This window comes from Pedobacter borealis DSM 19626, from assembly GCF_000708285.2.
GTDB lineage: Bacteria > Bacteroidota > Bacteroidia > Sphingobacteriales > Sphingobacteriaceae > Pedobacter > Pedobacter borealis.
The window spans coordinates 57,672-115,342 of the sequence record NZ_JAUG01000004.1; the positions used below are offsets into that span (position 1 = coordinate 57,672).

Consider the following 57,671-nt stretch of genomic DNA (forward strand, 5'->3'; position numbering starts at 1 on the left):
GGTTTAGCTACACCAATAAATAGCCCGGCCGGCAAAAAAGAGTTTTATGCGTTAGCAAATGATTTGCTCTATAAAGAAGACCCTGCGCTATATAACCAGGCTGTTATGGAGTTTGGAGCCATGCAGTGCAAGCCAAAATCGCCCAATTGCAGTGTTTGCCCACTTGGTCAGGAGTGTTATGCTTTTAAGCATGGCCAGGTAAATGAGCTGCCAGTTAAAATCCGAAAAGCCGAACAAAAACACCGGCATATTAATTATTTTGTTTGTTTTGAAGATGAAAAAGTATTGATCAGGGAAAGACAAGCAGGGGATATATGGCAGCATTTATATGATTTCCCTAGCGTGGAAACTACAAAAGAATGCGAGTGGAGCGATTCATTATTCATCGATCGGGTAAAATCTGTATTCGGAAACAACGCCGATTTTACATTTATAAGAGCCAAAAAGCACATATTAACTCACCAAATAATCCATGTACAATTTTTTGCATTAAAAAATTATATATTTAACTTTAATAAACAAAAGGAACTTAATTGGGTTTCTTTAAGTAACTTAGATGAGTTACCGCAGCCAAAAGTAATCCATGATTTTGTTCTGGAATATTTTTATAAGAACAAAATGGAGTAACTAACCATCTTATTCGGTGCGCACTTAGAAAACGAAACAACTAACCAAAAATATTTATGTCTGGGATTAACAAAGTTATTTTAGTAGGCCATTTAGGCAAAGACCCTGAAGTGCGACATTTAGACGGTGGCGTAACAGTAGCCAGTTTTCCATTAGCTACCTCGGAAACATACAACAAAGACGGTAAAAGAGTAGAACAAACGGAATGGCACAATATTGTGTTATGGCGTGGCTTAGCAGAGGTAGCTTCCAAATACCTTCAGAAAGGTAAACTGGTTTACATAGAAGGCAAATTAAGAACAAGATCCTTTGAAGACAAAGAAAAGGTTAAAAAATATGTAACAGAAATTGTGGCCGAAAACTTTACCATGTTAGGCAGAAAAAGCGATTTCGAGCAAAGTCCAACTACACCAACGCATCAAAGTTCTGAAGCTAAAATTGAAGATGAATTTACAATTGGTCCATCAGATGAAAATGGAGATCTTCCGTTTTAATTAAGGGTTAAACGCATAAAAAAAGCTACCTGATGAGAGGTAGCTTTTTTTATGTAATTTTATTTCGTAGCCTTAAAATAATGATACAAAAAACTCCTGCTAGTTTTGCCAGCAGGAGTTTCTTATGCTAGACTAAATGGTTAATTAATTTTAGTGTAGTAAATATTTAACTTTATCTTATTAGCAGTTGCATTGCTGGCGCCTATAATCGACCTTTCTGCAGATGTAGCTGTAGGTACTCTCTGAAAGTTAGTATAGGATGTAGGAGCTAGGAATGTGCCATAATCTTCAACGTTTTTATCAATCAAGCTTTGAACATAACTGGTTATGATAAAGATGTAGCGTTTCTTTAACGAATCGAAATAACCGCCAAAAAGTGCTGCACCGCCAGAGGCGCTACCAGAGAATGTTGTATAGTCCGGTATATCGGTTGGTTGATGTGCAATATCCCAACGATATAAAGAAAGTCGTTGAGCGGCATTAAAAGGATATGCTGGTGCATTTTCACCTATCTCTACAACTAATTCTGCCTTATTGATAATTGCTTTCCCGTAAGTATCCTTAAAGCTTGTTAATGCTGGGAAGGTTAACTTGGTTTTTACACCGGCTAAGCCTTGTAAGTAAGTAACATTATATTGTTGAGCCGGATCTGTTGGAACTGCAACATCAATTTGTTTTTGCACTTCCGTGCCGGTATAATCGTGCTTAATGTTTGCGGCTATTCCGGAAATTGAACTGCCACTACTGCTATTTTGAACCAACGCTCCAATTGGAAAGTTAACACTAGTGGTGTCTATTCCGCTTGATGAATTGGTTTTTTTCCAAACCAGTTGTAAATATGAATCGGTGCCTGTGAAATTGAAAAAGGCAATACCTCCAACCCCTGTTGAAGATGTTTTATTTACCTGAGCATATAAGCCTTTAAATGCGTCTATAAATTTTGCATTTGTGGATGTTCCTGCGGTGCCTAAGTTTAATATGGCGTTTTGTATAAATGCCTTGTTTAAAGGAATCCTGATCTGTGCAGGTACAGTTTTTAGAGTATCAGCTTTGCCTGGAACAATAATAGATATTTTTCTTTTAGTATTCGGCGCCAGTTTACCTGTAAAATTGCCTAAAAGTGTGTTGTTAATCGCTTGTACATCAGAACTTTTATAATTCGTAACCTTGTTGGCTAACTGATAAACATCAATACTGTATTTAGAATTGGTGGTATCGCCATAAAATTTGGTTAGTGTAGATGTTGTATCTAATTTTAATACCAAAACTGCAGAATCTAATACTGGAGTGGTACCGAAATCTGTATTAACAATTGGGTAAACCGTCATTGCTAAAGCTGCCTCCGTTTTTCCAAAGGTAGGGTCTGTCATGTATCCCAATGGATAACGGTTTAATCCGGCGGTGTTGGCAGCGTCTTCTTTAACAAGTTGAGATTTAACAGGAGATACCACCAGTGTTCCGGTAATTGCAGCGTTCGGATCTACATCTAAACCAACACCATCAGGGTTTTTGCACGATGCAAAAAGAAAAAGACCTATCAACAGGGTTAATAAGTCTTGTTTTGTAAATTTCATATTTAAAATAATAATACCTTAATTAAGCAAGTGAAACCAGTTCGTCATTCGAAATTTCTTCATAAAAAGTATAGAAGTTTTCGAAATTCTCGGTTAAGTTAAAAGCTAATGTTGGCTTATTGGAATCTTTAACAAATTTTAACATAGCTGCATTCAGGTTTTCATCTGCTAAAACTACTGCGTCAGAATGTGTTATCGCACCAATGTGCATGCTGTCGCAATCAGATGGTAAGAATGCTTTAGTGTCATCCTCAGTCATATTTGCCATTATTGCTTTATTCGCAAAATTTGCATTTAATTTCTCTGTAAAGCCATCCTCATAAACAGAATATACTACTTTAGAATTTTTAAAAGTAGGATCATTTTTATAAGTTGTTTTGATATAGGCAGGAACTAATGCACTCATCCAGCCATGACAGTGAACGATATCTGGCGCCCAGCCTAATTTTTTAACGGTTTCCAATGCGCCTTTGCAAAAGAAAATGGTGCGTTCATCATTGTCGTCGAAGAATTTCCCGCTTGCATCTCTAAATACTTGTTTGCGTTGGAAATATTCTTCATTGTCTAAGAAATAAACTTGCATGCGTGCAGCTGGGATGGAGGCTACTTTAATGATTAAAGGATTATCGTTGTCATCGATAATGATGTTCATTCCTGATAAGCGGATTACTTCGTGTAAACGATTTCTTCTTTCGTTGATGTTACCAAATTTAGGCATTAAGATGCGGATTTCGAATCCTTTTTCTTGCATTGCTTGTGGTAATTGTCGCGTGATTTCAGAAATTTTAGTAAGCTCGAGGAAAGGCGACATCTCGTGTGTAACAATCAGCAGCTTCGTTTTTGCCATCTCCATATTCTAAGAAAATATTAAGTTAAATAAAAGATAATGAGCTGCAAAGGTAAGCATAATAATACTATTTATCAATATAGCAAGCATTTGTTTGGTTTCGTTTAGATTAATTTACACCTTTACGGCTTTAATTTAGTTTGTCCAAATTGGAAATATTTAAAACCAAAGCAGCACTTAAGGCTTTTTTAAAACCCTTAAAAGCATCAGGTAAAAAAATAGCACTTGTGCCTACCATGGGTGCCTTGCACAATGGTCATATATCGTTGATAAAACTGGCCCAACAAAATGCAGATATCATTATCTGTAGCATATTTGTAAATCCAACGCAGTTTACAGATCCCAAAGATTTAGAGAAATACCCACGCCCAATCGAACACGATTTAGCCATGCTGGCCGATGCTGGTTGTAACGGTGTATTTATGCCTAATGTAGATGAAATGTATCCTACCGGGGCCGACGAGGCTTGGCACATTGATTTGGGTAATGCAGAATTTCTGTTGGAAGGTGAATTTAGAAAGGGCCACTATCAAGGTGTAACGCAGATTGTAAAAAAATTGTTTGATGCCGTTGAGCCAGGTGTAGCCATGTTCGGACAAAAAGATTTTCAACAGGTATTAATGATCAAGAATATGCTGGCTTATTTTAAGCTGCCCATCACCATTATTACCTGTCCGATTATCCGCGAAGCCGATGGTTTAGCCATGAGCAGCCGAAACATCCATTTGTCAGCCAATGATCGCAAACATTCGCTCGTGCTGAGTAAATCGCTGCAGTTCGTTATCGATCATTTTAACGAATATTCGCTGTCGGAATTAGAAGATAAGGCCAAAGCATTTTACCATAATATTGATGGTATTGAACTGGATTATTTTACCATAGCCAATGGCGATACATTGGAACCAGCCAAATCAAAACATGAAAATAACCTGATTGCGCTGGTTGCCGCAAAAGTAGGTTCAACCAGGCTGATCGATAATATGATTATTAAGTAAATTTATCGTCATCACTTGAGTTTCTTGAGAAATTAAAATTGTTTAAGGCGCACTACGATAATTATTGATTTATTTAGTTAGGAAAACGATCATAACTTGATGATAAAGGAAATGGTTTGATATTAATCTCAGGTACATAATTCACATTTATTATAGAATCCCATCTAATGTGATAATTATCCATGGTCATGGGGTTAGGTATTTTATAATGTATGCCGTTTTGTCCATAGAATCTTAAATAAACACTTCCTGCAGCATTCACGAGGTCTACACCTCCTCTAATGACTCCAATAGGGTATGAATTAGCATATGGAGGTGGTAATGTTATAAATTGTGGAAAGTTACTAACTTCAAATTGATAATTTTCTGGGTTAGAAAATAAATATTGATATGAGCCATAATCTTCTATATGGTATAGTACTCCGCCGACATGCCAATAAATTTTTCCATTACTACTATCTCTGTAGAGATAACCTTCAATTAATGGAGGATTAGAAAATTTATATTTAGTTGTAATTTCGATGTTGCTAGTAATAGATGCATTTGCAGCAGTTATATTAATTAGGGCAAAAATTATTGATAAAGTGATAATTTTAAGTTTTTTCATAGTGTTTTAATGGTTTAAGTTCGTAGTGCATAGCAAAGCTACGTTTATAAACTGATTTTTTAGTTCAAATAAATTTTTATTTTATGGAAGGAATAAAATTTTAATAAAGTTGAATTTTTCGATTGGTAGTTATAGGTAAATTATATAATCTTGATTAAGATTATAACCCATATGCAAAAGACCAATAGTATTTAAGCCTGATTGAAAAATGTTTCTTTGTTGTTTGGTGGTTGTTTTTTAGCTTTCGACTTTCTACAAACTCCAAACTGATGACTGAAAACTCCAAACTGATTACTAACTTTGCCGAATGGTTATCACAATATTAAAATCGAAAATACACCGTGTTAGGGTAACACAAGCCGAATTGAACTATGTAGGCAGTATTACGATAGATGAAGATTTGATGGATGCAGCTAACATTATCGCTAATGAAAAGGTGCAGATTGTAAATAATAATAATGGTGCACGTTTCGAAACTTATGTAATTAAAGGCGAACGCGGTACCGGAACCATCTGTTTAAATGGAGCAACAGCCCGTTTGGCTCAGCTTGGCGACATTCTCATCATTATGTCTTACGGCTCATTACCAATAGAAGAAGCCAAAAAATACAATCCAATATTGGTTTTTCCTGACGATAACAACCACTTGCTAAAATAACCTTGTGATATTCGACCTCAAAACAGCGCTAAAATATATCATCCTGTTTTTAATCGGGATAGGGGTTTTATATTTAGCTTTTAGAGGTCAGGATTTAGGAAAGATCTGGCAGGAAATTAAAAGCGCCAACTATTTTTGGGTAATTACTTCTGCATTTGCCGTATGGATTGCACATGTATTACGTGCTTTGCGCTGGCAAATGCTGTACAAATCTATTCATTACAAAGTGAGTTTCTGGAATGTTTACCATGCCGTAATAATCGGCTATCTGGCTAATCTTGCTTTACCGCGCTTTGGAGAGATTGGCCGTTGTTCGGTTATTCACAAAGCCGAAAAGGTGCCCATGTTTGCTTCTATAGGTACCGTAATTACCGAACGGCTATTTGATGTGCTGATGCTTTTTCTCACCAGTTTGGCAATGTTGATTTTTCAGTATGATATGGTAGCCGGTTTTCTTTATCAAACCATATACGTTAATCTTGTTAAAAAATTAAGTACGATTAACTATTTGTGGTTGGTTGGTTTGGGTATTATTATTTTGCTGCTCAGTGCTGCTGCAATATATTTTCTCCGCCAAAAATTCAGTAAAAAATTCTTACGCATTTTTGTAAGTCTGCGCCAGGGATTTGGCTCATATAGCAAGTTAAAACAAAAAGGATTATTTTTAACCTATACACTAGGGATATGGCTTTTCTACTCACTTTCTATGTATTTCGCCTTTTCTTCTATTCAAGCTACTTCAGGATTACATTTTAACGCTGCATTTACCGCAATTGTATTTTCTGGTTTTGCTATGGCAGCCCCTGTTCAGGGCGGTATTGGTATTTTCCACTGGATGGTTGCGCAGTCTTTGGTGCTGTATGGCATATCTTTTAAAGATGGTTTGGCTTACTCAACCATCATTCATTCTTCGCAGGTTTTATTGATTCTTGTTTTAGGAAGTTTAAGCCTTGGGCTCATCTTGACTAAAAGGGTGACTAAATAATCTTTTTGTGGGCGTTTTAACACGCTGTTCGCTGTATCTTTTTGGCTGCCCTTCTACTACGCTCCGGATGACAGCCAAAAAGGATGCCGCTTCCATCGTTAACGCAGATCATACAAGCAAATAAATATGGCTTAATAGTACAAGCTACCTTTGGTTAAATAAACCTGACCGACAGCGTTATCCCGGTTTTTCATCGGATAAAGCAAAGGGCAGGGCTATCGGAGCCCAAGAATTACTGCTCTTGCTTTCCAAAAAAATAACCGAAACATCTGTTTAAAGCAATAATAGGCCGGTACTAAATACACCAATATAACAAACAACGAATTTAAAAATAAATTACTATGCAGCCATAGTAATTTCGATCATTAATGCTACATTTGATTCACTAACCTTTTATACATAAATGTTATGCATTTTGAATTAAGTGAAGAGCAATTAATGATTCGGCAGGCTGCCCGCGATTTCGCGCAGCAAGAATTAAAGCCGGGTGTAATCGAACGAGACGAACATCAGAAATTTCCGGCCGAGCAGGTAAAAAAACTTGGTGAACTTGGTTTTTTGGGGATGATGGTGAGCGAAAAATATAATGGAAGCGGACTCGATGCCATTTCTTACGTTTTGGTAATGGAAGAGCTATCTAAAATCGATGCCTCTGCATCTGTTGTTGTTTCGGTAAACAACTCTTTGGTTTGCTATGGATTAGAGGCCTATGGCAGTGAAGCCCAAAAAGAAAAATATTTAAAGCCGCTTGCAGCTGGAGAAAAAATAGGCGCATTTTGTTTATCAGAACCCGAAGCCGGATCTGATGCTACCTCGCAACGTACGACCGCTGAAGATAAAGGCGATTATTATCTACTGAATGGTACAAAAAACTGGATCACCAATGGCGGTACTGCATCAACCTATCTGGTTATTGCACAAACCCACCCAGAGTTAAGGCATAAAGGTATCAATGCTTTTATTGTAGAGAAGGGGATGGAAGGTTTTACCGTTGGACCAAAAGAAAATAAACTTGGCATCCGCGGATCTGATACACATTCTTTAATGTTTAACGATGTGAAGGTGTCAAAAGAAAATAGGATTGGTGAAGATGGCTTTGGTTTTAAGTTTGCCATGAAAACTTTAGAAGGCGGGAGGATCGGTATTGCGGCCCAGGCTTTAGGTATTGCACAGGGGGCTTTCGAGTTGGCCACGCAGTATGCTAAAGAGCGTAAATCATTCGGCAAACCAATTGCTGAACATCAGGCCATTGCTTTTAAACTGGCCGATATGGCTACACAGATTGAAGCCGCCAGGTTATTGGTTTATAAAGCTGCCTGGTTAAAGGATCAGGGTTTACCTTACACACAGGCCGGTTCTATGGCCAAGCTTTTTGCTTCAAAAGTGGCGATGGATGTAACCATCGAAGCGGTACAAGTGCACGGTGGTTACGGTTTCGTAAAAGAATACCATGTAGAACGGTTAATGCGCGATGCTAAAATCACCCAGATTTACGAAGGTACATCTGAGATTCAGAAAATGGTGATTTCGAGAGAAGTTATTCGTTAGTCGTTTAGTCAAAAGTCTGTAGTCCTTAGTCCAATCCGACTCATGACTACAGACTCACGACTTCGGACTATTCTTTCTCTCCTACTACAGCGCTAAACACTGCTTTAATCAAGGCTACCACGATAGCTAAAAATGCCGCAGAAATAAAGCCTGAAGTGTTGAAAGAGGTCATCATGTTATCAACCAATAAAATCATTAAAACGGTAATGATAAATGATACCAGTCCGAGTGTTAAAAAATTAACAGGGAATGTTAATAATCTTAAAATGAACCCAATGGTCGAGTTTGCAAGTGCAACCAGTACTGCGGCAATAATGGATGTTGCATAACCATCAACATGTACGCCAGGTACTATTCTTGCGCCGATAAAAAAGGCTAATCCCATCAAAAGGATTTCGATAATAAATCTCATAATTGTTTATTTTTGTAAATGTTCAAATGCTTTTTTAAATACCAGGCCATAATTGCTGTTGCTATATTTGCACTTTCATGTTCGAATACAAACAACAGGCCAATAATTAAGTTTTCTGGGGATAGTTCATCAATAATAATTAAAAATATTGATGAGACGAGTCTGTTGCAGGTTAAAAATGCCTATCAGGCTAACGCAGATACACTTAATTTGGTTTCTGTTTTGCTAAAACCGGGCGATCTGGACAGTATCCAGAATGAGCTGGAAGTGCCCGGCAAGGTTAAGATACTAGGCGATTCGCTCGTATTTAATCCCGATAGGCCTTTTCTTAAGGGTAAAAAATATCTGGTTGAGAGTTACATCGGAATAAAATTTGCAACCGTGGGCGATCTGATTATGGGGAAGGGTAAACAGAATTTAAAAGCACAGCAACAAACACTTAAACGGTAATAATCAGCATAATAATTAGCGCAGGTGTTTGATTTTTTCTAAAAAATTACTACATTTGCATCGTAATCGAAGAAAAGAGAAGGGGACAGTGTCCCCTTTTTCTATGAAATCAGGTTAAAATATGCAGGTAGAAAAGAGAGTTGCAGCCCTCGTTGAGGAAAAAATAGCAGATCGGCCAGAACTCTTTCTGGTTGAAGTAAAAATGTTGCCAAACAATAAATTAATTATCCATGTTGATGGCGACGAAGGTATTAGCATACAGGATTGTGTGGCCATAAGCAGGCATGTTGGTTTTCATCTCGAAGAAGAAAACGCAATAGAACAGGCTTATAATTTAGAAGTTTCTTCGCCGGGTGTTGGTGAGCCTTTAAAATTAATCCGTCAATACAATAAAAATATTGGCCGTACAGTAAGCATTAAGTTGAAAGAAGGATTAAAAAAAGAAGGGAAACTGCTTTCGGTTACAGAAAATAATCTGCTGATTGAAGAATCGGTTAAAGAAAAAGGGAAAAAGGCGGTAGCAATTCAAACAGCTATTCCGTTTAATGATATATTAGAAACAAGTGTGTTAATTTCATTTAAGTAAAAATGAGTACTACAACAATTAATTTGATCGACTCTTTTCAAGAGTTTAAAGATTTCAAAAATATAGATCGCCCGACGGTGATCAGTGTGCTGGAAGAAGTTTTTCGTAGCATGTTGCGTAAAAAATACGGAACAGACGAAAACTGTGATGTTATCGTGAATCCGGATAACGGTGATTTGGAGATCTGGAGAACGAGAAAAGTAATGGAAGATGGATTTTCTGAGGATGATGATTTAGAGATCGAGCTTGCTGAAGTTTCTAAATTAGACAGTACTTTAGAAGTTGGCGATGATTATATCGAGCAGATTACTTTAGAAAGTTTTGGCCGTAGAGCAATTTTAGCTGCCCGTCAAACTTTGGTTTCTAAAGTATTGGAATTAGAGAAAGACGAAATCTTCAAAAAATATAAAGATAGGGTAGGCGAAATCGTAACAGGTGAAGTTTACCAGGTTTGGAAGAAAGAAACTTTGGTTTTAGATGATGAAGGTAACGAACTTTTAATGCCTAAAACAGAGCAGATTCCAGCAGATTATTTCAAAAAAGGCGATTCTGTAAGAGCAGTGATCTCTAAAGTAGAAATGATCAACGCTAACCCGAAAATTATCATTTCGAGAACAGCACCAGAATTTTTGCAACGCCTTTTCGAACAGGAAGTTCCAGAAATTTTCGATGGTTTAATTACCGTTAAGAAAATTGTTCGCGAACCAGGAGAACGTGCTAAAGTTGCTGTTGAATCATACGATGACCGTATCGATCCAGTAGGTGCTTGCGTGGGTATGAAAGGATCACGTATCCACGGTATCGTTCGCGAATTGAAAAACGAAAACATTGATGTGATTAATTTCACCAATAATATTTCATTATACATTACCCGTGCTTTAAGCCCGGCAAAAATCACCTCTATTAAATTGGATGATGAAACCAAACATGCATCGGTTTACTTAAAACCAGATCAGGTTTCATTGGCAATTGGACGTGGCGGACACAATATTAAACTGGCTGGTAAGTTAACTGGCTACGAAATTGATGTGTATCGCGAAGCTGGAGAAGAAAACGATGAGGATGTTGATTTAGAAGAATTCTCAGATGAGATTGATAGCTGGATCATTGATGAATTAAAGGCTATTGGTTGCGATACTGCTAAGAGTGTATTAGCACTTACAGTAGAAGATTTGGTAAAACGCACCGACCTTGAAGAGGAAACCATTAAAGAAGTGGTTCAAATTTTGAAGTCAGAATTTGAATAAGTGGTGTAATTGCCAAATAAACACTACTTTTGTATTAAATAAAAAACAATAACAGGAGCTAAATGTCAGACGACAAACCAATCATTTTAATTAAAGCTATTAAAGAACTTAATATAGGCATGGGTACGGCCGTTGAGTTTTTAAACAAAAAGGGATTCTCTGCCGAGAAAAGCCCTATGTTTAAACTTACGGGAGACATGTATAATGCCTTATTGAAAGAGTATCAGGGAGATAAGATCGTAAGAGAAGAAGCCAAACAAATAGTGATTGGTAAAATACGTCGTGACGAGCCTGAGACTGAAAAGCCAGTAGAAGCGCCGAAGAAGAATACCGATTTTGAGAAAAATGAAGAGATTTTAATTAAAAATGCTCAATCATTTACGCCTCCGGTAGAGAAACCAAAGGTTGTAGAAACCCCTAAGGCAGAAACACCAGCGCCAACACCAGCCCCTGCGGCAGCAGTAGAGCCGGTAAAAGAAACTAAGGCAGAAGATAAAGTTGAAGAAACTGGATTGCCAGGAGTTAAAATTGTAGGGAAGATCGATTTAAACGATTTTAACTCGAAAACACGTCCGGCTAAGAAAGAAGAAACACCTGTTGCACCTGTAGTAGAACAGCCAGTGGTTAAAGCACCTGAGCCTGTAAAACCAGTTGAACAACCTAAAGTGGAAGAGAAACCGGTTGAGGTTAAAAAGGAAGAAACACCTGCTGCTCCAGCGCCAGTTGTAGCGCCACCAGTGGTTAAAGCACCTGAGCCTGTAAAACCAGTTGAACAACCTAAAGCGGAAGAAAAACCAGCTGAAGCAAAACCGGTAAGCAACGAGCCTGAGGTAATTAAAGCACGTACCGTTAAATTAACCGGTCCGAATATTATTGGTAAAATTGTTTTACCAACAACACCAGATAGAAGAAACGGTCCAGTAGCATCATCTAGCGATAGTGAAGCCGCTAAACGTAAGCGTAAACGCAAAAAAACTCCAGGAGCACCGGGCCAGCCAGGTCAACACGGCGGTCAAGGCCAACAAGGACAAAATAATCCTGCAGGTCAGGGCCAAGGTCAGAGTGGTACACCAGGGCAACCTCGTACACCTTATCAAGGTAACAGACCAGGTGGTGGAACTCCATACCAAGGTAACAGACCAGCGGGACAAGGCGGAACTCCATACCAAGGAAATAGAAATAACAACAATAACAGACCAGGTTTCCAAAATAGAAATGCTACACCAAGCGGACCTAAGGAAGAACCTACTGAGAAAGAAATTCAAGATCAGATCAAAGCAACACTTGCCCGTTTAAGTGGTGCTGGTAAATCAGGTAAATTTGCACAACGTGCTAAATTACGTCGTCAAAAACGTGATGATGTAGCATCGAATGCAGAAGAGGCAGCAAATGAGCTTGAATCGCAATCGAAAATATTAAAAGTAACAGAATTTGTTACGGCTAATGAATTAGCGAGCATGATGGATGTACCGGTTACCAAAATTATTGGTACTTGTATGAGCCTGGGTATGTTCGTTTCCATTAACCAGCGTTTAGATGCTGAAACCTTAACCATCGTTGCTGACGAGTTTGGTTACGAAATTCAATTCGTTAAACCAGATGAAGATGAAGAAAATGTAATTGAGGAAGAAGATAACGAGGCAGATTTAATCGAGAGAGCTCCGGTTGTTACGATTATGGGTCACGTCGATCACGGTAAAACCTCATTGCTTGATTATATCCGTAAAGCAAACGTAGTAGCTGGTGAGGCAGGTGGTATTACCCAGCACATTGGTGCTTACATGGTAACTACACCAACCGGTAAAAAAGTTACCTTCTTAGATACTCCAGGTCACGAAGCTTTTACGGCGATGCGTGCACGTGGTGCTAAGGCTGCCGATATTGCCATTATTGTTATCGCGGCTGATGATGCGGTGATGCCTCAAACAAAAGAGGCTATTAACCACGCACAGGCTGCAGGCGTACCATTGGTATTTGCTTTCACTAAAGTAGATAAGCCAGGTGCAAATGCAGATAAAGTACGCGAGCAATTATCAGTAATGAATATCCTGGTTGAAGATTGGGGCGGTAAATACCAGTCGCAGGAAATCTCAAGCAAAAGCGGCTTAAATGTTGATTTACTTTTAGATAAAGTATTATTAGAAGCTGAATTATTAGAGCTGAAAGCGAATCCGAATAAGAGAGCTACAGGTACTGTAATTGAGTCGGCATTAGATAAAGGACGTGGTATTGTAACTACGGTATTGGTTCAGGCCGGTACGTTAAGAGTGGGAGATCCAATCTTAGCGGGTAGTTATAGTGGACGTGTAAAAGCATTAACCAACGAGCGTGGTGCTAAGGTAGAATCAGCAGGCCCATCACAACCGGTACAGGTTTTGGGTATGCAAGGTGCACCTACGGCAGGCGATCGATTTAATGCTTTAGAAAGTGAAACCGAAGCACGTGATATTGCAAACAAACGTATGCAGTTACAACGTGAGCAGGGATTACGTACACAGAAACACATTACATTGGATGAGATCGGTCGTCGTTTGGCTATCGGTAACTTTAAAGAGCTTAACATCATTGTTAAAGGTGATGTGGATGGTTCAATCGAGGCATTGGCCGATTCATTGTTGAAACTATCAACTGAGCAAATTCAGATCAATATCATCAGTAAAGGTGTTGGTCAGATTTCAGAGTCTGATGTATTGTTAGCTTCGGCTTCTGATGCGATTATTATTGGTTTCCAGGTTCGTCCATCAACAGGTGCACGTAAACTTGCAGAAGCTGAGCAGATCGATATCCGTTTATATTCTATCATCTACGATGCAATCAACGAGATTAAATCAGCGATGGAAGGGATGTTGGATCCGGAATTTGAAGAGAAAATTGTGGCTAACGTTGAGATTCGTGAGACTTTCAAAATTACTAAAGTGGGTACCATTGCAGGTTGTATGGTATTGGATGGTAAGATTACCCGTAACAGCAAGATCCGTATCGTTAGAGATGGTGTTGTAGTGTACACAGGTGAACTGGCATCGTTAAAACGCTTTAAAGATGATGTGAAAGAAGTGAATAAAGGTTACGAATGTGGTTTAAACATTCAGAACTTTAACAACATCGAAGTTGGCGATATCGTAGAAGCTTACGAACAAGTAGAAGTAGCTAGAAAACTGTAATTCTACAGTATATTATAAAATTAGAGTGGCCCAAAAGGCCACTTTTTTTTATGCTAAAAATATTTCAATCTTAAAAATATCGGATAATTTTGAATTTCAATCTTAAAAATATCGGATAATTTTTAGTTTCGATCTTGAAAATATCATATATTTGTCTTTTGATATTGATGATTATGGAAAGATCAGGAGCGCTAAAATCTTTAAAAGACCATTTGGATAAGCCTCAGCATACTATTGTGATAGGTCCAAGGCAGATCGGTAAAACCACACTGGTTAAACAATTGGCTGAACAGTTAAATCAAGCTAATGAATTGGTTTATTTCCTGACTTTTGAAGATCCTGCTATTTTAGAAGCTGTAAATCATCATGCTGAAAATATCTTTAATTATACATTATTACCAGCTGATGTTCCTGCAGATAAAAGATTATATATTATTATTGATGAAGTTCAATATGCAAAAGATCCCAGTAATTTTTTAAAGCTTTTGTATGATAAGTATTCACCAAAACTAAAAATTATTGCAACTGGCAGTAGTGCTTTTTACATTGATAAAAGCTTCAAAGATAGTTTGGTAGGGAGAAAAAAGGTGTTTGAATTTTTCCCCTTGGCCTTTGATGAGTTTTTGCATTTTAAGGGCGAAGATGATTTAATTGCAGAGTGGGAGCAGATGAAGAAAAGGGTTACATATCAGGGGCTTCAACGGAATCGCATCAATACTTTATTTGATGAATATCTGGTTTATGGGGGGTATCCTGCAGTTGTTTTAGCAGATACTGAACAGGAAAAGCAGGAAATGCTTAAAGAACTTGTAAACAGTTATATGAAAAAGGATGCTTTAGAAGCGGGCATTAAAGAAGAATTAAAGTTTTTTCAGCTGGCAAGGTTATTGGCCGATCAAATAGGCAATTTGGTGAATAATCATGAGCTGGGAAATACCTTGCAAGTGGCCAGTTCTACGGTAGAAAACTACATTTATTTAATGCAAAAAACTTTCATTGTACAATTGCTTTCTCCTTTTTATGGCAATGTACGCAAAGAATTAACCAAAATGCCAAAGATCTATTTTAACGATAATGGCCTCCGTAATGCATTGTTAAATAATTTTTCTAAGCTGAATGATAGAGCAGACAAAGGAGAATTGTTAGAAAATTATGTCTATTGTAGGTTAAGGCAGTTATTTGATACAGATAATCTGCACTTTTGGCGCACTGCCGATGGTAATGAAGTAGATTTTATTGTAGAAAAACACCTAAAAAAGGGAGTTGCTTACGAAGTGAAGTATAATGATGTTCAGTTTAAGCCAACCAAGTATAAAAAATTTCTGGAAGCCTATCCTGATTTCGATTTGAAATGTGTTTGTAAGATACTTACAAAAGATGATTCAATAGAAGCTATTCGGTTATAGTTTTTTCTTTAAACATTAACCTGGAAATAGAATAATAGAGGGCATCAAAAATATTGATGCCCTTTTTGTTGAAGAGAAATTATTTTGTTCTTTTTAAAAACTGATTGAATGATAATCTCGTGGATAGGTACTTCATATAATTCAGCGATTTTGACCAATTGTGACACCGCAAAATCTACCTCATTATTTTTCCATTTTCGATAAGCAACTCTGCTTATTCCGATTACATCAGCAACATACTGCTGAGTATAATTATATTTATCCCTACCTTCTTAAGGTATTCCCTATATCTAACATGTTGAGAAGCGTTAATGACCATGTAATTTTACTGTCTACTCATTGTATTTGCAATAAGTAAATAATGATAATAATGAGTTATCAAAATTAGTGTTTTAATTAATCATTTTTACGGAAAAAACTATGAAAAAAAAATGTTTACTACTTAGTGCCTTCATATTGGCGACTATTATGTTCTCATGTAAAAAAGGGGAGCAAGGTAATTTAAATTTGAGTGATGAAAAGGCTGTAAGTACTATGCCTGAAACTGCTTTTCCTAATATAAAAGGGGAATTGGTAACGTTAAAATCTGGAATAGTGATTGAAAAAAAAGGTGAGCATTATGTTTGGCAAGGAGATATTGTTCTAAATAAAGAACAGTTCGAAATACTAAATGAAAAAGGGACGCTTTATCAGGAGAAGCTGCTTAAAGGAAAAATGGTATCTGGCGGTAATGGTAAAATTATGGCTGCTAATACGGAGAAAATTATGAATGTTGGAATAAATCCGGGATATGGAGGCGTTACTACTTGGTCTATGCTAAGGTATACCTTTGCATCAGATATATCTAATTTCACAAAACAATTGATATTGAATGCAATTAATTATTACGAGACAAATACAAACGTTAGATTTTATGATGCAACTGGAGAACCGACAGTTGATCCGGTATATGGGTTTGATTATCCCTATGTTGAATTTATAAATGGTGATGGAGATTATTCAACAAGTGTTGGATTAAGTGGAGGTAAGCAACAAATTAGTTTAACATTAACCGAAAATAGATTGGGAGCAGCATTACACGAGATAGGTCATGCATTAGGTCTAAACCATGAGCAAAACAGACCAGATCGTGAAGATTATTTAAATATTAATTTTAACAATATTATTAACGGTAAGCAGTATAACTTTGAAAAAGTTACACAGAATTATACAACGATTGGTGGATTTGATTTTGGTTCAGTAATGATGTACTCTTCATATGATTTCGCAGCCAACCCTTTTGTCCCAGTAATGACCAAAAAGGATGGTAGTACTTTTACAGGCCAAAGAACAGATTTATCTGCTAGTGACATCGCTTGGTTTAATAATTTCTATTATCCTTATCCATCTATAAATTATGGTGGAATGCCAGCTGATATGAGGCAATTTGCTAAAGAAAATGGATTAATGCCAACAGTTGCTAAAACTTTGATTTATCCGAATGATACAACGCCAATTTTAACAGTTGGAAGTTCTATTTATTCGCCAAACCAACAGTATAGAATAACGTTACAAACAGATGGTAATGTTGTAATCTATAAAAAGACAAGCGCTACTACCGAGCAGGGGATATGGTCTACACGTACACAAAATTCTCAACCCAAACCACAGGCTCTCTTTTTTCAGACAGATGCAAATCTGGTACTGTACTTAGGGAATAATATAAACACAAGTTCTATTTGGAGCTCGCAGCGATATACCCATTTAGGATTTAACTTAACAGGTGATAATGCGGTTTATGCATTGCAGGATGATGGTAACTTTGTTTTTTATTGGAAATATACTGAAAATGGTCAAGAGAAAACCTGGGTTCTGGCTAGTTCTGATACTCAGAATGGTTTAAGCCCACACTCAGGCAATTTATTGCACTAACTTTATCTGTTTTATAACCTAGTAAAAAGGGCATCAGTAACATTTGATGCCCTTTTTTATTGGAGAGAAATTATTTTGTTTTTTTTGGAATTTGATTGGATGATAATCTCTTGGATAGATATATCATATAGCTCAGAGATTTTGATCAATTGCGACATCGCAAAATCTACTCCATTATTCTCCCACTTTCTATAAGTAACCCTACTTATTCCAATTACATCAGCGACGTACTGCAGCGTAAAATTAAATTTATCTCTATACCTTCTTAAGGTATTTCCTATATCCAACATGAAGAGAAACGCTAACCGATATGTATTTTTATTGTCTAATTATTGTATGCAAACAATGATAATAAAGGATTATCGAAATTAATATTTTTTCTTTGCAGAAAAAAATATTTGTGAAAATCATATTAAGCAAGGGGATTTAGAGTCTTTGCTAGCCATAGGTTCGATCAAGGCCGTAAAAAGAGAGTCCGGTTAAAGTGTAATATTTTACATACATAGATGTTAAAAGAGTTCCGAATTAACTCGGAACTCTTTTTTTTAACAGATATTTGACACTTATCTACCTATACTATTTAATGGATTTTGAATTAAAAACCTCACAAACACAGGAGAAAAAGAGCTTTAACTTCGTTGATACAATTCGATGTATTTCAATGATAGGAATTGTTTTTGAGCATTCTGCAATACTTTGGGGGGCTAAATATAGCAATACAACTGAAGTTTGGCTACAAGTTACTACTATGCAGTTTTGGAAGTTTGCTACAATTGCCTTTTTCCTTATTGGTGGTTTTTTAATTAATTATAAGTTTACAGAATATACACCAGGCCAATATTTGTCACGGAGATTTAAAAATACTATCAAACCATGGCTATTCTGGATCATCATATTGGTTGTCCTCAATCTAATCCATAAAATAGTATTAAATATTAAATCTGGTGACTCTATATTCAACGGAAATCCGATTGGTTATTTTGCCGAAGAATTTAGGTATATCTTGTTTGAAAGCAGTTTTTGGTTCATACTTAATTTCTTAATTTGTATAAGCATCCTACTTATCTTTAAAAGATATCTTTATAAGCTTTGGTTTGGATTAATTTGGGCGATTATATCACTTCTATATAGCTTTAATTTATATCATGAGTGGTTTGTGACTCATCATTCGGCCGCCCTGTTTGGATTTGTATTTTATTTATGGCTCGGTGTTTATCTAAATCGCTATTTCGACAAAGTAATGGCTTATGTAAAGCAGTTAAAATGGTCTTATGTTATTTTAATTAATATTGTTTTTTTTGTATTGGCATGTTTAGAAGTAATGTACTTAAATCATCATGGTTCTAAAGATGAGTATAATACCCTTCGGGTTACCAATATTTTTTATTCATTAACTATGTTTATTTTACTTTTAAAAATAGGTGGAATAAAATTTATTGATAATATATTAAAGCCTAGACAATCTACATTTGGAATTTACCTTATCCATCAAATTTTAATTATTATACTACTTCCAGAGATCTTTAAATGGGATAAGTGGAATTTCAATTACTTTTCTGTAGAACAAAACATCTTGTACTCGATATTGAGATTTTTGGTTGTTTATTCGATTGCTTTTGGAATTACAAGATTACTACTTAAAACCAAAATTAAATGGACTGTTGGGGGTTAGTTAAGAGAAAAATACAACTGGAAATTCAGCCTTTTGGAGATTATTATAAAAAAGATAAAGGTTAAATAATCTTTCAGAAAAGAAACCAAAAATTCGTCTTTGGTATTCATATTCACTTAATTTTACCGTTTTCTCTAATTTAAATAATATTGGAAACAACCAATTACAATAATCAATTAGAACCTCTTTCCTGGCTATAAACATGTTATAGCAATGCATTTGTTTTTCTGTGTCGAAGAATTCATCAAATGCCTTTTCCATATCTGGATAAAGCTTTACGACCGCATCTTTCATCAAATACCAATCTTCCCTAATGTGGTAAAAGATATAATGCATTTTTATTGATGCCTCTCCAGATAACTCAAAGGCTAAGTGAGCTGCGGTAGGCACAATAACTTTTCCAGAAAGAAGTTGATTAAGCAGCGCATCTTTTAAGCTTTCATTGCTTATTATTTTTAAAGCCTCTTCGCTAAAAGGGGTATAATAAACATCTCGAGGATCAACGATAATTTTTGTGTTGAATAACTTCTTTTTAATTCGCACTTCGGGTAATGTGAAATATCGTCGATAGTGACATAAACCTACAAATTCAGAATCAACTTTTTCTATGTTTTTCCAAATCCAAAATAATGCCGTTAGTTCGCTAAAAGTTTTGTTCTTAACAGCTATACTTTCGCCAACATCATCAGATATAAAGCCCAATTCTAGTTTAGAAAAAGCTTTTCCAACTTGAATCGGCTGGATGTAATCGCAATGAGGAACAGCAAATTCTTTATGATAAACAGAGTAAATCGTTAAGTCTTTATTCACTTCTTAATTCTTTTTTTGATTTTGCTAGAGCAGATGCAATCACCTGATGCATATCATAATATCTATATTCAGCTAATCTACCTCCAAAAATTACACCAGGTTCCTTTTCAGCTAACAATTGGTACCTTTTTAACATAGCCATATTCCTTTCGTCATTAACAGGATAATATGGTTCAGCATCTTTATTATCCTTTAACGGGTATTCTCTTGTTATCACCGTTTTAGGTTGTGTGCCAAATTCAAAATGTTTATGCTCATAAACTCTTGTATATGGTGTATCTGCATCTGTAAAATTCATTACAGCATTTCCTTGATAATTTTCCATGTCATGAATTTCCATCTCGTATCTCAAGCTCCGGTATTCTAATTCACCATATTCATAATTGAAGTATGCGTCGATCTTACCAGTAAAAACAATATTATTAGCTATACTTTTCCAATAATTTTTGTCTTCAAAAAAATCTGTACTCAATTTTACGGTGCAATTGGCTAACAAGCCATTGATTATTTTATTATAACCCCCAATTGGTATTCCTTGATATTTGTCATTGAAATAATTATTGTCATAGGTAAATCGAACAGGTAATCTTTTTATAATAAATGCAGGAAGTTCAATCGCCTTTTTCCCCCATTGTTTTTCTGTATAATGCTTAATTAATTTTTCATACATATCAGTGCCAACCAACATTTGCGCCTGCTCTTCTAAATTTTTAGGCGTAGTTATATCTAAATGTGATATTTGCCTTGCAATTTCAGCTTTAGCCTCGATTGGAGTCTTTGTACCCCAAAGCTTATAAAAGGTATTCATGTTAAAAGGAAGATTATATAATTCTCCCTTATAATTTGCAATAGGTGAATTTGTATATCGATTAAATTCAGCAAATTGATTCACATAATCCCACAAAAATTTATCATTAGTATGAAAAATGTGAGCGCCATACCAGTGAACATTTATGTCTTCGATTTTTTTACAATGAATATTTCCCCCAGAATGATCTCTTTTATCGATTATTAAACAGCTTTTTCCAGCTTTAGTCATTTCATGAGCAAAGGTAGCGCCAAAGAGGCCGGAGCCAACAATTAAATAATCATATTTTTTATTCTCGATATCGTTCATTACAAATTTTTAATTCTTTTGTTTATTGCCTCAACCATATAACTAATCGCAGCATTATAGGTTAAATGTTCGTGTGCAAATGTAAGTGCATTGGCAACAATTTTTTGATATAAAGTAGCGTCATTTTCTATCATTTCATATTGCTGCTGCAAGTCGCTTAAATCATTTTTAACCGGAATAAAATGTTCGTAGGGTTTTAGCTTATAATGGAAATATTCTTTCCATGATCTATCTTGTATAAATAAAACCCGTTGACTAAAAAATAGAAACTTCAGTCTAGCTGAGTAACTATTTCCTTCAATATCTAACAAGTATTTATATTTTGTATGGTCTGGTAAACTTAAATAAGGAACATCCTTTTTATGCAATACAAAATTGTCTACATAAGTGTCTTGAAAGTGAAAAACTGAATTATTTTCTAAGCCAATCTCAAGTAATTTGGACCGAATCTTATTGGTTTGAACATTGCCAATCCAAAAAAGTCTATTATCAATCCAATTGCTCTTTCCGTGTTCCTCAATCTGCTTAACTGTATCGCTAAAGTTAGTTATTCCAGCTTCACTCCAACTTTCAAATGCAAAATCAGGGAACAAATAACCCTTTTTGCTTTCATCATTTATACAGTAATAAAAACAGTTTTCATCGTATCCTGCTAAAGGTTTATCGTTAATAAAAAAGCGGAAATGTAAATCTTTATTGGTTGTAATCTGCTTTAAACAATCTGTAATCATTTTAGCGGTGGCATGTCCACGTGTTTGACTTTTGCCTATAAAATTTAAGCTAGCAATATTATCATTTTTAATTAACTCGATATGAGGTAATAAGCCTTTATATTTCTTCTTTAAAAACTTATCGCTTACCGTTACTTGACCTAATTTTTTATAAATAATTGAGGTTAAACCCATCTTCGAAATTAAAATTTACGAGCAAAGGTATATGATTTTCTGCAATGGGAACTTATTTTATTTTATTTTTGAGTGGATGATATCAATAATTATTGCTTCAGTAAATGATCGGCAACTTGCTGGTGTAAAAGAGAATATTACACAAACCATCGGTGTTCCGCACGAAATTATTGTTTTTGGAAATAAAAATGGTAAGATTGGTTTATGCGAATTATACAATAGAGGTGCTAATCAAGCCCGTTTTGATATACTTTGTTACATGCATGAAGATGTATTGATCCAAACCCAAAATTGGGGCAAAATCGTAATCAATAGTTTTAAAGAAAATCAAAAATTAGGGCTTTTGGGTATTGTTGGAAGTAAATATAAAGCCACTAGTCCATCAGGCTGGAGCTGTTACGGTTTAAGTGCAAAAAGAGGTGTTATTATACAGGGTTTTAAGCATGAAGATAAAGCCCCTATTGAAGAATGCAGTAATCCGGATAACAATAGTTATGAAAAAGTAGCCTGTATTGATGGTGTATGGTTTTGCACCAGAAAAGATATTGCACTAAGCTTAAAGTTTGATGAAGATACTTTGAAAGGCTTCCACTGCTATGATATTGACTACTCCTTAACGGTTGGTCAAAAGTATGATGTTGCTGTAACTTTTGATGTAATTTTGGAGCATTTCTCTGAAGGGAGTTTTGAGAAAAGCTGGATGCAGGAGGTATTAAAACTGCATAAAAAATGGAGTGATGTTTTACCTCGTAACATTGATATGTTTGATAAAAAACAAATCCAGTTTGTAGAGAAGCGAACGTTTAGATTTTTTATCGAGCAGGCAAAAAAAAACGGTTTTCCTGCCCATAAAATTTTTGCCATATTATGGACAAGCCGTTTTGTGAAATATGCCGGGCTTAAAAATTTTCTAAAGATTAATTTGTTCTTGTTGAAAAAGCTGCTTTAGGAAAAACACATTTTTCGGATATAATTCAACTTGCTCAATCCGTTTTTCTTTTTCAGGTAAAATATCAATTTGTAATTTTTTAATAATAGAAAAAAAAGTCTCATTCTGCTGATTACAAAGCCTTCTGAATCAAAACAACTTAGCAATTGATTGATGTAATCTGCCTCGGTTTTTGTTTTGATGATGCAATAAGCCAGCCAATCGGGCTTTATTTCTTTAACTATACCTTTCTTGGTTTTCTTTGGCCTTGCCTTGATGTTTAAAATATCTGTGTTAGAGGTAGAGTGTTGACGATATAATACCAAAGTTTGATCAAGGTATTTTAAACCACCATTCTCGGTAGCCACAAATGCCATCCACCAATCATGATAAAATTTTCCAGGAAAAGGGAATAGATTTTTACTCAAGGATCTTTTGAACAGCGCCGAATGGCCCGAAACACAATTGTAAAAAAGAAAAGGAAGCGATGAATTTCCCTCATACATATTTAATACATCAGACATGCGCTTATTCATCGGACGATCAGTTTGATCTATAAATTCAGAATCGTGATAAATCATGGCGTTAGCTCCGATATTATCTTTCAGTAATTGAATTTTATCTAGCGACCAAATATCATCCTGATCTGATAGCGATATATATTCGCCATTGCAAAGTCCAATAGCCTTTTCAAAATTTTTAACATACCCCAAGTTTAGTTCATTTCTTATTATCCTGAATTTAGTATGTTTGAGAGCATATTCATTTAAAATTTCAATAGTATTATCAGAGGAAACATCATCCACTACTACAATTTCAAGATTTGGATAAGTCTGATTAACGATCGAATCAAGCTGTTGCCTTAAATACTTCTCCCCATTATAGGTGCATAAAGCAATTGAAACTAATGGAATATTCATTGTTAATCGTTAAATGCCTGCATATCGATCAATCTTCTATAAAGGCCATTGTGAGCCATTAATTCTGAGTGACTTCCAATTTCAACTACTTCGCCCTTATCAATCACTACAATTTTATCGGCATGTTGAATGGTGCTTAAACGGTGAGCGATTACAATTGATGTACGGTTTTTCATTAAATTATTTAAGGCATCCTGCACTAATTTTTCCGATTCCGTATCTAAGGCTGAGGTTGCTTCATCCAACAACATGATTGGCGGATTAGCCAGGACGGCTCTTGCGATACAAACACGCTGTTTCTGCCCTCCTGAAAGTTTGTTCCCTCTATCGCCAACAAAAGATTGATAACCATCTTCTGTATTCTCTATAAAATCGTGTGCATTGGCAATTTTTGCTGCTGCCACCACTTCTTCCATGGTTGCATCTGGTTTTGCAAATGCTATATTATTAAAAATCGTATCGTTAAATAGAAAAGACTCTTGGTTAACTGTTCCCATTTGCGCCCTGATGCTTTCTACAGTAAGTTCTCTATAATCGTGACCATCAATTTTAATCGTTCCTGATTTTGGATCGTGGAAACGTGGAAGCAGATCCATTAATGTGCTTTTCCCGCCACCTGACGGACCAACCAAGGCTACAGTTTTTCCTTTTTCAATGTCGAAGGTTATCGAGTTAAGGATTTGTTTTTCTCCATAACTGAACGATAAATTCTGCAGGCTGATTGCACTGTTAAAACCATCAAGCACTTTAGCATCAGGTTCATTAAGCAATAATGGTTTTGTATCGATTAAATCCAAGACCCTTTCACCTGCAGCAATGCCCGAATGAATTCCGCTAAATGAATCTGTTAATGCTTTTGCTGGGCGCATTACCTGTGAAAAAAAGGCAATATATGCGATAAATTGGCTTGTTGTTAAAGCACCTGGTTGGTTACTTATAATCAGGTTTCCACCGTACCAAACAATTAAGGAAACCATTAAAACACCTAGAAATTCAGAAACTGGTGAACCTAGCTGCTGTCTTCTAACCATTTTTCTATTTAGATTTGAATAAAACTCATTTTCTTTCTGGAATTTTTCTTTAACTCTATCTGTTGAATTAAATGCTTTAATAATTTTGATCCCGCTTAAAGATTCATCCAAAAATCCGATCATCTTAGCAAACGATTCATGTGATTCTTTAGCTTGTTGTTTAATTCTCTTAACAATTTTGCTAATAATAAATGCGGATACCGGAATTACCAATAATGAAAATAAAGTTAATTTAACCGAAATACTCAAAAGAACTACAATGTAAAAAATAAGGGTCAGCGGCTCTTTAAAAACAACTTGTAATGTATTTGTCACCGTAAACTGCACCACTTGAACATCGGATGCTACTTTTGAAATAATATCTCCTTTACGTTCATTGTTGAAATAGCCGACATGTAAATTTATAACGTTATTAAATACGGTTTTACGAAGATTTAATAAGGTATGTACTCTTAAGTCTTCCATAAAACGTTGGGAGAAGTACCTAAAGAAGTTCGATAGTAAGACGGAGGCAACAATAATCATACAAACATAATTTAAAGTTTCAGCTCGGCCATTTACAATTATGGAATGTGAAACAAAATCGGAAAACTGACCAGTAATATCAAAGGCAGAACTTGCTTTTGTAACCGAACTAATAACGCTTGGCGATTTTGCTGGAAGCAATGTGTCAAAAAGTGGCACAAGTAAAGTAAGATTTAATGTGCCAAACAAAACAGCTAATAGGGTTACAATAACATATGGAATTGCAAATTTTTCTATCGGTTTGGCAAATGATAATAAACGAAAATATGTTTTCATTTTTATATAAAATGGAATATGTAAAATGGAGAGATGTATTAAAATAGCTCCAAAAAAATCTAATTAAAACTTGGCAAATGTACGGTTTTCAAATAAACCTTGCCGGCTTTCGAAACCGAATGGGTTTAAAATTACAATCGGTTAATTTTTTTGGTACTAACTGATTGATTGATAATGGTCATAACATCTGAAACGTTTAGGTTTGAATGATATTTCTGCTTCAGCATTTCGAGCTGCAATCTACTGGCGCTAATGCGGTTCTGATGTGCTAAATAATCTTTATAGCTTTCCAGTACCCAGGTTTTACCTGTTAGTAATTTTGGAATGAGCTCGGTAAGAATCTGCTGCAAGGGGTAAAGGACTTTCCTTAAGCTATTAAGATGAATACCTTGTAGAATATAACGGTTTCGATAATAGATTTTTTTGATAAAGTTAGATTTGATCTGCGTTTTGGTACTTCCGCTTACATGGTGAAAACAAAAAGATTGGTGTTCGTAATAACATTTCCAGCCCAATTGCCAGGCACGTAAACTTAAATCAAAATCTTCTGACGAGAAAGGTGAGTAGATTTCATCAAAACCACCTAATTCCTTTAATTTCTGAGCATCAACCAAGGCATTGGCACCAGAAAGATAAGCGGTATAAACATTTTCATCTGCTGGATTTTCGCTATAATAGAATTTGCTTGCTTTAATCCGGCAGCCACTGTAATATAAAAAACGGGCGGCATCCTCAATCCGGCTTTCATCAAAACTCATAATGCGGGCCATTACACCAAACGTATCCGGTTTGCTGAAATATTTCCACTGATGCTCAAAATAATTGGGTGTGAGCTTCACATCAGAGTTTAAGAGTAAAATTAATTCATATTTGGCTTCGCGAATACCATGATTGCAGGTATAAGAAAAGCCTTTGTTCTTATCATTAATCAATAATTTTACCTGCTGATAATTTTCTTTGATAAACGAAATACTATCATCCTTTGAGCCGTCATCAATTACGATAATCTCAAATTCAGCATTTATGTTTTCAGCAGCTATAAAAACAGATGGCAGGTATTTTTCTAACAGATGCTTTCCGTTATAATTGGGTATTACGATAGAAACACTTTTTTGCATCTACTTTACAATTTTATAATTCCGGTATTCGAACAAACGCATTCCTGTTAAATCTTCAATTTTTTGCAAAACCCTCCTGCGGAAATTTATTTTTGGAGTTTCCTTGGTTAAATCTTTTTCAAATTTCCAGTTTGCAGCAGCGATTCTTTCTTGCATTACTTTTGGATGGCTACCTTTAAAATGAACTAAACGATCGGCATTGTGCATATCATAAGTTTCCTGCACAGGATAATTCTCTTCAATCCATTCTTCTGTTTGATAAAACTGATTAAAGTTCCGCACTTTACCTTGTAATCCTTTTGGTGGTTTAACCCAGCCATAATGATAAATGTAAGCATCAATTAGTTTAACCTTAAGTTTTCTGTCGTTAATTCTGAAGCCCTGCGCATCGCGGTAAGATCTTACCCCGGGTAAATTTTTTATAATCCGAACCTCTCTTCTATACCAGCGTCTGGATTCAGCCAGATAGTCATAAGAAGCATAAAAATGTTTGTATTTTAAAAGTAAGGCTTCTATATTGCTGTTGTTAAGCGCTAGCTCCATTTCTTTTTTGATCAAGGGGAGATAATCCTCATGTATGGCTTCGTCACCTTGAATGTAAATCATCCAATCGGTATCTTTCCCTATTTCTGCTAAGGCCTTATTGGTTTCATCAGCAAAAACACGACCGCCTTCCCTTATGCTGTCATCCCAAACGGTATCGATGGTCCTGATTTTAGGATCGATGCTTTTAACCATTTCAGAGGTCTCATCAGATGAGTTGCCCAGTGCAACTATAAAATCATCACACAAAGGTAAGACTGAGAGTATGGCTTCTTTTGCTGGATAATCGTTTACAATTGCATTTCTTAAAAAGGTAAAACCGGTAACTTTCATTATGTGGATGCTTTGTAGCTGATAATTTTTGTTTATTTGTACAAAGATAGTTTTATTGATGAATACGCATCTATCCATTTTAAGCGAAGTAAAAGCCGGGAATTACAAGGTTTTGGCAAGAACATTAACCCTTGTCGAAAACAACATTACACCGGCCGATTCGATTTTAAGAGATTTAGATAGTCAGGTTAATGTCCCTGTTTTAGGTATTACCGGTCCTCCAGGCGCCGGTAAAAGCACTTTGGTAAATGCAATAGCCAATCATTTTGTTACGAAAGGAATGCGCATCGCGATATTGGCGATAGATCCTACCTCTCCATTTAATTTTGGTTCTTTGCTTGGTGATCGTATCCGCATGGCCGGTCAGTTTAACAATCCAAATGTTTTTATCCGTTCGTTGGCTACCCGGGGCGCTCTGGGCGGTATTTCGGCGAAAACCATCGAGATGGTTGATGTTTTAAAAGCAGCTAATTTTGATCTGATTATTGTAGAAACTGTTGGTGTTGGGCAATCGGAAGTAGAAATTGCCGGATTAGCAGATAAAACCATCGTGGTGCTGGTTCCCGAATCGGGTGATGAGGTGCAGAATATCAAATCTGGTTTGATGGAGATTGCCGATTGCTTTGTGATAAACAAGGCTGATAGAGAAGGTGCAGCTATTTTTGCCAATAATTTAAAGAAAATTGTTCATCAGGGCACGAAGACTATCCCAATATTAAAAACAGTGGCCGATAAAAATACAGGTATTGATGAATTATGCGCTTGGATAATCAAGCCGCTTACTGCTGATCATAACCGAAGGGCTTTTCTGTTTGCAGAGAAAGCCTGGAGACTCATTCAACATGAAAAAATGAAGATTGTTGATAAAAAAAGGCTGCTAGAAAAAGTTCAGGCAGCCTTAAAGCAAGATGATTTTAATATTTATCGTTTTGCTGATGAATTTACCAGAAACGGTTAACCATTTATTTTTTTGAAATTGCTAACTGAGTACTGCAAACTGGAAATTGTAAACTGACTAACTGTTCATAATCTCCTCAATTTCTTCAGTTTCTAGTGGGATATCGGCCATTAGATCTACATTTCCGCTTGCGGTGATCAGAATATTATTTTCTAAGCGGATACCCAGGCCTTCTTCTGGAATATAGATTCCTGGTTCAACAGTTAAAATATTGCCTACTGCAAATGGTGTGTATCTTCCGGCAAAGTCGTGTACATCAATACCTAAATGGTGTGAATTGCCATGCATAAAGTATTTTTTATAAGCCGGCCACGCTGCTGTTTGGTTCTTTACGTCTGTTGTAGAAATAAGTCCAAGATTAACCAGCTGCTCAGTCATAATTTCGCCAACCTGTTCGTGGTAGGTATTCCATATGGTTCCTTCGCCAATTAATTTAATCGATTCTTTCATTACATGCAGTACTGCATTGTATACATCCTTTTGTCTTTGAGTAAACCGACCATTAACAGGGATTGATCGGCTCATATCTGCATTGTAATTGGCATATTCGGCTCCAAAATCAAAAAGTATTACGTCGCCATCTTTACATTCTTGATTATTATCATTGTAGTGGAGGATGTTTGCATTATGACCGGAAGCAATAATAGGGGTGTAGGCATGGCCTGTTCCACCTTGGCGGATAAATTCGTGGATAATCTCTGCTTCAATTTCATATTCTTTAACGCCGGGTTTGGTAAATTTTAATACCCTGATAAAGGCATCACGGGTTATTGCTGAAGCCTTTTTAGTTAGTTCAACTTCAACATCTGATTTAACTGCACGTAAATTTCGCATAATTGGTGCCGAACGTTCATAATGATGCAATGGATATTTTGCCCGCATTTTCTCAATGAAACGGATATCACGATAAGGAACTTCATGGGCATACCTATCATTCTCATTTGTATTTAAATAAATATGTTCAGCATAGTTCACAATGCTATGCAATATGTTATCAAAATCTTCTAACCAATATACCGCTTGAATGCCCGATGCAGCTTTAGCCTGCTCTTTAGTGTATTTGTATCCTTCCCAAACTTTAATGTAATCGTTAGTCTGTCTTAAAAACAGGACTTCTCTGTACAAAGGATTAGGACAATCAGGAAATAATAACAATATTGTTTGTTCCTGATCAATTCCTGATAAATAAAATAAATCAGGGTTTTGCTTAAAAACAAAGTTCTGATCGCCGCTTCTAGGAAATTCATCGCTTGAGTTGAATATAGCTAATGAATTGTTTATTAGGTGATTAGAGAATTTTTTTCTGTTTAAAATAAATAATGACTGATCAATAGTAGGATATTTCATGAAAATGGTATTTTTATATGGGCAATGGCCAAATGTAATAAAATGATTAATTATCGTAAAGTTTGGAACGGAGTTTGTATAAAAGTTTGAAAATTTAAAATTTTGTTTAATTTTGCGATTACTAAAAAATTAATCAATTAAATTGTTTAACCCTTAAAAAAGAAAAAAGATTATGAATTATTCTACTTTAAAGAAAAGTGTTGCGCTTTCTTTAGTGGCATTAACAGGAGTTGCTTCTCTTGCTGTCGCTCAGGATGCACCTGCAACAACTTCTGCTGTCAAGGTATTTGGCGGTAGAGCACAGTACAGAACTTGGTCTATCGGTGTACATGGTGGTGTTTTAATGCCAGTTGTTGCTATCGGTGGTTCAAATGACTTCAACAAATGGGATGCTAACTTAGGTTACGGTTTAAACATCCGTAAACAATTAGGTCACTCATTCGGTTTAGAATTAAACGGAACTCGTGGTAAACTATCAGGTAATAACGAAGGTATTACTGGTGCTGGCGTAAAAAATTTCGAAACTGAATTACAATATGCTGTAGATTTACGTGGTGTTGTTAATGTTGGTTCTATCGATTTCTTACGTCGTGAGAACTCTGTAGGTTTCTTCTTAACAGCTGGTGCTGGTATGTTGGCTTACGCTCCTAAAGTTACTTTATCAAATGGTTCAGTAATTGACTGGAAAGGTAAAGCTACTGGTCCTGCTGATGACAAACATGATGCTAAAGATTACGTAAAAGGTTTCTACATTCCAGTTGGTGCTGGTGTTAAATTCAAAGTTTCTGAGCGTGTTAACTTTAACTTAGGTTACACTATGAACTTTGTTGATGCTGATAACTTAGATGGAGTTTATGCAAAAGGTACTACTAAAGATAAATTCTCTTACGGTTATGCTGGTTTAGAATTCTCTTTAGGTTCTTCTGCTAAACCAAGTTTAGAGTGGACTAACCCATTAGCTACTATGTACGATGAGTTAAAAGATCCAACTTTACGTCAAGAAGTTGAAGCATTGAAAAACCGTGTTTCTGCTGTTGAAAAATCAGTTGAAGATTTGAAAAAAGATACTGACGGTGACGGTGTTGCTGATCAATTCGATAAATGCCCAGGAACTCCTGCTGGTACTGCTGTTGATGGTTCAGGTTGTCCTCTTCCAAAAGCACCAGAGCCTACTGCTGCTACAAGCACTGTAACTGGTTTCGAAAAAATCGGTTTCGATTTCAACTCTTCAGTTTTAAAAACTGAGTCTTACCCTACTTTAGATAAATTATCTTCAGTGTTACGTGAAAACGGTGGTAAAGTAACTGTAAACGGTTACGCTTCAAGCGAAGGTACTGCTGCATATAACTTGAAATTATCTAAAGACAGAGCTAACTCTGTTAAAACTTACTTAGTAAACTCTGGCGTTAACGCTAGTCAAGTTGCTACTAAAGGTAATGGCGAAGCTAATCCAATTGCTTCTAACGATACTGAAGAAGGTCGTATCCAAAACCGTCGTGTTGAAACTGCTAGAAACTAGTATTTCAATATAAGATTTAAAAAAGTCCTGATGAAAGTCAGGACTTTTTTTGTGCCTTTTAATTTTCTGTGTTAAGCTTTTTAGCTAAGTTTGTGTTATGTACTTCTTTAGAAAAAAGGATCCGAACAGGCCAAATAATATCAATCTGAAAATTATGCATTTTATAAATGCATTGGCCATCTTAATTTTTCTTGCAGGTATCATCTACAAGCTAATCCAATGGCTTGCTAAATAACCCCCAAAATTGTATGAAACAAATTATTAAAACAACCAATGCTCCAGCTCCAATTGGACCATATAGCCAAGCTGTACAAGCCGGAAACTTTTTATTCGTATCAGGCCAGGTAGCCATTAATCCCGAAAATGGAGAATTAAATATTGGCAATATTGAAGAAGAGACGCACCAGGTAATGCGTAACCTTAAAGCAGTTTTGCTTGAAGCAGGTTTAACTTTCGATAACGTAGTAAAGTCTACTATCTTCTTAAGCGATATGGGTACCTTTGCTCAGGTAAACGAAGTTTATGGACAGTATTTTACTGCTGATTTCCCTGCGCGCGAAACGGTTCAGGTTTCGGTATTGCCTAAAAATGTTAATGTAGAAATTTCTGTAATTGCCATTGTAGGCTAATTTTGACAGAAAGCAAAAGCAAATATTTTATAGCGGGCATTGTTCCTTACATTATCTGGGGGACAATGTCTATACCTTTACGTAACATAAAAGGTTTTCCGCCACACGAAATTTTATACTACAGGATATTTATTTCCATTATCGTAGTTTGGGCAACTATTCTTTTATTCAGAAGGGAAGCACTAAAGAATGATTTTAATTTCTTAAAATCATTAAGCGCCCCTAAGAAAACAAGACTATTGTTGCTTACCGTAGTGTCGTCATTTCTGATTACGGGAAACTGGTTCACTTATATTTATGCCGTAAATAGTGTAAGTTTAAAAGCAGCCGCCTTTGCCTATATGGTGTGCCCACTATTAACTGCACTCTGCGGATTTATGATTTTAAAGGAACGGTTAACAAAGGTTAAAATTATTGCCCTAATCATTGCATTTATAAGCATCATCCTATTGGCAACAGGCTCTATACATGAAGTAATGTGGGCCATTATCATCGCATCTTTTTATGCCATATATGTTTTGTGCTAAAAGTAATTAAAGATGTAGATAAGTTTAACTTTTTGGGCGTTCAGTTAATTTTATCAGGATTAATAATGCTTCCGTTGTATTTTCTTAATGCTGCGCCTTTTCCTACCGAAACCTTCTTTTGGTCGCATATATTGTTGATTGCCATTGTATTTACCATTATTCCACTCTTTTTAAATTCGTATGCACTGTTGGGCATGCCTTCGTCGGCCCTGGGTATTTTGATCTATCTCAACCCTATAGTTGCATTTACCGTTGCATTTTTCTACTTTAAAGAGAAAATAGATCTGCACCAATTTTTTGCCTATTTGCTTTTGCTGCTATCGATCGTTATTTTTAACGGACAGTTGCTAAAGAGTGTTGTTTACAAGAAACAGTAAAATATTTTGTTTAATTCGGTATTAGATACACCTGTTGAGTTTTTAAAGGGCGTTGGGCCAAGCCGTGCCGATGTTTTGAAAAAGGACCTCGGCCTGTTCACTTATCAGGACATGCTTGCGCACTATCCGTTCAGGTATATCGACCGTACAAAATATTTCAAGATTAACCAGATTAATCCTGATTCGCAATATATCCAGATTATTGGGCGCGTGATCAGCAAAAAAGTAATTGGTGATAAAAGAGCAAAACGTATTGTTGCTGTTTTTAAAGATGAAACCGGAATTATGGAATTGGTTTGGTTCCAGAGCCTAAAATGGGTTGATGACAATATCACTGTTGGCACCGCTTACGTGGCCTTTGGGAAACCAACCATCTTTAACGGTACATTCAGTATCTCGCATCCAGAAATGGAGCTGTACCAGCGCAAACAGGTGGGGCGAGGGAATTTAACCTTACAGCCGGTTTATAACTCAACGGAGAAGCTTAAAAAGTTTAATCTTGATTCAAAAGGCTTACAGCGTTTAATCGCCGGCTTGTTGGATCAGATCATCCCCCAGGTTCCCGAAAATTTACCACAATATATCATTGATAAGTATCAGCTGCCCGATAAAAGATCGGCTCTACTGAATATTCATTTTCCTAAAAATGTGAAGGATTTAAGTGCAGCAGAAAGACGCCTTAAATTTGAAGAATTATTCTTCATCCAATTACAGCTTTTGCACAATAAACATTTACGCCAGTTAAAATTTAAAGGTGTAACTTTTGAAAAGGTTGGTGAAAAAGTGAACCGCTTTTATAATGAGTTTTTACCTTTCGAATTAACCAATGCGCAAAAGCGTGTAGTTAAAGAAATTAGGATAGATACACAACGCGGTGTACAAATGAACCGGCTTGTACAGGGCGACGTAGGAAGTGGTAAAACCGCCGTTGCACTGATGAGTATGCTTTTAGCAAATGATAACGGTTACCAGGCTTGTATGATGGCTCCAACGGAAATTTTGGCCCGCCAGCATTACGCCTCTATTACAGAACTTGTAACCAACGACCTGGTGCGTGTTGCTATCCTTACAGGAAATACCAAAAAGAAGGAACGTACTGTTTTGCATGAGCAATTAGAGAATGGAGAAATCGATATTCTGATCGGAACGCATGCCCTGATTGAAGATAAGGTTCAATTCAAGAATTTGGGGCTGGTTGTGATTGATGAACAGCATCGTTTTGGTGTAGAGCAACGCGCTAAGCTTTGGCGGAAAAATATTATTCCCCCACACATCCTAGTGATGACCGCTACGCCAATTCCGCGTACTTTGGCCATGACCCTATACGGCGATCTTGATGTTTCGGTTATTGACGAATTACCTGCGGGCAGAAAACCGATAGAAACCAAACACCTTTTTGAAGGCCAACGCCTCAGGATGTTCGGCTTTATGAAGCAGGAAATTGCCAAAGGCAGGCAGGTTTACATTGTTTATCCTTTAATTAAGGAAAGCGAAAAATTAGATCTTTTGCATCTCGAAGCTGGAATTGAGCAGTTGAGCTATCAGTTTCCTAGGCCTGATTACCAAATGAGTATTGTACACGGGCAAATGCCCAATTCCGATAAACAGTTCGAAATGCAGCAGTTTATCGATGGTAAAAGCCAAATTATGGTAGCCACTACCGTAATAGAGGTCGGCGTAAACGTACCTAACGCTTCGGTAATGGTAATTGAAAATGCCGAACGGTTTGGGCTTTCACAACTGCACCAGTTGCGTGGTAGGGTAGGCCGCGGTGCGGAACAGTCTTTTTGTATATTAATGAGTGGGAATAAACTGAGTAAAGAAGGTAAGATTCGTTTGGAAACAATGGTAAGAACCAACAACGGTTTCGAAATATCAGAAATAGATTTACAGTTGCGCGGCCCTGGCGATATTACAGGAACTCAGCAAAGCGGCGTTTTAGATCTGAAGCTTGCCGACCTGGCCAAAGACCAGATTATTTTGTCTGAAGCACGTAACACCGTAATCGCACTTTTTGAAGACGATCCGCAGTTGGCAAAGCCCGAAAATGCAATCTTAAAAGCTTACCTGCAAAAATTAGAAAGGGGCATTTCTTTCGGCAAAATAAGCTAATCTTGTATTAAGTTTGAATTCTTCCAATTATTATAATTTTCTTCTCTTCCTATTTTGCAATAATATTTAGTGCTGTATTATTAGTGCTACTTTGTGTAGTTTGAAATTATTTTTTTACTAATCAGCCCCTTATAAATATTATTTTACCCCCTTTTTTTTCCTCCTAATATTTCTATCTTGCGTGTAACCAAATGTGAACTGTAGCGTCGGCAAGTCCAAAATTAGGTACATCGTACCTTGTGATTTTTAATTCAAAAAATGAATTTTGAACTAATTAAAGCCGATTTGATATGGTTGACAATGATTTATTGGCATAATTAGAAGGGAACCTTAATTTTTTTGATGTTAAGTGGTGTAAGCAATTATGTCGATAAGTCATGTATAATTGATTTGTGTAATGACAGTTCGATATTACTTATGAGTATTAAATTATAATACAATTATTATCTAACCAAAATAAATTGAAAACTATGAAAAAAAATCTATGGAAGACTTTTGCCAGAAGTAGCATGTTTCTTGTTTGCGGTGGTTGTCTCGTTTTTTTCCCGTTTACCAGCATGTCTGCTAAAGCATCATTGCACGAAAAAGAACCCTTTGATTTTTACAGACCTCCGCTTGAGGATATTATTGTGAAAGGACAGGTTACCGATGCTAAAGGTCCGATTCCTGGAGTAAGTGTTAAATTAAAAGGAGGTGCTGCAACTACCGTAACAGATGCTTCCGGAAAATTTAGCATAAAAGTACCCGAAGATGCTACTTTAGTATTTACCTATGTAGGTTATGTAGATCAAGAGATTCAGGTAAAAAACCAAACCAATATTAATGTCCGTTTATTAGAAAACAACCAAAACTTATCCGAAGTAGTAGTAGTAGGATATGGAACCCAAAAGAAGGCAGTTGTATCTGGTGCTGTAGCATCGGTTAAAGGTACAGAACTGGCTAAATCATCTTCAGTAAACTTAACCAATTCATTGGCTGGTCGTTTACCTGGCGTTACGGCACTGCAAGGAAGCGGGGAGCCTGGATACGATGGCTCGACGATCCGTATTCGCGGTATAAATTCGCTTGGTAATAATAATGCCTTAATTGTAATCGATGGAATACCTAACCGGGCAGGTGGGATCGAAAGGTTAAATCCGAACGATATAGAAAGTGTATCGGTGCTAAAGGATGCATCTGCAGCTATTTATGGCTCGCAGGCTGCAAATGGAGTAATCCTCATCACTACTAAATTAGGAAAATCGGGGAAACCACAATTTTCTTACGATTTTAGTTACGGCCTACAGCAGCCTACACGTATACCTAAAATGGCCAATTCTACTCAATATGCTGAGATTTTAAATGAACTGAATATTTTCGGCTCTGATCTTAATCCAAATGAATGGTCGGCAGCGTGGAATAGTTTCAAAACAACAGGTACCTATTTATCTACCGGCGGTAAAACGATTAATGCTGCTTACAAACCAGATGAAATCCGGAAATTCGGCGACGGCTCAGATCCTTTAAGGTATCCCAATACTGATTGGTTTAAAACTGTTTTTCAAAATTGGTCGCCTCAACAAAGACATAATGTTCAGATTAATGGTGGCAGTGAAAATGTTAAATATTTGCTTTCGCTAGGCTATCTAAATCAGGATGGCTATTATAAAAATTCTGCCACAGGTTATCAGCAGTATGATATGCGTTTTAACCTGGAAGCAAAATTAAGTAAGTACATTACCACAACATTGGGGGTAAGTGCGAGAGAGGAAGATCGTAATTTTCCAACGGTTTCAGCAGGTGATATCTTTAGATTTTTAATGCGTGGAAGGCCTAACGAGATAGCCATATGGCCTAACGGTTTGCCTGGTAGGGATATTGAATATGGTTATAATCCGGTGGTTTCTACTACAGACTTAACGGGAACTAATAAAGATGTTAGAGATTACTTTCAAACTACAGGTAAAGTAGAAATTAAAATTCCTGGTGTTGATGGATTAAAGGTAACCGGTACAGCTGCAATAGATAAATATTCTGGCAGGCAAAAAAACTGGCAATTGCCCTGGACACTTTACGATTGGGACAAGAAAACGTTTGCAGCCGATGGTGTAACGCCTGTGCTTGCAGGTACGGTGCGGTCTCAATATACCGATCCAAGGCTTAGAGAAACCGCAGGCGGACAATTGGCCATAAACTTAACTGGAATGGTTAACTATGATAAAAAGATTAGCGATCACACTATTGGTTTAATGGCCGGTGTAACACGCGAAACAGTTAATAACGACGGTTTTACTGCATTTAGAAGATACTTTATATCATCATCTGTTCAAGAGTTACTGGCTGGTGATGAAAGGGAGCAATCATTAGGCAATAATCCTGGTGATCCGAATAATTTATTTAAAAGAGCACGGTTAAGCTATTTTGGCAGGGTGGGCTATAATTATAAGGAAAAATACCTTGCCGAATTTTTGTGGCGGGTAGATGGATCTTATATCTTTCCAAAAGATAGGCGTTTCGGTTTCTTCCCAGGGGTATCAGTAGGTTGGCGCTTATCTGAAGAGCCGTTTTTCAAAGACAACGTTAAATTCGTCAACAATTTGAAATTAAGGGCCTCATGGGGGCAAATGGGAGCTGAAGCCTATTTTGGCGATGCACTGCAGGAATATCAGTACCTCAGTTTGATGAACTTTGGCACTTATACCTTTAATGATCTGGTGACCAAAACTTTAACTGAAGGTAAGGTGCCCAATTTTGATTTTGGATGGGAAGTAGCAAATAATGCCAATATTGGTTTAGATGCCTCCTTTTTAAATAATAAATTGTCGTTAGAGTTCGATTACTTCTATAATAAACGTACAAATATTCTGATCAGCAGAGGTAGTTCAGTGCCTGAAAGCTCGGGCATTACCGATCGTTTACCACCTGTAAATCTCGGAAAGGTAAACAATAAAGGTTTCGAATTTAAATTAAGCTACAATGACCAGGTTGGTGATTTAAACTTTGGAGTAAGCGTAAATGGTGGTTATGCTAAAAACAAGATCGTTTTTTGGGATGAAACCCCTGGTGCTCCAGAATGGCAGCGTTCTACTGGCAGGGTAACTAATTCATGGTTAGTGTACGAGTATGATGGTGTTTTTAAAGATAAGGCAGAGAGTGATGCCAATAAGCAAAAATATAGTGCATTAACCAGTAATCTTCGCCCAGGCGACATGAAATTTAAAGATATTAACGGCGATGGTAAAATTAATGCAGATGATAAGATACGTTTAGATAAAAATGGAACCCCAACTTTTACCGGCGGTGTAAATTTTAATGTTCAATACAAAGGATTTGACTTATCAGTACTTATTCAAGGGGCAAGCGGCGGAATGCAGATTGTTGGTTTAACAGAATCGGGAGATATTGGTAACTTCTTGGAGTGGTCGTACCTGAACCGTTGGAGTATCGATAATCCAAGTTCGGTAAACCCGCGCTTATCAAACAGGGGTGCTACCTATTATACCGATAGCAATAATGCATTAAACAATACCTATTGGTTAAGGAGCAATAACTACATCAGACTTAAAAATGTAGAGCTAGGTTATACATTGCCAACCACCTGGGTTGAAAAAGTTGGGTTAAATAGTGTAAGGGTGTATACAAATGGCCTCAATTTGGCTACGCTTGATAAAATCAAGATATGGGACCCCGAATCTACCAATACAAGTGGACAATACTATCCACAAGCTAGGGTAATTAATATGGGTATTAAAGCCACTTTTTAACAATGTATAGCTGTTTATCAATTACAAAGAAGAATATGAAAACAATAATTCAAAATAGAAATTTATATCTATTGGTTCTTATTACCTTTTTTGCATTTGCGTGTAAAAAGGATTTTTTGGACGTAGAATCACCTGGACAGGTGCCTGCCGAATCGGTATGGAAAGACCCAGCAACTGCGCAGGCATTTGTGAACGATATCTATAACGGATTGGGTAATGGCGGCTTTTCTGAGCAGATGTTAGCATCAGTTTCTGACGAAGCCTTGTTTACGCATCCTACCCGTGGTATCGATCTGGTTAATAGTGCTACCATTAACCCATCTACATTGGGCTGGGTTGATGATACCTGGGCTTATAAACAGATGTATAACCGCATCCGGGCCTGCAATATTACCATCGAGAAAATTACCAGCGGAGATAATGCACTAACCAGCCAAACGTTAAAAGATCAGCTGTTGGGCGAGGCATATTTTTTACGTGCTTATTTTTATCAGCAGTTATTACGCTTTTATGGAGGAGTGCCTATTATTACAAAAACTTACGTACTCAACGATAATTATAATGTAAAACGTAATACTTATGAAGAATGTGTAAACTTCATTATAAAAGATTGCGATGAGGCGAATAAACTGTTAACTGGTAAAACGATGGGAAAGGGGCGTACCACCGCTACCGCTGCTTTGGCACTTAAATCAAGGGTATTGATTTATGCTGCAAGCGATTTGCATGACAGGGCAAAACTTACTGACAAGATTAAAAATATTGATGTTAAGAAATTAGACTTTTTAAGTTATGCCAGTGGCAGCCAGCCAGACCGTTACCGTTTGGCACAAACAGCAGCAGAAGCCGTGATGAAACTGGGTACAGGTTACAAATTAGATCTTACCACTCCTGTTTCTGTTGCCAATGGTCAGGTAAATTATAAAAGCATTGCCATGGGCGGAGCCAGTAAAGCGCCTGGTATAGATGCTACTGCGGCTTCAGAATTAATTTTTGCACGTTATTTTATTATTCAAAACAACATCAAACATGCACAGCAAAATGGCCCGAACGGTTACCATAACTGGGCTGGAAATACGCCAATTGGGTTATTGGTTGATGATTATGAAATGATGGATGGGACAAAGTTTAGTTGGAACGATCCAGTACAGAAAGCAAATCCTTATGTAAATAGAGATCCACGGTTTTACGCTACAGTTTTATATGATGGTGCAGGTTGGAAACCCCGCGATAAAGCATCTGGTAATGTCGATCCTGCCAGTCAAATCCAAACTGGTGTATACGATTTAATGGATAACACTACGAGAATTGACTTTAAAGGTTTAGATACACGTGCAAGTTCTATCGAAAACTGGAACGGCAGCTGGACAGGCTATTACTACCATAAATTTATCGATCCAGATCCAAGTATTGTAGATGCCTCGATGTCGCAAAATGTGCCTTGGCCTTTCTTTAGGTATACCGAAGCGGTATTTAATTATATCGAAGCGAGTATTGAGCTTGGCGAATTGAGTAATGCTACAAACTGGTTAAATAAAATCCGTTTCAGGGCAGGTATGCCAGCTGTTACAGCAACAGATCAGGCTGGCCTTAGAGAGGTTTACCGTCACGAACGCCGCATAGAAATGGCTTACGAAGAACAACGTTATCATGATACCCGCAGGTGGTTAATCGCCAGTGAAACATTAGGCAGAAAAACCACTTATATTAAGGTTACTGGTAAATTTAAACCAGGCAAAACGATGTCTGCCCCTTATCATTACGACAATACCATTTACGATTATACTTATAGTCCGGTAGAGGAAAATGCGCAAGAAAACAGAAGTTGGAACGATAAACTATATTTCAGGCCATTTAGCCGCGATGAAGTAAATAAAAACAACATGCTCGATCAAAATCCTGGTTACTAAGCTAACCGTTCTAGATACCCGATGGATAATATTATTCATCGGGTTTTTTATGCAATAATATCTGGAGCTGGCCGATCGGATATTTTTACTTTTCAATAGAAAAAACAGATAAGCTTAAGCCTTTGGCCATTCCCGTATTTAATTTTCAAAGCGTAGTTTTGCAAATAAACTTTTTTCTGTGACAGATTCAGACCTCAATTCGGTTATTACAAAACCAGATCCTTACGCCGCATTGCGCTTTAGGGAGTTCCGCTCTTATTTAGGCATGCGTTTTTTCTTCACACTTGCCTATCAAATGCAGGCAGTAGTGCTTGGGATTTATATTTATCATGTAACAAAAGATCCATTGGTCTTAGGGTTTGTAGGCCTGTGTGAGGCTATTCCTGCTATAGGGATTGCATTATACGGAGGTTATGTTGCAGATAAGAGCGAAAAAAGGGGCTTATTGCTCAAAGTATTTGGAGGCGTATTTCTTTGTACCCTCATTATGCTGCTGGTAACATTACCGCAGTTTAACCTTGGGCAGTTCGATATTATTTTTACCCTGTTTAATTTTAAGGTTAATCTAATTGCCTTAATTATGTATGTACTCGTATTTGGGATGGGGATATCAAGAGGGTTTTTCGGTCCGGCTACATTCTCTTTAATGGCTCAGATTTTGCCAAAAAACCTTTATCCAAATGCAAGTGCCTGGAGCAGTTCGAACTGGCAGATGGCTTCTATTTTAGGGCCGGCAATAGGAGGAATAACTTATGGTTTCTTCGGTATTACAATAACTTATATCGTAATTATTTCTTTTGTATTTATAGCCCTTATCTGTATTTTCTTTTTAAAAGTACACCCTCCGCAGTTTGTGCCCAAAGAAAATATTAAAGAGAGTTTGCTTAAAGGAATAAATTTTGTGTTTAAAACCAAAATGATGGTTTGGGCAATGAGTTTGGATCTGTTTTCGGTGTTTTTTGGTGGTGCGGTAGCCATATTGCCCGTGTTTGCAAATGATATATTAAAAGTTGGACCAGAGGGTTTAGGCTTTATGCGGGCCGCTGTTTCTGCAGGATCTGTTTTTACCATGCTTGCTATGACGCGTTTTTCGCCGATGAACAAACCATGGCGAAATTTATTGATCGCCGTAACCGGTTTTGGCTTAAGTATCATCTGCTGGAGTTTATCTAAAAATTTCTACTTAACGCTCTTCTTTCTCTTTTTGGAAGGCTCTTTTGATAGCGTTAGTGTAATCATCAGATTAACCATTATGCAATTGTTAACACCCGACGAAATGCGCGGACGTGTATCGGCAGTAAACAGCATGTTTATTGGGTCGTCAAACGAAATCGGAGCTTTCGAATCGGGCCTTACCGCAAAGTTAATGCGTACTATCCCATCGGTAGTTTTTGGTGGAACGATGACATTGGCAATCGCTGGAATTACATGGTTAAAAACGAAATCTTTAACGAAACTGAGTTTGCAGGATATTAACGAACAAACCAGCAAGGTTGCTTAGTTACTAAAAGAGTTATCAACTTAATAGCCTTTTGCTGGAAAGTTGACAACTCTGAAATTCAATGATAATTAAGTACTATTGTGCCTTCGCGTCTTGGTGATGAAATACAAAAAATGGTTCGTGGGGACACGAACCATGGCGTTAAAGAGAATATTTTATCGCAAATAATTTGGGCATGCCCCAAGCTGCGCAAGGGTCGGGCTATCCGTTACAATCTTTTTTGAAGAAAAATCAAAAAAGGATTTCCACTGCTATCCCTCATGCAAACCCATAGCGGTAAAAAATGTCAGTTATACGTTTGCCCTGGCCATCTAAACCCGATGGCACGGATGCCGATAGAGCGCATTTTTTTAATCAACAGTTATCGGCAGTAGGAACAAACGAAGAACTACTGGAATTGTTTTCCAAAAAAATGCATTAAACTAAAAGCAATTTAATTTTTTGATAAAATAGAAATGGTTCGTGAGGACACGAACCATGGCGATAGAGTTGTCAACTTTAATAGCCTTTTGCTAGAAAGTTGACAACTTTAGAATTCAATAATAAATTAACTATTTATTGTGCCTTTGTTTCTTGGTGGTGAAAAACAAAAATGGTCCGTGAGGACACGGACCATGGCGAAAATTAAAACGTCTTATTCTTACCCCAGATCAAATAGATAATGGAACCTATAAAAGGGGCGAGGAGGATAATGATAAACCAGAGTACCTTTACCGAGAAACCAATGCTGTTGTTTCTCGATATATGGTATAATGCGGTTAATATTAAGGCCAGCCAAAGTATGGCCACTATAATAATGATAATTGCGATCTGGTTGCTTTCTACTTGTGCTAGTAACATAATAAAGATATTGTTCCTTAAGCTTCAACAACTCTTTCTCCAATTTGTTGGCGCCACATGGCTTGATATAAACCATTTTGTGCAATTAGTTCTTCATGTCTTCCTTGCTCAATAATGTGGCCTTTCTCTAAAACATAAATTTTATCAGCATGTTTTATCGTTGATAAACGGTGGGCAATCAAAATGGTAATGTGATCGGTTAAATCTGAAACCGAGCGAATGGTTTTGGTAATCTCTTCTTCCGTAATCGAATCTAGCGAAGAAGTGGCCTCATCAAAAACCAAAATATCTGGCTGACGGAGCAGTGCTCTTGCAATAGATAAACGTTGTTTTTCTCCTCCCGAGACTTTAACGCCACCCTCGCCAATTAACGAGTCAAGTCCTTTATCGGCACGGGCCAAAAGTGTTTGACAGGCAGCCTGGTTTAATACTTTATAACACTCCTCATCAGTGGCGTTGGGGTTAACAAATAACAGGTTTTCTCTTATTGTACCAGAGAACAATTGCGTGTCTTGCGTTACGAAACCGATTTTCTCGCGTAAGGCATCAAGATCGATATCGTTACTCAGAATACCATTGTATAAAATCTCACCATCTTTTGCCGGATATAAACCCACCAATAGTTTCACCAGTGTGCTTTTTCCAGAACCCGATGGACCAACAAATGCAATGGTTTGCCCGTGATGGGTTTTAAACGAGATATTATCTAAAGCATTTCTATTGGCTGTTAGGTGTTTGAAACCCACATTGCTAAAGGTTAAATCCTTAATTTTTGCTATAGAAGTTGGATTCTCAGGTTTTTTATCAATCGGTGTACTTAAAATCTTTTTAAAGTTGCCTAACGAAACTTCAGCCTCACGCCAGGTTAAAATCACATTGCCCAGTTCTTGTAGCGGTCCGAAAAGGAAGAACGAGTAAAAAAGGAATGAGAAATACTGTCCGGCAGAAATCGTATTGTCGAAAATAAGGAGCAGTAAAACCAGTACCATTGTACTGCGGACCAGGTTAACGGTTGTGCCCTGAACAAAACTCATACTGCGCACATATTTCACTTTTTTAAGTTCTAAGCCCAAAATTTTGTAAGTGGTTTTATTCAGCCGGTCAATTTCCTGGTCGGCCAAACCTAAACTCTTAACCAGTTCGATGTTTCTTAACGATTCTGTAGTAGAGCCTGCCAAAGCAGTGGTTTCGCCAACGATAGAGCGTTGGATGGTTTTAATTTTGCGACTTAAAAACCAGCTTACGAAACTGATGATCGGAATAGCCGAAAAATAAACTAAGGTAACTTTGTAGCTTACCGAAACCGAATACACGATAACGAAAATCATTCCGATTAGACTTACAAAAAGGATACTGATAAAGGCGGTGATAAACTTCTCCGAATCTAAACGTACTTTTTGTAAAATACCCAGGGTTTCTCCGCTACGTTGATCTTCGAAAACCTGATAAGGCAGTTTTAGAGAATGTTGCAAACCATCAGCATACATTTTTGCGCCAACTTTTTGAACAATCACACTGGTGAAATAATCCTGAAAGTTTTTAGCGATACGCGAAACCATGGCTGCACCAATAGCCAGCCCGATTAAACCCAGCGAACCCCAAAGGTATTGGTTATAGGTTAGCGAATCTTTTTTATTGATAAAGCGGTCTAAAATGCGACCGGTGATGTATGGATCTAAAAGTGAAAAACCAATATTTATGCCTGCTAGCAATAACGCCAAAGCCACTATCCACTTGTGGTGTTTCAGGTAGTTAAGTAATAATCCCATTAAGTTTTGCTGTTTGTCATTGCAAACATAAAAAAAGGGAACGGATAAAAATCCATTCCCTTTTTTTATGACTTTAAGCTAAGAAAATAGCTAAACGTTTGTTAAAATCCGTAACGTAAACCAATTTGTATCTGCCAAGGGTTACCTGATGGCGTAACAATGCCGGTATTATTTACACGATAAGTATAAGCTTTGTTTGTAGCATCGAATGCACTAACAGCGTATAAAGCCTGGTTGCCCAAAGTTTCATTTACACCCCATTTTTTGTTAAGTAGGTTTGCAAAATTAAACACATCTCCAGAGAATTCAATACTGTGCTTTTTATTTAATTGTAGTTGATAACTTAATTTTAAATCAACAATACCAAAAAAGTCATTCACGCCACCATTTCGCTCTGCTATCTGACCAGAATATTTATTAATATAATCTTTTAAACTTTGGCTTGCATCTGGATTATCCAATAATGTCTGTAAACCTGTTCGGATATTTGCAGGAATATTTTGATTGTTTCTATCGAATACAAAAGCTAAATCATTTGTAGCCACAAAATCTCCATTAATATTGCCGCCAGCCAATAAGCTATATCGTGTTCCACCAATACCAGAGTAACGAACGCCTAATCTAAAGCCATAAAAACTTGGTGATGTTCCATAAATAACAACCTTATTGCGGAATTGATTATCTGAATAAGACATTTTGCTCAAATCTCTAGGATCATCTTTAACAGGTAGAGATAAAGTAGCAGAGTTTGCCACGTTGCCGTTATATGATGTATTATCTTTTGTGTCGTTATAAGTATAACTTGCAGAGATTTCTCCATCTTTGAAATAATTCCAGGTTGCATCTATAACTATAGCGAATTGATTTACTTTACCTTTACTATTTAATTCTAACACACGGCCAAACTGATTAGTTAAACGACCGCCTTTCCAATCGGCAACGCCATTACTTGCTGTTATACTTGACGTTGGTACAAATACACCACGGTTACCTTCATTAGGAAGGGTAAAGAATGGATTTGCCGCCATATTTTTGTCAACATACATGTAGTTGTTACGTCCTAATGTTGCGTAACCCGTAATTCCAACCTTAAATTTATCGGTAATTAATTTACTGTATGATAAGTTGGCTTTATAAACCACTGGTATTTTTGCATCTTCTGCGTAAGTATTGATAGTTGGTACCTGTAAAGCACTTAATGAAGGTGTAGCAACAGTACCATTTCTATAACCTATAAAATCTGGTGTTGGTACATCTTTGCCAAAAACATCAACTGTTGCTAAATGTTTACCATCAAAGGTTAAGTTATTAATGGTTACATAATTGTTAACATCCGAGCCGAAAATACCTGCTCCGAAACGAACAAAGTCTGTTCGGTTTTCATTAATATCCCAGTTAAATTGAATTCTCGGCTGAATTAAAAACTGTTTTAACTCATGGTCTGTTCTCACGCCAATAGCATCAAATAATTGCTGATTTAGTGGCGATTTTGGATAAGTGCTGTAATCAATGCGTAAACCACCTATAAAATCTAAGCCTTTTGCCAATTTAGTCTGCATTTGGCCGTAAATAGCGGCGTTCCAAATGCCGGCTTTAACAGTTGGGTCTGCAACCAAAGGTACTTCACGGTAAAATCTGTTTGGAGCAAGGTTATTAAAGTTTGTAATTGCTGGGACTTCGATCTTTTTTGTAGGGTCATTTGGAAAAGCAGGGTCTTGAATCTGAGAAGTTGAGTATTCGAAACGGCCATTCACTTCACTACCATAAAGAGATTTTGCATTGGTATACATCACGTCAACACCAAATGTATATTTAACTTTATCAGTATTATAATAAAAATTATCTACCAGTTGAAAAACATTATTGGTAAAACCTTCTTGTCCGAAACGGTGGCCACCAATTTGTATTGCAGTAGAGATACCCTTTGTACCATCAGCAAGGTCAGATTTTATATTTCCTACAATTGCTCTTGGAATGGCACCTGTTAATTCATCATTTTGGGTACTTGCCTGGAAAGTATATAAATGTTGTATTTTTAATTCGTTAGTGATTTTGCTGCTTATGGTTGAACGTAAAGTTGCCAATAAATTATTGTCGACATTTTTATCGTTACCATAACTTTCATAGAAATTTATCGCGGTGTTATCTGCTAAACCTAACGGATTTCTATCGTTTGTGTAATTATCACGAATGGTTAATAAATTTCTGTCATTAATTTGCCAATCTACACGGGCAAATGCAGCATCCGAGCCGCGCTTTTTATCAAAAGAACCATATTGAGGTGTATTTGCTACGCCATATTTAGTACGGGCAACATCCAAAAACTGTGCTAAAGTACTATTAGTGATTTTGAAACGTGCTTCATCAGCCGGGCCATTAACATCGGCAATAATTAACGGGCGAGCATCTTTCTGATGATCTAAACCAACGAAATAATGTAATTTATCTTTAATAATCGGGCCACCTAAAGTAAAACCGTATTGATAAGTAGAGAAATCGTTATCACGTTTTACGCCTCTAATATCGTAACGGCTGGCTAACCAATCTGCACGGCCATAACCAAAGGCGCTTCCGCTTACTGTATTTGTGCCTGACTTTGTTACTGCAGTTACGGTACCTCCACCTGCTCTGCCTAAAGTAACATCGTATTGATTGGTTACTACCTTAAACTCGCGAACGGCCTCAATAGAAATTGAATATGGCGCACCACTACGACTCGTCGTACTGCCAGCTGATGTTGGGTTTTTAGCATTCATTCCATCAATGGTATAATTTGTAGAAGAACCTAACTGCCCCGAAATATTTCCACCGCGGCTTAAAGGAGATAAATCCATTAAGTTAGAAAAATTACGCCCGTTTACAGGTAATTGGTTCATTGTTTTGGCCGAAATTTCTGTAGAAGCGCCAAAGTTTTGAACTTTGTTCCTCAAACCCGAAGCCACAACCTGTACCGCGTCTAAATCCTGCGAAGCTTCCTGCATGGCAACGTTTACCCTAACCACATCGCCAAGGTTTAACATATAACCATTTCTGATCTGCTCGCCAAAACCTACATAAATGGCTTTTACCGAATAAGGGCCACCCAATGGGAGCTCTTTAAAAGTATACTCGCCCTGGGCGTTGGTAGATGTTTTAGTGGTGAAACCTGTTGAATTGTTTCTGATCTGCACCGAAACTCCAGGAATAGGTTTCTTTTGTTGATCGGTGATAACACCCGAAATTGATGCCTGGGTTGTTTGTGCAAATGCCCGGTTCTGGACAAGGCAAAACAGGAGCAACACTGCAATAAGTAAATTTTTCATCATGATTAATTTTCTAATTTTTATGATGACAAAGATGTTAATGTGCTGTTAACTGAATCCTGATTTAATATTAATAATAGGTTTAGTGTGTTGGCATTTTGAGTGCTGATGTTAAGATAAAATGTTTTAGATAAATTGATAATAGGCGGTAGTGTTAAGGAAATGTTACCATCTTTTTTTAAGCATCTAATTGCAAATTACATTTTGCCACCGCAAGAGCAATAGTCACCAAACACGTACACCAGCATTTTCGATCAACCATTTAAGACATATAAGAGCATTTAAGTTTATATGTCCTTACATTCCTTAAATGGTAAAAACAGATAACTAACCTAAATTTTTTTACTGATCTACAAATAAAGTAATCTATTAAAACAAAAAACGGCCGATAAATCAATATCGGCCGCTCTCATTTTAGGTTTTAACAATCAGTTAACCGATTTAAACAATTAACCTTCTAAAAAACTATTTCTTCTCAGCAATATATTTATCGCTGAATTTCTTATCCAACTGTTTGTGTAGATTATCAAGATTAATATCCCTGCCCTGAATAAAAGCCTGCTCCACTTTGTTGGTGCGCATATCCAAAGCGTCGCCAGCTGAAATAAAGAAAGTAGCATCTTTGCCAGTCTCAATACTACCTGTGGTTTTATCAACGCCCATCGCTTTTGCAGCGTTTAAGGTAATGGTTGATAAAGCTTTTTCTTTATCCAAGCCCCAGGCCGTAACCGTACCCGCCATAAAAGGCAGATTGCGCTGTTGCCAGTAACCATCAATACTCAATACCACATTTAGGCCTGCGTTGGCTAATACTGCAGCATTTTTGTAAGGCATATTTACATCGTCATCATTGTTGTTGGGTAAAGCATGGGGCTGTTTCACCACTAAGGTAATGTTGTTTTCTTTCAGGAAATCGATGATCAGGTAAGCTTCATCTGCCCCTGTAATTACCGGGGTGATGCCAAATTTCTTGGCGAAATTAACGGCTGCAACAATATCTTTCTGACTTTCGGCCGCGATAAACAATTTTTCGTTACCGGCGAATACCTTTTTCATCGCCTCGAAACGGGTATTAATTACTTCTGGTTTGCCCATTTCAGAGTAAGCTTTTGCCTCAGCAAAGAAAGAGGTTAGCTGTGCAATGGCAGCCTGTGTTCTTTCAGCTAAGCTTTCTTGCGATTGTTGTGGCCTGCCGAAACCACCGAAGCCGCCTCTAAAACGTGGCGTAACTGGCCAGGTCATGTGCATGGCATCGTCTGTTTTAAGGGCTGCATCTTCCCAATTCCAGGCATCGAGCTGCACAACTGACGAACTGCCAGAAACTGTACCGCCTTGTGGGGTTGGCTGTGCCATTAACACACCATTGCTACGTAAGGTGGCCGGAACTTTCGAGTCGGTATTGTAAGCAACGATAGATCTGATATGCGAATTAAAATCGCCAATCTCCTGAAAATCCAATGTTGCTTTTACGGCTTCAATTTCGGTTAAACCCAGGTTGGTGGTTGCGGCAATAATGCCTGGGTAAATATGTTTACCTGTAGCCACAATGCGCATTACATCATCCTGTGGAACCTGTCCGTTGGCGGTAACCGAGATAATTTTTCCGTTGCCAAAAAGGATGGTTCCGTTTTCGATCACTGTTCCATTGCCAATATGCACGGTTGCACCTGTAATGGCGATGGTTTTGCTTTGTTTTTTAGCTGGCGATAGGTTTGCCTGCGCAAAACACATCAGGCTCGAAGCCGAAAAAGCCAGACTGAATAAATATGTTTTCATGTTAGTGTGCATGTTCTTTCTCGGTTAATTCTGCTGAATAGTTTTCTAAAGTTTCGCAATTGTACAGGCGTGGTGCATCGCCTAATGGGCGTTGTGTACGGCCACCTTTGCTTTTGCTCTCTAACATCTTTTGGATCAAGCGTGCTTTTTCTGTCTGTTGAGCTTTGATTACCTGAGTATCTTTCTCTATATCCCAGTAAGCAACACCATCTACAAAAGTTTTCTCTGCCCTGGCATAGATAGAAAGTGGATTGGCGGTCCAGATCACCACATCGGCATCTTTACCCGCTTTTAAACTGCCTACTTTATCGTCGATATGCAACATCTTTGCCGGGTTTAAGGTTACAAACTTAAACGCATCTTCTTCCGGAACGTTACCGTATAATACCGATTTACCAGCTTCCTGATTTAAGTGGCGGGCCATTTCGGCATCATCAGAGTTGAAAGCAGTTGTTACGCCAACATTGTGCATAATTTTTCCGTTGTAAGGGATGGCTTCGGCCACTTCGTTTTTATAGGCCCACCAATCGGAGAAGGTAGAACCTGCAATGCCGTGCGCTTTCATTTTATCGGCCACTTTGTAACCTTCTAAAATGTGTGTAAAGGTATTGATCTTGAATCCTAAGCTATCAGCCACATGAATTAACATATTAATCTCGCTCTGCACATAAGAGTGGCAGGTAATGAACCGTTTGTTGTTCAAAATCTCAACAATAGCATCTAATTCCAAATCTTTACGTACGCTGTTACCTTTTACAGATAAAGCTTTTTCATATTCTTTTGCACGGGTAAATTCATCCACAAAAGTTTGCTCAACACCCATGCGTGTAACCGGGAAACGGGCACCTGTGCCGAAATTACTTTGTTTCACATTTTCGCCCAAAGCAAATTTAATGAAGCCATCGGCACCTGCAAATTTCAGTTCCTCAGGCGATTTGCCCCAGCGCAGTTTAATCAATTGCGATTGGCCACCGATTGGATTGGCAGACCCGTGCAGGATTTGTGAAGTGGTTACACCACCGGCCAGCTGGCGGTAAATGTTTATATCTTCTGAGTTGAGGATGTCGGCAACGCGTACTTCAGCAGAAACTGATTGTGCACCTTCGTTAATACCGCCTGCACCTGCAATATGCGAGTGTTCATCAATAATACCAGCGGTTACATGTTTACCGGTAGCATCGATCACTTTCGCGCCGCTTGCCGAAAGGTTTTTGCCAACCGCTTTAATTTTTCCGTTTTCTAAAAGTACGTCGGCATTTTGGAGGATTCCATCTTTTTCATTCGTCCAAACGGTGCCGTTTTTAATTAAAACGGTTTCTTGTTTAGGCAGTTCAGTACTCCCAAAAGCTGAGAAAGGGTAAATTACCGGACCCATGGCCAAAGTGCTTTTTGGTTCTTCTTTTTTAGGTGTTTCTTTTGCGCCTTCTTTATAAGTTGCTGTAAATTTTCCCGTAGTGCCATCAGCCAGAGCCGATTCGCCTTTAATCGTAACCGGATTTGCCGAAGTGATATAACCGCTTAAACGAACATCACCTTTCGGGTTTTTCTTTAAGTTGAAATTAATACTTATCCAATCGCCATTTCTGGTAAAGGTTGCAGTAGTTTTCACACTATCTACACCAACTCTTTCTATTGCAGCTGTCGATCCGCCACCTGTTCCGGTAATTTTTAGGATCAAAGCACCGATACCATCAACGTTTAAGTTATATGTGCCGCGTACATCGCTCACATCCATTTTGTTAACAATGAAACGTTTGCCCTGTACCCAGTTTTCGAAAATAATATTTCCGTTTTTGAACAGGTTATCAGAGGAGATTAAAAAGTTGGCTACTTTTCCTTTTTCTAGGGAACCAACTTTATCGCCGATGCCCAAGAGTGAGGCAGGGATTTCGGTAACCGATTGTAGGGCCTGTTTTTCTGTTAAGCCGTTTTCTATTGCCGTGCGGATATTTGCCCAAAAATCGCGACTGTTTTCTAAGCCAAATGCAGTTAGTGCAAATTTAATCCCTGCTTTTTCCAAGCTGGCTGGATTGGTTGGTGCCAGTTCCCAGCCTTTCATTTGTGATAAAGTGACGTTTCTGGCCTCTGCAGGATCTTCAACATCATAAGCTTTAGGGAAAGTTACGGGAATAATTAAACTAGCTCCGGTAGCTTTAACTTCGTTAATGCGCTGGTATTCATCACCTGTAGATTTAATGATGTATTTCTTGCCAAATTCTTTTCCGATTTTATCAGCACGCAAGATGTTCTGCCAGCCATCTACCTCAAATAGCTGTGGCAGGGTTTGTTGTTTGCCAAATTCATCGAGCGAGATATTATACTCATCTTTTTGTTTGCCATACCATTGCGCATCGTAATAGGTTTGACGCAATAACGCAATAGAACCCATTAACGAAGTCGGGTAATCGTTTGATGATGTTCCCTTGTTAAACGAATAGTTTGCTGCGGTTTGATCTTTTAAGAATACGCTGTTATCTGCGCCTTCGTTTAAAGTTACTGCGGCAGAAACACCACGCGCTATACCATCGCGGTTAATTACATTTACACTACCAAAGCCCACCTTACGCAATTCATCTGCTTTTTTGCTGTCGGTAGAAAAAATGCTTTTCACATAAGTTTCTGGTCGGATGGATTCGTTCCAGCCATAAGCGCCTTTTTTGGTAGATACAAAAATAGATTGGCGCTGACCGCCGAAACCACGCTGTTGGGCAGGAGCTTCGCTAAGGCCGTAACTGGTAAAGGCATCAATTAAGGATGGATAAACAAATTTTCCTTTAAGGTCGATGACCACATAACCTTTAGGTACAGCTAACCCGGCACCAACGCCTTGGATAGTCTGTCCTTTGATTAAAAGTGTGGCATTTGTAAGGGTCTGGTTGGCATTAACTACTATTGTTGCATTGGTAAAAGCAAACATTCCAGGTCGGGTGTCAAAAGAACCGTTAACAGGAAAGGAGGTTTGCTGTGCAAACAGAAATGTAGTAGAAAATACCAGCCCAATGGCAAGTAAAATTTTCTTCATAATAAGTTTAGTGTTTAATTTGTTTAAAACTAATATAAATAAGCGTTCAATCTGTTGAATATCCTATTTTTTACAATTAATGTCTATTTTTGAATCATAGAAATTTATTGATATGAACGATATTTTAAAAAGTGCCCACTCTGGATGGCGCTATGTGGTTTTTCTTTTGCTAATTATTGCCGTTGTTAAGGCTTTATCTGGTTGGTTTGGTAATAAAACCTATACAGAAGGTGATAGAAAGCTAAATGTTTTCACTTTAATCAGTGCGCACATTCAATTGTTAATTGGTTTGGTGCTTTATTTTAGCGAAGGCTGGTATAAGTTAAGCAGTGCAGGTGCACCAGCGGTACGTTATTTTAAAATGGAGCACATCAGTATGATGATCATCGCGATTATTTTAATTACAGTTGGTAATGCTAAATCGAAAAAAGTTGCTGATGCCGTTGCAAAACACCGTACCATTTCAGTTTTCTTTGGATTAGCATTGATTCTGATCATCGTAACCATTTTATTGATGGTAAAAGAAGTTCCGGGTAGATCGTTTTTTGGAGTTTCGTAGTGAACCGCAAAGCGCACAAAGGTTTTTTGCAAAGCGATACAAATAAATTTGGAACTGGTGTATGATTACAACTATCATTCTTGTAGTTTAAAGCAAAAAAATGATTCGAAATAAATTGCGAAGAATGTAATAATATTTTTATATTGCCTGCTGAAATTTAAATAAAGGCTCTATGAAACAACTCAAACATTTTAATAGTATTGGTCTTAACAATGTTATTTAGCTGTAAAAAAGAAATTAGCACTCCGCATTCTGAAGAGAAGATGCAAGAAATTGCGCAAAAAATCAATTTAAAGAAAAATAACATTAATCTCTCCACAACCATAATTCAGTTTGAAACTGTTGACAAGTTGAAAAATTATCCAGAAAAAAGAGAAATTGCTATTCAAAATTCTAACTCAACTACAAAAGCCTCCATTAAAAAACAAAATCAATTAATAGTTAATCAAACTTCTCTTCAAGAATCGGAAGTCACGTATCAAATTGACATAGAATCAGCATATTGGGGCGAGAATAATTTTCCTCAATCAGCTACAGTATCGTTTAGAAGAATTGACACATCAAATATAGGTACTGATGTTGCATCAATGTTATATTACAATGGGCCTAATTTTGGGAGTTGGACTTATAGTCATACAATCGGGAATGTTGGTTTCATAAAAGATAGAATAAATTTTAATACTAAAGGAGTTTATTCAGAAAGTTATGGTATCGGAGGAGTATATACCTATACTAAGAGCTGGACTGTTACTATTTCAGGTACTGCATTTCCAAATAATGATGTGTCTGCTACAATCAGTTACAGTGGAATTTAAATCAAAAAAAGATATGAAAAAGTTATCAAAAATTATTTTAGTCCTTTTTATTATTGAACTTGTAATATTAGGATTTTCATTCATCGTAAAAGTACAACACATTGGCTTGTACTTTACCAAAGAGATTTTTATGTTGGGCATGATCGGTCTTTTATGCTTGATCGCTCTTTCAATATTCTATTTTTTTAAACAAGTCTACTTAAGTCTTAAGGGATAAATATTGTGGAAATAATTATTCAATAAACTTTCTACCTAAAAAGAATCTGTGATAATTGAATTGAAATTTATTTTCATAATTATTTCCATTTTTCAAAATTCTTTATATTTTTGTTGCTCATGATCAACAATATACATACATGGCTTTGGCAAAGTAATTCGAACGAATTGCGCTGGCTGCGTATGAACTAAATATAGTTTATCAACCTAAACCTTATTAAAGAACCATTAAAGCCCGGCGTAGAACCACACGCCGGGCTTTTTATTTGTTAAAAAAATACGAAATGCAAACCTTAAGCCCTATAGCTTACACCATTTACCTTTATCATGTATAAAATTAATACGACTTACAAAAAAATGCTTGCCGATACCACAACACCAGTGAGCATTTATTTACGCTTACGTGATGTGTATCCCAATAGCATTCTGTTAGAAAGTTCTGATTACCACAGCAGAGAAAACTCGATGAGTTTTGTTTGTGCCGATCCGGTAGCGGGAATTATTTTAAAGGGATCTCGATTGGAGACTTATTTCCCTGATGGCGCTGTAGAGATTACCGAAAGTAAAAACCTGATTGAAGAAATTGCTGATTTTAAGGATAAATTCAGAGAAACGGAATTACCCGAAATCAAATTTATTTCGAGCGGTCTGTTTGGCTATTTTACCTGGAATGCCGTACAACATTTTGAAGATATAAAATTTAGCTCTGAAACCCCTGAGGGCGAAGAAATCCCTGAAATGCAGTACCATTTGTACCGTTATATTATCGCCATCGATCACTTCAAAAATGAAATTACCCTTTTCAAAAATACTTTCGAAGGAGAAGAAGAGGGGGGACTGGAAAAAATGGAATACCTGATTCAAAATAAAAATTACCCTGAATATAAGTTTCAACTTCGTGGAGAGGAAAGTTCAAACCTAACCGATCAGGGATTTATGGATCTGGTAGAGAAACTACAAAAGCATATTTACCGCGGTGATGTTTTCCAGATTGTGCCTTCAAGAGCATTTAAACAAGCATTTTCTGGTGATGAATTTAATGTATACCGTTGCCTGCGTTCGATAAACCCATCTCCTTATCTGTTTTATTTTGATTATGGGAATTTTAAATTGTTCGGTTCTTCGCCAGAGGCACAGATTACCATCAAAAATAATTCGGCCAATATTTTCCCAATTGCAGGCACATTTAAACGCAGCGGAAACGATATTGAAGATGCTGAACAGGCCCGTAAATTAGAACAAGACCCGAAAGAAAGCGCAGAACATGTAATGCTGGTTGATTTGGCCAGAAACGATTTAAGCAGACACTGTAACCGCGTTGAGGTAAAATCTTTTAAAGAAGTACAGTATTATTCGCACCTGATCCACCTGGTAAGTAAAGTGAGCGGTCATTTGCAGGAAGACGTAAGTGCTTTTAAAGTAGTTGCCGATACCTATCCGGCAGGTACCTTAAGTGGTGCGCCAAAATACAAAGCCATGCAGCTGATTGATGAAAATGAAAAATTGGGCAGGAATTTTTATGCCGGTGCAATTGGTTTTATGGGCTTTAATGAAGATTTTAACCATGCCATCCTGATCAGGACGTTTATGAGCAAGAATAATGAACTGCATTACCGTGCAGGTGCAGGTATTGTAGCCGATTCTGTTCCCGAAACTGAAATGCAGGAGGTGAACAATAAAATTGCAGCTTTGCGTAAAGCGGTGCAAATGGCAGAGGGAATATAGTTGGGAGTGAAGAGTTTTTAGTTTGGAGTAAAATCCGTTAACAGGAAATAAAATGGAAAATATAGATAAAAAAACCGTCTTAGTAATTGATAACTATGATAGTTTTACCTACAATCTTGTGCATTTAATTAACGAAGTTGGTTATGAAGCAGAGGTTTGGAGAAATGATAAATTCGATCTGGCCGATGTAGATAAGTATGATAAAATATTACTTTCACCTGGGCCTGGCATTCCGGAAGAAGCTGGTTTGTTATTGGATGTAATTAAAACTTATGCGCCAACGAAGAGTATCTTTGGCGTATGTTTGGGCCAGCAAGCCATAGCCGAAGTTTTTGGTGGCACTTTATTGAACCTAGGCAGGCCAATGCACGGAATTGCTACACCGGTAACTGTTGTGGATGGCGATGAGCCTTTGTTCTGGGAATGCCCGCAAACCATAAATGTTGGCCGTTACCATAGCTGGGTGGTGAGTAAAGAGAACTTCCCTTCGTGTTTAAAAATTACAGCAAGAGATCATAAGAATGAAATTATGGCGTTAAGGCATGAAACTTTAGATGTACGCGGAGTACAGTTTCACCCAGAAAGTGTGCTAACGGAGTATGGGAAACAGATGATGGAAAACTGGTTAACCTCAACCCCCTAGCCCCCTGAAGTGGGAATTAAAGGCTAGTTGAAAATAGCAAAAGCCAAAGGCATTTAACACTCATTAAAATAACTATAAGATTTAACTTAATTATAAAGGTAGCATGAACGATAGCGCTGAAAAGCCCCCTTTAGGGGGTGGGGGGTCTATATTAGATAAAATCGTATTACGTAAAAAAGAAGAAGTTGCCGCTGCAAAAGCTTTGGTTTCTGTTCAGGATTTAGAAAATTCGATACATTTTAACCGAAGGCCTTATTCTTTTAAGGAGTTTCTATTGGCCGGAGACCGTACCGGTATTATTGCAGAGTTTAAGCGTCGTTCGCCATCAAAAGGGTTAATTAATGGCATTGCCGATGTGGCTGAGGTAACGCAGGCTTATAATGCTGCGGGTGCATCTGCGCTTTCGGTATTAACGGATGTAGATTTCTTTGGTGGTAAAACCGACGATATTCTGGCAGCAAGAGCGGCAAACAATATTCCGATCTTAAGAAAAGATTTTATGATCGATGAGTATCAGATCCTGGAAGCAAAAGCCTGGGGTGCTGATATTATTCTATTGATTGCCTCAATATTAACCCCTCAGCAGATCAATGATTTTGGAAAGTTTGCAAAAGACTTAGGTTTAAATGTGTTGTTAGAAGTGCACAACCTGGAAGAGTTGGAGCGGAGCATCTGCCCGAATCTGGATGCCATTG

At 37.2% G+C, this 57,671-nt stretch carries 49 protein-coding genes and 1 pseudogene (2 of these 50 cut by a window edge); 31 read left to right on the forward strand and 19 right to left on the reverse strand.

The features are described 5' to 3' along the window. Both mutY and AW17_RS02340 read left to right on the forward strand, forming a co-directional pair. On the forward strand, positions 1-627 hold the 3' portion of the coding sequence (gene mutY, locus AW17_RS02335) for an A/G-specific adenine glycosylase (RefSeq protein ID WP_029274485.1). The gene continues 435 nt to the left of window position 1, outside the view; the window shows 627 of its 1,062 coding nt (coding positions 436-1,062); its start codon lies off the left edge, out of view; the stop codon is at positions 625-627. Positions 628-683: 56 nt separating this feature from the next. Beyond that, positions 684-1,121 (forward strand): single-stranded DNA-binding protein, encoded by a 438-nt coding sequence (locus AW17_RS02340; RefSeq protein WP_029274486.1) that lies wholly within the window; start codon positions 684-686, stop codon positions 1,119-1,121. A gap of 140 nt (positions 1,122-1,261) precedes the next feature. Here the strand turns inward: AW17_RS02340 and AW17_RS02345 are convergent, their stop codons facing one another. Continuing rightward, a complete protein-coding gene (locus tag AW17_RS02345; RefSeq protein WP_029274487.1) occupies positions 1,262-2,695 on the reverse strand; it encodes a DUF4270 domain-containing protein in 1,434 nt (477 codons plus the stop codon). A 22-nt stretch (positions 2,696-2,717) separates the two neighbouring features. Further along, positions 2,718-3,542: a glycogen/starch synthase gene (locus tag AW17_RS02350; protein ID WP_029274488.1), complete on the reverse strand. Its 825-nt coding sequence runs from the start codon at positions 3,540-3,542 to the stop codon at positions 2,718-2,720. A 149-nt stretch (positions 3,543-3,691) separates the two neighbouring features. On the opposite strand from AW17_RS02350, the gene panC reads away from it, so the two are divergent. Then, the gene (gene panC / locus AW17_RS02355; protein ID WP_029274489.1) at positions 3,692-4,537 is read left to right on the forward strand and encodes a pantoate--beta-alanine ligase; all 846 of its coding nucleotides are present in this window, start codon (positions 3,692-3,694) and stop codon (positions 4,535-4,537) included. Between the two features lie 73 nt (positions 4,538-4,610). Here panC and AW17_RS02360 read toward each other — a convergent pair whose 3' ends face one another. Further along, positions 4,611-5,144 (reverse strand): hypothetical protein, encoded by a 534-nt coding sequence (locus tag AW17_RS02360; protein ID WP_029274490.1) that lies wholly within the window; start codon positions 5,142-5,144, stop codon positions 4,611-4,613. A 307-nt stretch (positions 5,145-5,451) separates the two neighbouring features. Between AW17_RS02360 and panD the strand changes: the two genes are divergently transcribed. From panD to AW17_RS02375, 3 genes are all read left to right on the forward strand, one after another. Beyond that, the gene (gene panD, locus AW17_RS02365) at positions 5,452-5,802 is read left to right on the forward strand and encodes an aspartate 1-decarboxylase (protein WP_029274491.1); all 351 of its coding nucleotides are present in this window, start codon (positions 5,452-5,454) and stop codon (positions 5,800-5,802) included. A gap of 4 nt (positions 5,803-5,806) precedes the next feature. Further along, on the forward strand, positions 5,807-6,787 hold the full coding sequence (locus tag AW17_RS02370; protein ID WP_029274492.1) for a lysylphosphatidylglycerol synthase transmembrane domain-containing protein: 981 nt from the start codon (positions 5,807-5,809) through the stop codon (positions 6,785-6,787). A gap of 408 nt (positions 6,788-7,195) precedes the next feature. Then, on the forward strand, positions 7,196-8,335 hold the full coding sequence (locus AW17_RS02375) for an acyl-CoA dehydrogenase (RefSeq protein WP_029274493.1): 1,140 nt from the start codon (positions 7,196-7,198) through the stop codon (positions 8,333-8,335). 67 nt (positions 8,336-8,402) lie between these two features. On the opposite strand, the gene AW17_RS02380 is transcribed toward AW17_RS02375, so the two are convergent. Further along, positions 8,403-8,747, reverse strand: coding sequence for a phage holin family protein (locus AW17_RS02380; RefSeq protein WP_029274494.1), 345 nt, complete (start codon positions 8,745-8,747; stop codon positions 8,403-8,405). 18 nt (positions 8,748-8,765) lie between these two features. On the opposite strand from AW17_RS02380, the gene AW17_RS02385 reads away from it, so the two are divergent. The 5 genes from AW17_RS02385 (at position 8,766) to AW17_RS02405 (ending at position 15,597) form a co-directional block, all read left to right on the forward strand. Further along, positions 8,766-9,197, forward strand: a complete 432-nt coding sequence (locus AW17_RS02385) for a hypothetical protein (protein ID WP_029274495.1) — start codon at positions 8,766-8,768, stop codon at positions 9,195-9,197. Positions 9,198-9,318: 121 nt separating this feature from the next. Further along, a complete protein-coding gene (gene rimP / locus AW17_RS02390; protein WP_029274496.1) occupies positions 9,319-9,783 on the forward strand; it encodes a ribosome assembly cofactor RimP in 465 nt (154 codons plus the stop codon). Between the two features lie 2 nt (positions 9,784-9,785). Further along, positions 9,786-11,030 (forward strand): transcription termination factor NusA, encoded by a 1,245-nt coding sequence (gene nusA, locus AW17_RS02395; protein WP_029274497.1) that lies wholly within the window; start codon positions 9,786-9,788, stop codon positions 11,028-11,030. A gap of 62 nt (positions 11,031-11,092) precedes the next feature. Continuing rightward, positions 11,093-14,191 (forward strand): translation initiation factor IF-2, encoded by a 3,099-nt coding sequence (gene infB, locus AW17_RS02400; protein ID WP_029274498.1) that lies wholly within the window; start codon positions 11,093-11,095, stop codon positions 14,189-14,191. A 173-nt stretch (positions 14,192-14,364) separates the two neighbouring features. Further along, the gene (locus AW17_RS02405) at positions 14,365-15,597 is read left to right on the forward strand and encodes an ATP-binding protein (RefSeq protein ID WP_051691587.1); all 1,233 of its coding nucleotides are present in this window, start codon (positions 14,365-14,367) and stop codon (positions 15,595-15,597) included. Between the two features lie 44 nt (positions 15,598-15,641). Here the strand turns inward: AW17_RS02405 and AW17_RS25315 are convergent. Then, positions 15,642-15,851: pseudogene (locus AW17_RS25315) on the reverse strand (helix-turn-helix transcriptional regulator); the annotation flags it as partial. A 166-nt stretch (positions 15,852-16,017) separates the two neighbouring features. Between AW17_RS25315 and AW17_RS02410 the strand changes: the two are divergent. After that, on the forward strand, positions 16,018-17,508 hold the full coding sequence (locus AW17_RS02410; protein ID WP_083488607.1) for a M12 family metallopeptidase: 1,491 nt from the start codon (positions 16,018-16,020) through the stop codon (positions 17,506-17,508). A 56-nt stretch (positions 17,509-17,564) separates the two neighbouring features. Here the strand turns inward: AW17_RS02410 and AW17_RS25320 are convergent, their stop codons facing one another. Then, entirely contained in the window at positions 17,565-17,798 is a 234-nt protein-coding gene (locus AW17_RS25320; RefSeq protein WP_029274502.1) for a helix-turn-helix transcriptional regulator, read from the reverse strand. Between the two features lie 293 nt (positions 17,799-18,091). On the opposite strand from AW17_RS25320, the gene AW17_RS02420 reads away from it, so the two are divergent. Next, positions 18,092-19,180: an acyltransferase family protein gene (locus tag AW17_RS02420; RefSeq protein WP_029274503.1), complete on the forward strand. Its 1,089-nt coding sequence runs from the start codon at positions 18,092-18,094 to the stop codon at positions 19,178-19,180. On the opposite strand, the gene AW17_RS02425 is transcribed toward AW17_RS02420, so the two are convergent. Genes AW17_RS02425 through AW17_RS02435 form a run of 3 tightly spaced genes read right to left on the reverse strand, consistent with a single transcriptional unit; the run spans position 19,181 to position 22,012 of the window. Next, positions 19,181-19,990 carry a DUF4422 domain-containing protein gene (locus AW17_RS02425; protein WP_029274504.1) on the reverse strand — a complete coding sequence of 270 codons (810 nt, stop codon included), beginning with the start codon at positions 19,988-19,990 and terminating at the stop codon, positions 19,181-19,183. Beyond that, the gene (gene glf, locus AW17_RS02430) at positions 19,983-21,107 is read right to left on the reverse strand and encodes a UDP-galactopyranose mutase (protein ID WP_029274506.1); all 1,125 of its coding nucleotides are present in this window, start codon (positions 21,105-21,107) and stop codon (positions 19,983-19,985) included. The genes AW17_RS02425 and glf overlap by 8 nt, the downstream gene beginning before the upstream one ends. Beyond that, a complete protein-coding gene (locus AW17_RS02435; RefSeq protein ID WP_029274507.1) occupies positions 21,107-22,012 on the reverse strand; it encodes a glycosyl transferase family 90 in 906 nt (301 codons plus the stop codon). The genes glf and AW17_RS02435 overlap by 1 nt, the downstream gene beginning before the upstream one ends. 76 nt (positions 22,013-22,088) lie before the next feature. On the opposite strand from AW17_RS02435, the gene AW17_RS02440 reads away from it, so the two are divergent. After that, positions 22,089-22,961, forward strand: coding sequence for a glycosyltransferase (locus AW17_RS02440; RefSeq protein WP_167343636.1), 873 nt, complete (start codon positions 22,089-22,091; stop codon positions 22,959-22,961). On the opposite strand, the gene AW17_RS02445 is transcribed toward AW17_RS02440, so the two are convergent. From AW17_RS02445 to AW17_RS02460, 4 genes are all read right to left on the reverse strand, one after another. Continuing rightward, positions 22,958-23,860: a glycosyltransferase family 2 protein gene (locus AW17_RS02445; RefSeq protein WP_029274509.1), complete on the reverse strand. Its 903-nt coding sequence runs from the start codon at positions 23,858-23,860 to the stop codon at positions 22,958-22,960. The genes AW17_RS02440 and AW17_RS02445 overlap by 4 nt on opposite strands. 2 nt (positions 23,861-23,862) lie before the next feature. After that, on the reverse strand, positions 23,863-25,692 hold the full coding sequence (locus AW17_RS02450) for an ABC transporter ATP-binding protein (RefSeq protein ID WP_029274510.1): 1,830 nt from the start codon (positions 25,690-25,692) through the stop codon (positions 23,863-23,865). A 131-nt stretch (positions 25,693-25,823) separates the two neighbouring features. Next, positions 25,824-26,810: a glycosyltransferase family 2 protein gene (locus AW17_RS02455; protein ID WP_029274512.1), complete on the reverse strand. Its 987-nt coding sequence runs from the start codon at positions 26,808-26,810 to the stop codon at positions 25,824-25,826. Then, a complete protein-coding gene (locus tag AW17_RS02460; RefSeq protein ID WP_029274513.1) occupies positions 26,811-27,686 on the reverse strand; it encodes a glycosyl transferase in 876 nt (291 codons plus the stop codon). A 58-nt stretch (positions 27,687-27,744) separates the two neighbouring features. Here AW17_RS02460 and meaB point away from each other — a divergent pair, with 58 nt between their 5' ends. Then, entirely contained in the window at positions 27,745-28,644 is a 900-nt protein-coding gene (gene meaB, locus AW17_RS02465) for a methylmalonyl Co-A mutase-associated GTPase MeaB (protein ID WP_029274514.1), read from the forward strand. Positions 28,645-28,701: 57 nt separating this feature from the next. Here the strand turns inward: meaB and AW17_RS02470 are convergent, their stop codons facing one another. Further along, the gene (locus AW17_RS02470; protein ID WP_029274515.1) at positions 28,702-29,991 is read right to left on the reverse strand and encodes an aminopeptidase P family protein; all 1,290 of its coding nucleotides are present in this window, start codon (positions 29,989-29,991) and stop codon (positions 28,702-28,704) included. 172 nt (positions 29,992-30,163) lie between these two features. On the opposite strand from AW17_RS02470, the gene AW17_RS02475 reads away from it, so the two are divergent. From AW17_RS02475 to AW17_RS24010, 10 genes are all read left to right on the forward strand, one after another. After that, entirely contained in the window at positions 30,164-31,510 is a 1,347-nt protein-coding gene (locus tag AW17_RS02475; protein ID WP_029274516.1) for an OmpA family protein, read from the forward strand. Between the two features lie 97 nt (positions 31,511-31,607). Then, a complete protein-coding gene (locus AW17_RS25235; RefSeq protein WP_317130071.1) occupies positions 31,608-31,745 on the forward strand; it encodes a DUF6728 family protein in 138 nt (45 codons plus the stop codon). 13 nt (positions 31,746-31,758) lie between these two features. Continuing rightward, on the forward strand, positions 31,759-32,139 hold the full coding sequence (locus tag AW17_RS02480; protein WP_029274517.1) for a RidA family protein: 381 nt from the start codon (positions 31,759-31,761) through the stop codon (positions 32,137-32,139). A gap of 2 nt (positions 32,140-32,141) precedes the next feature. Next, positions 32,142-32,666, forward strand: coding sequence for an EamA family transporter (locus tag AW17_RS24810; protein WP_245234993.1), 525 nt, complete (start codon positions 32,142-32,144; stop codon positions 32,664-32,666). Further along, positions 32,660-33,043 (forward strand): EamA family transporter, encoded by a 384-nt coding sequence (locus tag AW17_RS24815; protein WP_245234994.1) that lies wholly within the window; start codon positions 32,660-32,662, stop codon positions 33,041-33,043. Before AW17_RS24810 ends, AW17_RS24815 begins: the two co-directional genes overlap by 7 nt. 6 nt (positions 33,044-33,049) lie before the next feature. Next, on the forward strand, positions 33,050-35,155 hold the full coding sequence (gene recG, locus AW17_RS02490; protein ID WP_029274518.1) for an ATP-dependent DNA helicase RecG: 2,106 nt from the start codon (positions 33,050-33,052) through the stop codon (positions 35,153-35,155). 470 nt (positions 35,156-35,625) lie between these two features. Beyond that, positions 35,626-38,898 (forward strand): SusC/RagA family TonB-linked outer membrane protein, encoded by a 3,273-nt coding sequence (locus tag AW17_RS02495; RefSeq protein ID WP_209444185.1) that lies wholly within the window; start codon positions 35,626-35,628, stop codon positions 38,896-38,898. Between the two features lie 35 nt (positions 38,899-38,933). Next, positions 38,934-40,808: a RagB/SusD family nutrient uptake outer membrane protein gene (locus tag AW17_RS02500; protein ID WP_029274520.1), complete on the forward strand. Its 1,875-nt coding sequence runs from the start codon at positions 38,934-38,936 to the stop codon at positions 40,806-40,808. Positions 40,809-40,986: 178 nt separating this feature from the next. Further along, complete coding sequence (locus AW17_RS02505) at positions 40,987-42,309, forward strand: MFS transporter (RefSeq protein ID WP_029274521.1); 1,323 nt, start codon at positions 40,987-40,989, stop codon at positions 42,307-42,309. Positions 42,310-42,592: 283 nt separating this feature from the next. Further along, the gene (locus AW17_RS24010) at positions 42,593-42,730 is read left to right on the forward strand and encodes a hypothetical protein (protein ID WP_157280184.1); all 138 of its coding nucleotides are present in this window, start codon (positions 42,593-42,595) and stop codon (positions 42,728-42,730) included. 203 nt (positions 42,731-42,933) lie between these two features. Here the strand turns inward: AW17_RS24010 and AW17_RS02510 are convergent, their stop codons facing one another. The 5 genes from AW17_RS02510 to AW17_RS02530 all read right to left on the reverse strand — a co-directional run bounded on the left by AW17_RS02510 (position 42,934) and on the right by AW17_RS02530 (position 53,018). Next, the gene (locus tag AW17_RS02510; RefSeq protein ID WP_029274522.1) at positions 42,934-43,149 is read right to left on the reverse strand and encodes a PLDc N-terminal domain-containing protein; all 216 of its coding nucleotides are present in this window, start codon (positions 43,147-43,149) and stop codon (positions 42,934-42,936) included. Between the two features lie 17 nt (positions 43,150-43,166). Next, positions 43,167-44,918, reverse strand: coding sequence for an ABC transporter ATP-binding protein (locus AW17_RS02515; protein WP_029274523.1), 1,752 nt, complete (start codon positions 44,916-44,918; stop codon positions 43,167-43,169). A 101-nt stretch (positions 44,919-45,019) separates the two neighbouring features. Then, on the reverse strand, positions 45,020-48,220 hold the full coding sequence (locus tag AW17_RS02520) for a TonB-dependent receptor (RefSeq protein WP_209444187.1): 3,201 nt from the start codon (positions 48,218-48,220) through the stop codon (positions 45,020-45,022). A 465-nt stretch (positions 48,221-48,685) separates the two neighbouring features. After that, on the reverse strand, positions 48,686-49,996 hold the full coding sequence (locus AW17_RS02525; RefSeq protein WP_029274525.1) for an amidohydrolase family protein: 1,311 nt from the start codon (positions 49,994-49,996) through the stop codon (positions 48,686-48,688). Between the two features lies 1 nt (position 49,997). Continuing rightward, positions 49,998-53,018 carry an amidohydrolase family protein gene (locus AW17_RS02530; RefSeq protein ID WP_029274526.1) on the reverse strand — a complete coding sequence of 1,007 codons (3,021 nt, stop codon included), beginning with the start codon at positions 53,016-53,018 and terminating at the stop codon, positions 49,998-50,000. Positions 53,019-53,130: 112 nt separating this feature from the next. Between AW17_RS02530 and AW17_RS02535 the strand changes: the two genes are divergently transcribed. The 6 genes from AW17_RS02535 to trpC all read left to right on the forward strand — a co-directional run. Continuing rightward, complete coding sequence (locus AW17_RS02535) at positions 53,131-53,577, forward strand: hypothetical protein (RefSeq protein WP_029274527.1); 447 nt, start codon at positions 53,131-53,133, stop codon at positions 53,575-53,577. 212 nt (positions 53,578-53,789) lie between these two features. Continuing rightward, on the forward strand, positions 53,790-54,392 hold the full coding sequence (locus tag AW17_RS02540) for a hypothetical protein (RefSeq protein ID WP_029274528.1): 603 nt from the start codon (positions 53,790-53,792) through the stop codon (positions 54,390-54,392). A gap of 13 nt (positions 54,393-54,405) precedes the next feature. Further along, complete coding sequence (locus tag AW17_RS24015; protein WP_157280185.1) at positions 54,406-54,609, forward strand: hypothetical protein; 204 nt, start codon at positions 54,406-54,408, stop codon at positions 54,607-54,609. A 326-nt stretch (positions 54,610-54,935) separates the two neighbouring features. After that, complete coding sequence (locus tag AW17_RS02545) at positions 54,936-56,333, forward strand: anthranilate synthase component I family protein (RefSeq protein WP_029274529.1); 1,398 nt, start codon at positions 54,936-54,938, stop codon at positions 56,331-56,333. A gap of 52 nt (positions 56,334-56,385) precedes the next feature. Beyond that, complete coding sequence (locus AW17_RS02550) at positions 56,386-56,976, forward strand: anthranilate synthase component II (protein WP_029274530.1); 591 nt, start codon at positions 56,386-56,388, stop codon at positions 56,974-56,976. A 103-nt stretch (positions 56,977-57,079) separates the two neighbouring features. Continuing rightward, positions 57,080-57,671, forward strand: the 5' portion of a protein-coding gene (trpC, locus tag AW17_RS02555) for an indole-3-glycerol phosphate synthase TrpC (protein ID WP_051691590.1). 230 nt of this gene lie beyond the right edge of the window; only the first 592 of its 822 coding nucleotides appear in the window; the start codon lies at positions 57,080-57,082; the stop codon falls past the right edge of the window.

Coding starts and splice junctions, on each gene's coding strand:
- AW17_RS02340 (WP_029274486.1), top strand. CDS start 684: ATGTCTGGGATTAACAAAGTTATTTTAGTAGGCCATTTAGGCAAAGAC.
- AW17_RS02345 (WP_029274487.1), bottom strand. CDS start 2,695: ATGAAATTTACAAAACAAGACTTATTAACCCTGTTGATAGGTCTTTTT.
- AW17_RS02350 (WP_029274488.1), bottom strand. CDS start 3,542: ATGGCAAAAACGAAGCTGCTGATTGTTACACACGAGATGTCGCCTTTC.
- AW17_RS02360 (WP_029274490.1), bottom strand. CDS start 5,144: ATGAAAAAACTTAAAATTATCACTTTATCAATAATTTTTGCCCTAATT.
- panD (WP_029274491.1), top strand. CDS start 5,452: ATGGTTATCACAATATTAAAATCGAAAATACACCGTGTTAGGGTAACA.
- AW17_RS02375 (WP_029274493.1), top strand. CDS start 7,196: ATGCATTTTGAATTAAGTGAAGAGCAATTAATGATTCGGCAGGCTGCC.
- AW17_RS02380 (WP_029274494.1), bottom strand. CDS start 8,747: ATGAGATTTATTATCGAAATCCTTTTGATGGGATTAGCCTTTTTTATC.
- AW17_RS02385 (WP_029274495.1), top strand. CDS start 8,766: ATGTTCAAATGCTTTTTTAAATACCAGGCCATAATTGCTGTTGCTATA.
- rimP (WP_029274496.1), top strand. CDS start 9,319: ATGCAGGTAGAAAAGAGAGTTGCAGCCCTCGTTGAGGAAAAAATAGCA.
- nusA (WP_029274497.1), top strand. CDS start 9,786: ATGAGTACTACAACAATTAATTTGATCGACTCTTTTCAAGAGTTTAAA.
- infB (WP_029274498.1), top strand. CDS start 11,093: ATGTCAGACGACAAACCAATCATTTTAATTAAAGCTATTAAAGAACTT.
- AW17_RS02405 (WP_051691587.1), top strand. CDS start 14,365: ATGGAAAGATCAGGAGCGCTAAAATCTTTAAAAGACCATTTGGATAAG.
- AW17_RS02410 (WP_083488607.1), top strand. CDS start 16,018: ATGAAAAAAAAATGTTTACTACTTAGTGCCTTCATATTGGCGACTATT.
- AW17_RS25320 (WP_029274502.1), bottom strand. CDS start 17,798: ATGTTGGATATAGGAAATACCTTAAGAAGGTATAGAGATAAATTTAAT.
- AW17_RS02420 (WP_029274503.1), top strand. CDS start 18,092: ATGGATTTTGAATTAAAAACCTCACAAACACAGGAGAAAAAGAGCTTT.
- glf (WP_029274506.1), bottom strand. CDS start 21,107: ATGAACGATATCGAGAATAAAAAATATGATTATTTAATTGTTGGCTCC.
- AW17_RS02435 (WP_029274507.1), bottom strand. CDS start 22,012: ATGGGTTTAACCTCAATTATTTATAAAAAATTAGGTCAAGTAACGGTA.
- AW17_RS02440 (WP_167343636.1), top strand. CDS start 22,089: ATGATATCAATAATTATTGCTTCAGTAAATGATCGGCAACTTGCTGGT.
- AW17_RS02445 (WP_029274509.1), bottom strand. CDS start 23,860: ATGAATATTCCATTAGTTTCAATTGCTTTATGCACCTATAATGGGGAG.
- AW17_RS02450 (WP_029274510.1), bottom strand. CDS start 25,692: ATGAAAACATATTTTCGTTTATTATCATTTGCCAAACCGATAGAAAAA.
- AW17_RS02455 (WP_029274512.1), bottom strand. CDS start 26,810: ATGCAAAAAAGTGTTTCTATCGTAATACCCAATTATAACGGAAAGCAT.
- AW17_RS02460 (WP_029274513.1), bottom strand. CDS start 27,686: ATGAAAGTTACCGGTTTTACCTTTTTAAGAAATGCAATTGTAAACGAT.
- meaB (WP_029274514.1), top strand. CDS start 27,745: ATGAATACGCATCTATCCATTTTAAGCGAAGTAAAAGCCGGGAATTAC.
- AW17_RS02470 (WP_029274515.1), bottom strand. CDS start 29,991: ATGAAATATCCTACTATTGATCAGTCATTATTTATTTTAAACAGAAAA.
- AW17_RS02475 (WP_029274516.1), top strand. CDS start 30,164: ATGAATTATTCTACTTTAAAGAAAAGTGTTGCGCTTTCTTTAGTGGCA.
- AW17_RS25235 (WP_317130071.1), top strand. CDS start 31,608: ATGTACTTCTTTAGAAAAAAGGATCCGAACAGGCCAAATAATATCAAT.
- AW17_RS02480 (WP_029274517.1), top strand. CDS start 31,759: ATGAAACAAATTATTAAAACAACCAATGCTCCAGCTCCAATTGGACCA.
- AW17_RS02495 (WP_209444185.1), top strand. CDS start 35,626: ATGAAAAAAAATCTATGGAAGACTTTTGCCAGAAGTAGCATGTTTCTT.
- AW17_RS02500 (WP_029274520.1), top strand. CDS start 38,934: ATGAAAACAATAATTCAAAATAGAAATTTATATCTATTGGTTCTTATT.
- AW17_RS24010 (WP_157280184.1), top strand. CDS start 42,593: ATGTCAGTTATACGTTTGCCCTGGCCATCTAAACCCGATGGCACGGAT.
- AW17_RS02510 (WP_029274522.1), bottom strand. CDS start 43,149: ATGTTACTAGCACAAGTAGAAAGCAACCAGATCGCAATTATCATTATT.
- AW17_RS02515 (WP_029274523.1), bottom strand. CDS start 44,918: ATGGGATTATTACTTAACTACCTGAAACACCACAAGTGGATAGTGGCT.
- AW17_RS02520 (WP_209444187.1), bottom strand. CDS start 48,220: ATGAAAAATTTACTTATTGCAGTGTTGCTCCTGTTTTGCCTTGTCCAG.
- AW17_RS02525 (WP_029274525.1), bottom strand. CDS start 49,996: ATGAAAACATATTTATTCAGTCTGGCTTTTTCGGCTTCGAGCCTGATG.
- AW17_RS02530 (WP_029274526.1), bottom strand. CDS start 53,018: ATGAAGAAAATTTTACTTGCCATTGGGCTGGTATTTTCTACTACATTT.
- AW17_RS02535 (WP_029274527.1), top strand. CDS start 53,131: ATGAACGATATTTTAAAAAGTGCCCACTCTGGATGGCGCTATGTGGTT.
- AW17_RS02540 (WP_029274528.1), top strand. CDS start 53,790: ATGTTATTTAGCTGTAAAAAAGAAATTAGCACTCCGCATTCTGAAGAG.
- AW17_RS24015 (WP_157280185.1), top strand. CDS start 54,406: ATGAAAAAGTTATCAAAAATTATTTTAGTCCTTTTTATTATTGAACTT.
- AW17_RS02545 (WP_029274529.1), top strand. CDS start 54,936: ATGTATAAAATTAATACGACTTACAAAAAAATGCTTGCCGATACCACA.
- AW17_RS02550 (WP_029274530.1), top strand. CDS start 56,386: ATGGAAAATATAGATAAAAAAACCGTCTTAGTAATTGATAACTATGAT.